This is a genomic window from Clostridium pabulibutyricum (genome assembly GCF_058242705.1).
In genome coordinates this window covers 1-57,671 of the sequence record NZ_JBZAYZ010000007.1, presented here as the reverse complement: position 1 = coordinate 57,671, position 57,671 = coordinate 1, and the positions used below count along the sequence as shown (strand labels likewise).

The 57,671-nt window shown below is 30.4% G+C and carries 56 protein-coding genes, 1 pseudogene, 2 CRISPR repeat arrays and 1 riboswitch (1 of these 60 running past the window's edge); of the genes and pseudogenes, 13 read left to right on the top strand and 44 right to left on the bottom strand.

Annotation, left to right across the window (positions count from 1 at the left end; all coding sequences use genetic code 11):
• On the top strand, positions 1-871 hold the 3' portion of the coding sequence (locus tag AC4CVH_RS09070) for a LysR family transcriptional regulator (RefSeq protein ID WP_490787437.1). The gene continues 62 nt to the left of window position 1, outside the view; only the last 871 of its 933 coding nucleotides appear in the window; its start codon lies beyond the left edge, outside the window; the stop codon is at positions 869-871.
• Here AC4CVH_RS09070 and AC4CVH_RS09065 read toward each other — a convergent pair.
• Positions 852-2,375 (bottom strand): NAD-dependent epimerase/dehydratase family protein, encoded by a 1,524-nt coding sequence (locus AC4CVH_RS09065; protein ID WP_490787436.1) that lies wholly within the window; start codon positions 2,373-2,375, stop codon positions 852-854. The two genes, AC4CVH_RS09070 and AC4CVH_RS09065, sit on opposite strands and share 20 nt — an antisense overlap.
• 254 nt (positions 2,376-2,629) lie before the next feature.
• Here AC4CVH_RS09065 and AC4CVH_RS09060 point away from each other — a divergent pair, with 254 nt between their 5' ends.
• Positions 2,630-3,184 (top strand): TetR/AcrR family transcriptional regulator, encoded by a 555-nt coding sequence (locus AC4CVH_RS09060; RefSeq protein ID WP_490787435.1) that lies wholly within the window; start codon positions 2,630-2,632, stop codon positions 3,182-3,184.
• A gap of 69 nt (positions 3,185-3,253) precedes the next feature.
• On the opposite strand, the gene AC4CVH_RS09055 is transcribed toward AC4CVH_RS09060, so the two are convergent.
• From AC4CVH_RS09055 to AC4CVH_RS08985, 15 genes are all read right to left on the bottom strand, one after another.
• Complete coding sequence (locus AC4CVH_RS09055) at positions 3,254-3,781, bottom strand: O-acetyl-ADP-ribose deacetylase (protein ID WP_490787434.1); 528 nt, start codon at positions 3,779-3,781, stop codon at positions 3,254-3,256.
• The gene (locus tag AC4CVH_RS09050) at positions 3,778-4,281 is read right to left on the bottom strand and encodes a GNAT family N-acetyltransferase (protein WP_490787433.1); all 504 of its coding nucleotides are present in this window, start codon (positions 4,279-4,281) and stop codon (positions 3,778-3,780) included. The genes AC4CVH_RS09055 and AC4CVH_RS09050 overlap by 4 nt, the downstream gene beginning before the upstream one ends.
• Before the next feature lie 121 nt (positions 4,282-4,402).
• Positions 4,403-4,669 (bottom strand): CD3324 family protein, encoded by a 267-nt coding sequence (locus tag AC4CVH_RS09045; RefSeq protein WP_490787432.1) that lies wholly within the window; start codon positions 4,667-4,669, stop codon positions 4,403-4,405.
• Positions 4,670-4,798: 129 nt separating this feature from the next.
• Complete coding sequence (locus AC4CVH_RS09040; protein WP_490787552.1) at positions 4,799-5,494, bottom strand: DNA alkylation repair protein; 696 nt, start codon at positions 5,492-5,494, stop codon at positions 4,799-4,801.
• Between the two features lie 61 nt (positions 5,495-5,555).
• Positions 5,556-5,957, bottom strand: coding sequence for a GNAT family N-acetyltransferase (locus AC4CVH_RS09035; protein WP_490787431.1), 402 nt, complete (start codon positions 5,955-5,957; stop codon positions 5,556-5,558).
• A 239-nt stretch (positions 5,958-6,196) separates the two neighbouring features.
• Positions 6,197-7,321, bottom strand: a complete 1,125-nt coding sequence (gene cmr6 / locus AC4CVH_RS09030) for a type III-B CRISPR module RAMP protein Cmr6 (protein WP_490787430.1) — start codon at positions 7,319-7,321, stop codon at positions 6,197-6,199.
• Positions 7,308-7,730 carry a type III-B CRISPR module-associated protein Cmr5 gene (cmr5, locus tag AC4CVH_RS09025; protein ID WP_490787429.1) on the bottom strand — a complete coding sequence of 141 codons (423 nt, stop codon included), beginning with the start codon at positions 7,728-7,730 and terminating at the stop codon, positions 7,308-7,310. The genes cmr6 and cmr5 overlap by 14 nt, the downstream gene beginning before the upstream one ends.
• Complete coding sequence (cmr4, locus tag AC4CVH_RS09020) at positions 7,730-8,668, bottom strand: type III-B CRISPR module RAMP protein Cmr4 (protein WP_490787428.1); 939 nt, start codon at positions 8,666-8,668, stop codon at positions 7,730-7,732. Before cmr4 ends, cmr5 begins: the two co-directional genes overlap by 1 nt.
• Before the next feature lie 17 nt (positions 8,669-8,685).
• On the bottom strand, positions 8,686-10,083 hold the full coding sequence (locus AC4CVH_RS09015; protein ID WP_490787427.1) for a DNA-binding protein: 1,398 nt from the start codon (positions 10,081-10,083) through the stop codon (positions 8,686-8,688).
• 14 nt (positions 10,084-10,097) lie between these two features.
• Positions 10,098-11,213, bottom strand: coding sequence for a type III-B CRISPR module-associated Cmr3 family protein (locus AC4CVH_RS09010; RefSeq protein ID WP_490787426.1), 1,116 nt, complete (start codon positions 11,211-11,213; stop codon positions 10,098-10,100).
• Positions 11,182-13,182, bottom strand: a complete 2,001-nt coding sequence (gene cas10, locus AC4CVH_RS09005) for a type III-B CRISPR-associated protein Cas10/Cmr2 (RefSeq protein ID WP_490787425.1) — start codon at positions 13,180-13,182, stop codon at positions 11,182-11,184. Before cas10 ends, AC4CVH_RS09010 begins: the two co-directional genes overlap by 32 nt.
• A complete protein-coding gene (gene cmr1, locus AC4CVH_RS09000) occupies positions 13,179-14,129 on the bottom strand; it encodes a type III-B CRISPR module RAMP protein Cmr1 (protein WP_490787424.1) in 951 nt (316 codons plus the stop codon). Before cmr1 ends, cas10 begins: the two co-directional genes overlap by 4 nt.
• Positions 14,130-15,352: 1,223 nt before the next feature.
• Positions 15,353-17,554: direct repeats of the CRISPR family, unit length 30 nt; unit sequence ATTTAAATACATCTCATGTTAAGGTTCAAC.
• A gap of 384 nt (positions 17,555-17,938) precedes the next feature.
• Positions 17,939-18,208 carry a hypothetical protein gene (locus tag AC4CVH_RS08995; protein ID WP_490787423.1) on the bottom strand — a complete coding sequence of 90 codons (270 nt, stop codon included), beginning with the start codon at positions 18,206-18,208 and terminating at the stop codon, positions 17,939-17,941.
• Positions 18,168-18,395, bottom strand: coding sequence for a hypothetical protein (locus AC4CVH_RS08990; RefSeq protein WP_490787422.1), 228 nt, complete (start codon positions 18,393-18,395; stop codon positions 18,168-18,170). Before AC4CVH_RS08990 ends, AC4CVH_RS08995 begins: the two co-directional genes overlap by 41 nt.
• A gap of 94 nt (positions 18,396-18,489) precedes the next feature.
• The gene (locus tag AC4CVH_RS08985; protein WP_490787421.1) at positions 18,490-18,864 is read right to left on the bottom strand and encodes a DUF956 family protein; all 375 of its coding nucleotides are present in this window, start codon (positions 18,862-18,864) and stop codon (positions 18,490-18,492) included.
• A gap of 268 nt (positions 18,865-19,132) precedes the next feature.
• Here AC4CVH_RS08985 and AC4CVH_RS08980 point away from each other — a divergent pair, with 268 nt between their 5' ends.
• From AC4CVH_RS08980 to nagB, 4 genes are all read left to right on the top strand, one after another.
• Positions 19,133-19,864, top strand: coding sequence for a GntR family transcriptional regulator (locus AC4CVH_RS08980; protein WP_490787420.1), 732 nt, complete (start codon positions 19,133-19,135; stop codon positions 19,862-19,864).
• A 113-nt stretch (positions 19,865-19,977) separates the two neighbouring features.
• Positions 19,978-20,865, top strand: a complete 888-nt coding sequence (gene murQ / locus AC4CVH_RS08975; RefSeq protein ID WP_490787419.1) for an N-acetylmuramic acid 6-phosphate etherase — start codon at positions 19,978-19,980, stop codon at positions 20,863-20,865.
• Complete coding sequence (nagA, locus tag AC4CVH_RS08970; RefSeq protein ID WP_490787418.1) at positions 20,862-22,010, top strand: N-acetylglucosamine-6-phosphate deacetylase; 1,149 nt, start codon at positions 20,862-20,864, stop codon at positions 22,008-22,010. The genes murQ and nagA overlap by 4 nt, the downstream gene beginning before the upstream one ends.
• 29 nt (positions 22,011-22,039) lie before the next feature.
• Positions 22,040-22,759, top strand: coding sequence for a glucosamine-6-phosphate deaminase (gene nagB / locus AC4CVH_RS08965; RefSeq protein WP_490787551.1), 720 nt, complete (start codon positions 22,040-22,042; stop codon positions 22,757-22,759).
• Between the two features lie 118 nt (positions 22,760-22,877).
• On the opposite strand, the gene AC4CVH_RS08960 is transcribed toward nagB, so the two are convergent.
• The 5 genes from AC4CVH_RS08960 to AC4CVH_RS08940 form a co-directional block, all read right to left on the bottom strand.
• Positions 22,878-23,789 carry a PTS system mannose/fructose/sorbose family transporter subunit IID gene (locus tag AC4CVH_RS08960; RefSeq protein WP_490787417.1) on the bottom strand — a complete coding sequence of 304 codons (912 nt, stop codon included), beginning with the start codon at positions 23,787-23,789 and terminating at the stop codon, positions 22,878-22,880.
• 17 nt (positions 23,790-23,806) lie between these two features.
• Positions 23,807-24,613 carry a PTS mannose/fructose/sorbose transporter subunit IIC gene (locus AC4CVH_RS08955; RefSeq protein ID WP_490787416.1) on the bottom strand — a complete coding sequence of 269 codons (807 nt, stop codon included), beginning with the start codon at positions 24,611-24,613 and terminating at the stop codon, positions 23,807-23,809.
• A 35-nt stretch (positions 24,614-24,648) separates the two neighbouring features.
• Positions 24,649-25,626, bottom strand: a complete 978-nt coding sequence (locus AC4CVH_RS08950; protein WP_490787415.1) for a mannose/fructose/sorbose PTS transporter subunit IIA — start codon at positions 25,624-25,626, stop codon at positions 24,649-24,651.
• 118 nt (positions 25,627-25,744) lie between these two features.
• The gene (locus AC4CVH_RS08945; RefSeq protein WP_490787414.1) at positions 25,745-26,230 is read right to left on the bottom strand and encodes a mannose/fructose/sorbose PTS transporter subunit IIB; all 486 of its coding nucleotides are present in this window, start codon (positions 26,228-26,230) and stop codon (positions 25,745-25,747) included.
• Positions 26,231-26,515: 285 nt separating this feature from the next.
• Complete coding sequence (locus AC4CVH_RS08940; RefSeq protein ID WP_490787413.1) at positions 26,516-29,299, bottom strand: sigma-54-dependent transcriptional regulator; 2,784 nt, start codon at positions 29,297-29,299, stop codon at positions 26,516-26,518.
• A gap of 415 nt (positions 29,300-29,714) precedes the next feature.
• On the opposite strand from AC4CVH_RS08940, the gene AC4CVH_RS08935 reads away from it, so the two are divergent.
• On the top strand, positions 29,715-31,475 hold the full coding sequence (locus tag AC4CVH_RS08935; RefSeq protein WP_490787412.1) for a methyl-accepting chemotaxis protein: 1,761 nt from the start codon (positions 29,715-29,717) through the stop codon (positions 31,473-31,475).
• A gap of 52 nt (positions 31,476-31,527) precedes the next feature.
• Complete coding sequence (locus AC4CVH_RS08930) at positions 31,528-31,794, top strand: HXXEE domain-containing protein (RefSeq protein WP_490787550.1); 267 nt, start codon at positions 31,528-31,530, stop codon at positions 31,792-31,794.
• A gap of 45 nt (positions 31,795-31,839) precedes the next feature.
• Here AC4CVH_RS08930 and AC4CVH_RS08925 read toward each other — a convergent pair whose 3' ends face one another.
• From AC4CVH_RS08925 to AC4CVH_RS08850, 16 genes and pseudogenes are all read right to left on the bottom strand, one after another.
• Positions 31,840-32,691 carry a DMT family transporter gene (locus tag AC4CVH_RS08925; protein ID WP_490787411.1) on the bottom strand — a complete coding sequence of 284 codons (852 nt, stop codon included), beginning with the start codon at positions 32,689-32,691 and terminating at the stop codon, positions 31,840-31,842.
• A 47-nt stretch (positions 32,692-32,738) separates the two neighbouring features.
• On the bottom strand, positions 32,739-33,137 hold the full coding sequence (locus AC4CVH_RS08920) for a polyketide cyclase (protein WP_490787410.1): 399 nt from the start codon (positions 33,135-33,137) through the stop codon (positions 32,739-32,741).
• A 130-nt stretch (positions 33,138-33,267) separates the two neighbouring features.
• Entirely contained in the window at positions 33,268-33,552 is a 285-nt protein-coding gene (cas2, locus tag AC4CVH_RS08915) for a CRISPR-associated endonuclease Cas2 (RefSeq protein ID WP_490787409.1), read from the bottom strand.
• A gap of 14 nt (positions 33,553-33,566) precedes the next feature.
• Positions 33,567-34,571 carry a type I-B CRISPR-associated endonuclease Cas1b gene (gene cas1b, locus AC4CVH_RS08910; protein WP_490787408.1) on the bottom strand — a complete coding sequence of 335 codons (1,005 nt, stop codon included), beginning with the start codon at positions 34,569-34,571 and terminating at the stop codon, positions 33,567-33,569.
• 24 nt (positions 34,572-34,595) lie between these two features.
• Positions 34,596-35,090: a CRISPR-associated protein Cas4 gene (locus tag AC4CVH_RS08905; protein ID WP_490787407.1), complete on the bottom strand. Its 495-nt coding sequence runs from the start codon at positions 35,088-35,090 to the stop codon at positions 34,596-34,598.
• A 13-nt stretch (positions 35,091-35,103) separates the two neighbouring features.
• Positions 35,104-37,629 (bottom strand): CRISPR-associated helicase Cas3', encoded by a 2,526-nt coding sequence (gene cas3 / locus AC4CVH_RS08900; protein ID WP_490787406.1) that lies wholly within the window; start codon positions 37,627-37,629, stop codon positions 35,104-35,106.
• A gap of 9 nt (positions 37,630-37,638) precedes the next feature.
• Positions 37,639-38,382: a type I-B CRISPR-associated protein Cas5b gene (gene cas5b, locus AC4CVH_RS08895; protein WP_490787405.1), complete on the bottom strand. Its 744-nt coding sequence runs from the start codon at positions 38,380-38,382 to the stop codon at positions 37,639-37,641.
• 3 nt (positions 38,383-38,385) lie between these two features.
• Positions 38,386-39,315, bottom strand: coding sequence for a type I CRISPR-associated protein Cas7 (locus AC4CVH_RS08890; protein WP_490787404.1), 930 nt, complete (start codon positions 39,313-39,315; stop codon positions 38,386-38,388).
• Positions 39,316-41,046, bottom strand: coding sequence for a hypothetical protein (locus tag AC4CVH_RS08885; RefSeq protein ID WP_490787403.1), 1,731 nt, complete (start codon positions 41,044-41,046; stop codon positions 39,316-39,318).
• Between the two features lie 18 nt (positions 41,047-41,064).
• Entirely contained in the window at positions 41,065-41,775 is a 711-nt protein-coding gene (locus tag AC4CVH_RS08880) for a CRISPR-associated endoribonuclease Cas6 (RefSeq protein WP_490787402.1), read from the bottom strand.
• A gap of 389 nt (positions 41,776-42,164) precedes the next feature.
• Positions 42,165-43,575: a CRISPR direct-repeat array (repeat unit 30 nt; unit sequence ATTTAAAAACATCTCATGTTAAGGTTCAAC).
• 195 nt (positions 43,576-43,770) lie between these two features.
• Positions 43,771-44,109 (bottom strand): annotated as a pseudogene (locus AC4CVH_RS08875) (ATPase); the annotation flags it as partial.
• Position 44,110: 1 nt separating this feature from the next.
• Positions 44,111-44,278, bottom strand: coding sequence for a hypothetical protein (locus AC4CVH_RS08870; protein WP_490787401.1), 168 nt, complete (start codon positions 44,276-44,278; stop codon positions 44,111-44,113).
• A gap of 1,035 nt (positions 44,279-45,313) precedes the next feature.
• On the bottom strand, positions 45,314-45,484 hold the full coding sequence (locus AC4CVH_RS08865; RefSeq protein ID WP_490787400.1) for a hypothetical protein: 171 nt from the start codon (positions 45,482-45,484) through the stop codon (positions 45,314-45,316).
• A gap of 12 nt (positions 45,485-45,496) precedes the next feature.
• The gene (locus tag AC4CVH_RS08860) at positions 45,497-45,607 is read right to left on the bottom strand and encodes a methyltransferase domain-containing protein (RefSeq protein WP_490787549.1); all 111 of its coding nucleotides are present in this window, start codon (positions 45,605-45,607) and stop codon (positions 45,497-45,499) included.
• A 166-nt stretch (positions 45,608-45,773) separates the two neighbouring features.
• Complete coding sequence (locus tag AC4CVH_RS08855; protein WP_490787399.1) at positions 45,774-46,055, bottom strand: cupin domain-containing protein; 282 nt, start codon at positions 46,053-46,055, stop codon at positions 45,774-45,776.
• A 95-nt stretch (positions 46,056-46,150) separates the two neighbouring features.
• A complete protein-coding gene (locus AC4CVH_RS08850) occupies positions 46,151-46,294 on the bottom strand; it encodes a helix-turn-helix transcriptional regulator (protein WP_490787548.1) in 144 nt (47 codons plus the stop codon).
• Positions 46,295-46,340: 46 nt separating this feature from the next.
• Here AC4CVH_RS08850 and AC4CVH_RS08845 point away from each other — a divergent pair, with 46 nt between their 5' ends.
• The 3 genes from AC4CVH_RS08845 to thiM all read left to right on the top strand — a co-directional run bounded on the left by AC4CVH_RS08845 (position 46,341) and on the right by thiM (position 48,606).
• The gene (locus AC4CVH_RS08845) at positions 46,341-46,832 is read left to right on the top strand and encodes a hypothetical protein (RefSeq protein ID WP_490787398.1); all 492 of its coding nucleotides are present in this window, start codon (positions 46,341-46,343) and stop codon (positions 46,830-46,832) included.
• Between the two features lie 45 nt (positions 46,833-46,877).
• Positions 46,878-46,983, top strand: a riboswitch (TPP riboswitch).
• Positions 46,984-47,273: 290 nt separating this feature from the next.
• Positions 47,274-47,843, top strand: coding sequence for an energy coupling factor transporter S component ThiW (thiW, locus tag AC4CVH_RS08840; RefSeq protein WP_490787397.1), 570 nt, complete (start codon positions 47,274-47,276; stop codon positions 47,841-47,843).
• Positions 47,821-48,606 carry a hydroxyethylthiazole kinase gene (gene thiM / locus AC4CVH_RS08835; RefSeq protein ID WP_490787547.1) on the top strand — a complete coding sequence of 262 codons (786 nt, stop codon included), beginning with the start codon at positions 47,821-47,823 and terminating at the stop codon, positions 48,604-48,606. The genes thiW and thiM overlap by 23 nt, the downstream gene beginning before the upstream one ends.
• Here the strand turns inward: thiM and AC4CVH_RS08830 are convergent.
• The 6 genes from AC4CVH_RS08830 to AC4CVH_RS08805 all read right to left on the bottom strand — a co-directional run bounded on the left by AC4CVH_RS08830 (position 48,572) and on the right by AC4CVH_RS08805 (position 54,092).
• On the bottom strand, positions 48,572-49,018 hold the full coding sequence (locus AC4CVH_RS08830; protein WP_490787396.1) for a hypothetical protein: 447 nt from the start codon (positions 49,016-49,018) through the stop codon (positions 48,572-48,574). The two genes, thiM and AC4CVH_RS08830, sit on opposite strands and share 35 nt — an antisense overlap.
• Positions 49,011-50,921, bottom strand: a complete 1,911-nt coding sequence (locus AC4CVH_RS08825) for an FtsX-like permease family protein (RefSeq protein WP_490787395.1) — start codon at positions 50,919-50,921, stop codon at positions 49,011-49,013. Before AC4CVH_RS08825 ends, AC4CVH_RS08830 begins: the two co-directional genes overlap by 8 nt.
• Positions 50,908-51,672 carry an ABC transporter ATP-binding protein gene (locus AC4CVH_RS08820; protein WP_490787394.1) on the bottom strand — a complete coding sequence of 255 codons (765 nt, stop codon included), beginning with the start codon at positions 51,670-51,672 and terminating at the stop codon, positions 50,908-50,910. The genes AC4CVH_RS08825 and AC4CVH_RS08820 overlap by 14 nt, the downstream gene beginning before the upstream one ends.
• Before the next feature lie 74 nt (positions 51,673-51,746).
• Positions 51,747-52,754 carry a sensor histidine kinase gene (locus tag AC4CVH_RS08815; protein WP_490787393.1) on the bottom strand — a complete coding sequence of 336 codons (1,008 nt, stop codon included), beginning with the start codon at positions 52,752-52,754 and terminating at the stop codon, positions 51,747-51,749.
• A gap of 61 nt (positions 52,755-52,815) precedes the next feature.
• Positions 52,816-53,499: a response regulator transcription factor gene (locus tag AC4CVH_RS08810; RefSeq protein WP_490787392.1), complete on the bottom strand. Its 684-nt coding sequence runs from the start codon at positions 53,497-53,499 to the stop codon at positions 52,816-52,818.
• Between the two features lie 14 nt (positions 53,500-53,513).
• Positions 53,514-54,092, bottom strand: a complete 579-nt coding sequence (locus tag AC4CVH_RS08805; RefSeq protein WP_490787391.1) for a TetR/AcrR family transcriptional regulator — start codon at positions 54,090-54,092, stop codon at positions 53,514-53,516.
• Between the two features lie 171 nt (positions 54,093-54,263).
• Here AC4CVH_RS08805 and AC4CVH_RS08800 point away from each other — a divergent pair, with 171 nt between their 5' ends.
• Positions 54,264-54,875: a flavodoxin family protein gene (locus AC4CVH_RS08800; RefSeq protein ID WP_490787390.1), complete on the top strand. Its 612-nt coding sequence runs from the start codon at positions 54,264-54,266 to the stop codon at positions 54,873-54,875.
• Positions 54,876-54,890: 15 nt separating this feature from the next.
• Complete coding sequence (locus tag AC4CVH_RS08795; RefSeq protein ID WP_490787389.1) at positions 54,891-56,075, top strand: MFS transporter; 1,185 nt, start codon at positions 54,891-54,893, stop codon at positions 56,073-56,075.
• A 536-nt stretch (positions 56,076-56,611) separates the two neighbouring features.
• On the opposite strand, the gene AC4CVH_RS08790 is transcribed toward AC4CVH_RS08795, so the two are convergent.
• Positions 56,612-57,553: an IS982 family transposase gene (locus AC4CVH_RS08790; protein ID WP_490787388.1), complete on the bottom strand. Its 942-nt coding sequence runs from the start codon at positions 57,551-57,553 to the stop codon at positions 56,612-56,614.
• Positions 57,554-57,671: the final 118 nt, after the last annotated feature.

The window sequence follows — 57,671 nt, the reverse complement described above, 5'->3', positions numbered from 1 at the left end:
TGCAAAAAAGTTATATATATCTCAGCCTACAGTTAGCCATGCTATATCACAAATAGAGGAAAAATACCACGTAAAACTATTTGAACGGCTTTCAAGAAAACTTTACATTACAGATGTGGGACGGGAATTTCTAAATTATGCCAGACATATTCTCGCAAACTTTCGTGAAATGGAACATTATTTAAACCATGCCTCAGAACAAATATGCATATACATAGGTGCTTCACTCACTGTTGGAAGCTTCTTCCTCGGCAAAATAATATCGAAATTTGAAAATAGGAATCCAATGATAAGCACCAGAGTCTACATAGATAATTCTAAAAATATAATCAAAAAAATATTTGAAGGTACAATAGACATAGCTATAATAGAAGGATATATAAATTCCGAAGATATTATATCAGAAGAAGTGTATCAAGATGAAATGGTTATTATATGTGGTAGAAGCCATCCTTTTGCTAATAAAAAATGTGTCTGCCTGTCTGATTTAAAAAACATGGATTTTGTACTCAGAGAAGAGGGTTCCGGAACCCGCGATTTCTCAATAAATCTCACAGAAAGGCGCGGAATTCCTATAGTAGAAAAGTGGGTATGCCACAGTTCAGATTCAATAATAAATATAGTAGCTGCAGGACAAGGAATATCAATTATATCAAAAAGTTTAGTAATTAATCAAAATAAAGTTGTACAGATACCCATTAAAGATTTTCCTTTATATAGAAGTTTTAAGATAATTTATCACAAAGATAAATACATATCTTCTCCAATAAAAAAATTAATAACAGAAATAAAACATGACTTTAATTCTGAGTTTGTGGATATAAGAAATAAGGACGTAAAAAATTTATCACTTAAACATCCAATTCAGTAACGATTTTTTTGTATTTGCTCTCCGGTTCACTCGCATCATGAAGTGGATTCCAAACCTGAGCGAAAAACGGATCAACTTTTGCTCTGGCAGAATAATTCCAGCTTTCCCTTTCACAGTGAGGGCACCAGTGACCACCTTCCAAAACCAGACGTGGGCTTGCCTCAAACTCATGCCCAAAGGCACACTTGAATTTCAGTTTGCCATTCCATTCGCCTTTGTTCATACTATTTGACAAGCATTTTCCTCCCCTAAAAACAGCGGCACCTTTCATATCTGAAAGCTCCAGTTCACTTTCCATCTTGCTTTCATCATATCCATGATCAAGTCTGATGACTTTACCCCAATCTGTAAAATGCTCAAAGTCATTGATATTATCGGGAAGTTTCTCCCAATTTTTCCGGCTTCCCCAGTAAGCGTCAATTTTGTCCTCCATATTATCCTCAATGAAACGTACCGTTCCATGTTCGGTTTTGGCATACTTCAAAAACATTTTCTTCATGATATTACCCATGATCCTCTGTCCACCTGGCAGCTTGCAGATAAACCGTGACAGAACCGCCGTAGAGCCGAGATTTTTAATATATTCGTCGTAAAAATACTGTATGGAATCATGTCGAAAATGTAGATAGTTTTCCAATTTATCCGAATCAAGGTAATACTGTCCGTGAAAATTACAGGTAGCATACCATTTCAGATTGATTACATATTTTAAGTCCTTAAAGCCAATTGCCCCATACATATCCTTGTACATGGTGTAAGTATCCACCCGACAGCTTTCACCGCCACCGATATTGTAAATATGTCCCCAAAACTCCTTCGCCAGTTTTCCTGTGCAATTGTAGAGGGCAAGGTTACGCAATAGAATCCCTGAATCTCGGTCGGATACGTATTCCAGAACATTGTCGAGACAGTTATGGAACATAATGGGATCCCGAATTTTGCTCATGGCAGGCCCCATAATACCAGTCTGGCGAAGACTTACCCAATATTTGAGTCCCGATTCAATTAGAAGGCGTTCTGCTGCTATTTTAGATACGGCATAGTAATCGAACATGCTTGGCTTGATGGGATCACCGACGCGTCCCCAATGGATTGGTGGCATCCGGTCACCGGTTTCAGCAACCGTTCCGATGGATACGAGCTTCACAGAATTCTGCCTGCCCTGTTCTTTAATTGCCTGTATAAGATTTTTCATTCCACCGTAATTGACCTTCATTGCAAGTTCAGGGTGGTAATCTGCAGCAGGAGACACCAATGCTGCAACATGCAGAATGATATCCGCATCTTTTACACAATTATAAACATCATCGTAATTTGTAAGGTCACCCCAACGAATAGAGAGTCCTTTTCTGTTTTCGTAGCCCTCCAGTTTCTTTCTATCACGTTCCGTATTCTGAACTAAAATCACAACATCCTGTTTATCGGTATCTTTCAGAATCTCGTTCAGACCGATAAATCCCATGCTGCCTGTAGCTCCAGTTAAAAACACTCTTTGCCTTTTCATGGTTATTCCCCTTTCATTCGATGTCTGAACTTTATTGTATAAAACATCAATACAGCCACCCCAACTGCAAATACGAAGTCCTCGCAATCCGTTGACTGCTGCATGCATTAATATTATAATAATGACACTGTGTCGCTTTTACAACCATCAGTTTATATTAAAATGCTGTGCAATCAACACTTTAAGTAAATCTGTCGGAATAACAACACAAATAATAAAATTGGTGTAAGCTAAGATAAGGAAGTGTATCCATTATGGTTCAAAAAACAAACCAAAGAGTTAAACTAACCAACCAACTACTCAAAAACAGTTTGGTGGAACTTATGCATGAAAAGCCAATTGGTAAGATCACAATAAAGGAAATTTGCAAAAACGCCGAAATCAATCGTTCCACCTTCTATTCGTATTTTACCGACCAGTACGCATTGTTGAGCGAAATTGAAAATGAGGTTATTGATCATGCACAAAATCATTTAAAAAAGATTGATTCCAATGCTGACAGTATAAAATATTTAGAGGAGTTGTTATCTTATATCAAAGGGCATGCAGACATTTTCCGAACGCTGTTGTGTCAGCAGCAAAGCCTGTCGTTTCAATCGGCATTTGTTGAAGTTTCTTTTCTCAACTTAAAATTGAATCTTTCTCTCAACTGTTCTGAATTCGTTGCAGGTTACGTCTACAATTATTTGATTATGGGTTGCCTTAGTATGATTAAGCAGTGGATTGAAGCAGATTTCGATATGTCAAGTAAGAATTTGGCAGACTTGATTTTTCGCTTATCAGACAAAGCTGCATCCGTGGTTTATTAGAATTGATGTTGCCAAATCTTTACTCGGTATATATTTATAAATATATATGCTAACTTCTCACATAAAAAGCTATAATAATTTTAAATATATTTTGTAATTTTCATCATCAAAACAAGCAAATATAACCTTTTTAATACTTGTATTTGTTGATAAATAGCTTTTTACTGATTTTATGGCCATGCCTGCCGCTGCTTCTTTTGGAAATCCATATATTCCCGTACTTATATTAGGAAATGCAATAGTTTTAATATCATTTTCTTCTGATAATCTTAGACTATTCATATAACAATTTGATAATAATTTCTCCTCGTCATTATTTCCACCCCTCCACACAGGACCAACTGTATGAATAACATATCTTGCCTTTAGAAAGCCTGCTGTAGTTATAACTGCTTCACCTGTGCTGCAGCCACCCTGACTATTTCTTATATTTATACATTCTTCAAGTATCTGCTTTCCACCAGCTCTATGAATGGCTCCATCCACTCCACCGCCGCCAAGCAAACTGCTATTTGCCGCATTCACAATAGCATCTACATTTAGTGTTGTTATATCCTGTTTTACAAGATATATTCTGTCTTGGTTTTCAATACTCATCCTCTCATCTCCCAAAAATAATTTTCACTATCCTCATTATATTTTATAAAACCGCTCTTTTGCAAAACTTTTTGGGATGCAGTATTTTTCTTTTCCGTTTCTGCAGTAACTCTTAAAGTGTTTTTCTTATCCATTGCCCATATGCAAATCGATTTAACTGCTTCTGTCATATATCCACTGCATCTGTATTTTTCATTAATACCATAGCCAAGTTCAACACTTCCACTGTCGTCGGGACTTCCCATAAAACAGGCACTTCCAATGGACAAATTATATTCTTTCAATATAATCTGCCAGTTCGTATACCAAAAATAATCTTTTGAATGTTCTTTAGCTTGCTCATAAAGTCCTTCCATTGCCTCCTGAGTATGTTTATCAAGCCTTTCACCTGAACTATTTAATTTGAGTGCATTTTCCATATTCTCTGTTCCAATTAAGAGAAGTTTGAACTGTTCCAAATTCAATGGACATATAATCAGTCTTTCAGTTTCCAGTTTCATTTCAATACCTCATTTCTTTAAATATATTGTAATTATACTATGTGCAACTTTTAAAGAATAACCTCCAAAATTTTTCAGAATTAAAAAATCGCCTTCAGCTTTGTGCTAAAGACGACTTTAACTATTTCACTTTCGATAAAATTTTTTGTATGGTTTTAGGAGATAGATAGTAGATTTTTGATAAGTGTTTTATAGATTCTCCTTTTCTGTATCTGATGTAGATTTCAAGGTTTCTGTAAAACAACATATTTTTGCTTCCATTTTTCTCTCCCCAGGTTTTTCTGTTGCATTGTTTTCTCGGTATATAAATATATTCTCCATCAATATAATCTTGAATTTGAAGTACAAGTTCTGATGACAATACGTCCGCTGCTTTTTTATAGCCCAATTTAGTGCTCCTCCTAATGTGTATTTTTAGGATTGAGCAGAGGCTATTTTACACTGTGCAATAGCCTCTGCTATGCACAAGCAATCAATGTTAACACAAAAATTCTCCTTCTTTCTCAATAATTCATAATCAGGCTATGGTACTTTTCCTCTTCATGCTCCTGATAACAGCTTTTGTACTCTTATCAATTCTAAAAGATTCTGTTATTTTCTGAAGGGATTTATTGTATGTAAAGTCATCTAAGGAATTATTGTTTAAATACACCATAGTTTTATCTGGAAACTTTATATAACAAATTGAAACTGCCCAGGCAACAGCCATTTTAACATAGTAACCCTCATGCTTTATTTTATCTAATTCTTGAAGCACACGGTCTATATAGCTTTCGTCTACATAAAAATCAAGCAACACTACAACCCCAAATCTAATGTAGAATTCATGACTTGATTTTAAATACGGCTGCACAAACTCCCACACCAATTCTTTATTTTTCTTTATAAATTTAAGTCCACTGCAAAAGCTGTCACAAATTCCCCAGCCATTAATTTTTGGAATAAACTTTTGTATAAGTTCAAGTCTTTCTTTGGCATCAATTTTTACGCACCCTATAACCATTCCTTGAAGCATTATTTCTTCATAGTATTCATCTTCCGCTGTTTTTAAATACTCCCTCCAGTCTCCACTCGCTATTTCTTTTGCAAGCTTTCTTAGATTTGGAATTCTAACTCCCACTATTTCGGAATTGCTAGCTAAAAGTTTGGTGTGAAATTCTTTATATTTTTCATCTTTTAATTCAAATATTCTTTTTCTTACTTTGTCTGTTATATTCTTAGGCATTTGATTCTCCTTGTGTGGATATTGTTAAATCTTACAATTAAATTACAGCTTATCTTCCCAAAATATTTCCCTGTATATTATCAGAGATTAACTGCTTGGAAAATTTAAAATGAAAGTTATGCATACCTTCTCTAATGTAAAAACGATGTGTATCTTCACGAAGTTGATTACAGTCAACTTCAATTTGTAAACATTTAGTATCTTTTGCAATCTTGCAACTTTGAAAAAGCATTTCTTTTCCAATTCCCATATTTCGGCATTCAGAATCAACTACAAATTCGAGTATCTCAGCTATCTTCCCTGCATGATGGAGTTGCTCTTTAAATCGCATATTTAACTCACCAATTACCCTATTGTCTTCTTCACAGACAAGGCAATAATAATGGCTATCATTAAGTTGGTTTTTATAGATTTTATGGAATTTGTCATATGGAAGTTTCTTATTCTCCATATCACATACCAGCGCATAAATCTATCTGCAATCCTCTAAAATACTTTTTCTATATATCATATAAAATTCCCCCTATAAATAAGTTCAAATACAATTCAACTTATATTATTTAAGATATAAATAGTACTCTTTTATATTCTAAAAATTTTATATACATCTATACTTAATAAGAATTTCATTAAATCATATCTACAAAATATAATTTAAAAATATTTTGTTATTGATAAATCTATCATCTATCACTTCATAATGCTACTTATCAATTTTGATACTTCTTTTTTCTGTTTACTGTTAAATTTATTAAAATTTTCAAAGTAAAAATCTTTTATTTTTTCTTTTAACAAATCTCTATCAGTGATCTTTTTAAGTTCCAATAGTTTATCTTCAATTGTGATATCTTTTTCTGATATCTTTTTATCTATCTCAAATCTTCCATATCCAACTGAAGTTTTTGCTCCTAATCCATGCTCTATTAGAGTATCTTTCAACAATTTTGTCACTTCTTCTTTAAGTTTATCATAATAACCTTTAAACTCTTTTCCAAAACTATTTAAGTAATCCACACATCTTTTTTTATCTAAAGCTAAACAGAATTTAAATTTTTGATCGTCTAAAATATGATAAATATTAGGGATTATTTTACCATCATCGGTAGGTAAATTTCTGCTTTTATTGTTTTTAGTATAATAGTTATTATAGTGTGGTGTTATTACATCTTGTTCTAATTTAAAATTTTCCTCTAATTCAGGAAAAACATCAAAAAATACTGTTCCACCCTTACAATTATCATTATTTTCAATGTCTTCTCCAAATATCAATTTATAGAACACCTTTAAATACTCTTCTCCAAATTTCCTAGTTTTTATATCATAATATTGACTTAAAAAATAGTTTCTCATACATCCTTTAATTGCTTGACCAGGTATGTAAGGTATACCATATACATGATGAATAGTTATGGATTTTTCTAAGACACTGGAGTTTCCAAAACCAATTATAAGTTTATGTGCCGTAAATTCAAACACATCTTCTGTAGAACCATCTAGTATTAAATCCAATTTATACGATTTACAATAGTTCTTTATATATTTAAGATATTTGTCTATAATTTCTTTATTAATTTTATTGTTATTTGATCTATTGGGTTTCCCAACTACTTTAACTCCGTTCCCACATCCTAAAAATTTACTTTTTTCTTGATCATAACGCAAGAATTTATTTATAAGATAATTTAAATTAATATTATTTATATTATTATTTCTTATATTTTTATTATTAGAATTTAAAATATCACAAAATATAGGTTCTTCAGAATGGTTATATTTTTTATATGGTTTATTTTTAGAATTACTATACTGCTTCATTTGTTTCACCCTTCTTATCTTCAATAATACCATCTGCAAATTTAATTAGCCAATCTAATAATGAAATAATATCTAATGTAATCTTCCTGTATTGTTTTGAATCTTTTTCAAGTAAAAACTCTACAAATTTCTTTAAATCTTTCTCATGAAAATTCAGGATATTTATATCACTATTTTCTATATAATTTTCAATAATGCCTTGTATTTTTCCATAACTATTTTTCTCTTTACCGTTTTTACTTTTCTTAAGTATAAATAATAAAGTTGCTATAAGTCCATTTGTGTAAATATACGTTGGCAATTGCCTTAAATCACTTTTAAAATTTTCACATTCTAAAACATCATCTTGTCTAATACTTTTAAAAGCAAAAATTGCCTTTTCCCTATTAATGCTTTTTACCTCTTCCATTAATTATTTTCACCGTCCTTTTTATCCTCCTTCTTAAATTCATTTACTTCAACTATACCTTTACCAATAGTAGCATTGCCTCCTATTTGAACAATATATGGAAATAAATTTAAATACTTTTCATACATGCCTTTACATTTATCCTGTTTAATTCCATTTTTTAAAGTTAAAAAATAGAGAATACTCTCAGATGGTAAATACTCTTCTGTAAATGGGCCACTATTAGCAACAGTACCAGTTTCATACTCTATCTTATTTCTTGTTATAATGTCTCTAGTCAAATTTATCATTTCAATAAAATCCGTATCGGATATTACTACTACATCCATTTCACTTTTTAAATTTATTCCATGATTAGTAATTAAGTCCTCGATCACACTATATTCATCATTTTTATCAATTTCAAATTCATATTCAGCTAATATTATAGATTTATTATTTTCACTACTTCTACTTAGTAAAACACATTTTCCCTCAGATATTTTAGGTGCCATGCTGATATTTATTTTTTTACTATTATTATATTGAACAATATCGTTATTACATTTTTTGCCAGAGTCTTGTTTTTTAATTTCTAACTTACATAACTCAATATCTTCCAAAAATCTGTTTATTAAGTACGGACATGTTACATAAGAAAATAGTGTATTTATTGATATAATTGGATAAAACAATAATTTAGCATCTGTAAAACCCACTAGGCCTGCACTTTCATTTCCATTTTCCGGTCCAAATATTATATTTACATCTAATTCTTTATCATCTTGAATTCGACATAACTCTCTAAGACTTCCTTTTAAAGAAGATCCTTCAATTTTAGGAATCCCTGTATGTTTTTCCTTCTGTATTGGCATATCTATAAGCCCTAATGCTCGTCCATTTCCCGCATGAACGGGTGTGATTGATCTAATAATCATTGCATTTGCTTCTACAAACATTTAATCTACTCCTTTTCTCACTCTCTATAATTTTTTAATATTTTACTTAACTCATTGATACATTTATGATCAATTGATGCCCTTTCTGCTGAACTTATTGCTGCTTTAATATACTTATATACATCTTTATTCTCTGTTAATTCTAGTTCATCACTGTTATTTTTTTCAACCTTACTTTGATAATGAATTTTTTCACTTTTACTATCTCCATCAATTATAGGCACAACTAATATAGGATTTCCATAGACTCCTGCTATTGCATAGGTAGAATAATTGTTGCTTTTAGCATTATCTCCACTCATTCCTCCAGATTTACACTCAAGCATTATAATCTTTCCAGTTTTTGTTGCCATCATAACATCGAATTGATCTAAATTTTTTAATTTATTGCAAGGATTATTATCCTTACTTTTAGCAGAATCAACTGATATATCCGCATCAATGTCGGAAATTATATCTGTATAGCCATAACTTTTAATGATATCCATAAGATTATACAATGTCATTTTTTCCAGCATATATCCAAAAACTTTCCCTTTACAATGCTCACCAAGACTGGCCTTTAACGTATTTAAATCATCTCCTTTAAACATATCTTTTATATTTTCATTCAACCCGGAAGCTTCAATCTCTGATAAAATTTTATCGAGCACAGATTTAGTAATTTTGCTCTCATGTTTAGAATTTTTATCAGTACTTTCTTCCTTGTCATCTTTAAACCTATTAGAGTTAACTAGAAGCCTTCTCAATTCTTCATTTTTACAATAAAATTTCTGGAAATTTGTATACCATTTGTGTTCTTCAGTTTTCTCTTTCTTTATTTCTTTATAATAATCTGAAGGCTCTCTTAAATTTTCTCTATCCTTAACTTTAAATCCCATAAGTCTTAGTGCTTTAGGTATTGTAATTTCATAATTTAACTCTTGTTTTAATAAATCAAAAAGCTTTATATGACTTTTATTTTGACCATAATAGTATATCTTTTCTCTATCACCATCATAGTACAATATCACATCGTTTTCTCGTTCTTTACAATTAAGAACATACTCAGTTATAGCCATGACAAAATGTCTTTGACCTCCGGTAATATTCCATAAAACTTTTTTACCCTTTATCTTTTCTCCTATATTACTCTTTATACAATCAATTATATTTGTATGGTTACTTATCTCCTTTTCATTAAACTTTATATTCTGTATATCACAGTCAGATTTAAGTTCTAAAACTTCTTTAAGATTTTTATCCCAATTGTCATAAGCAAACTTATCTTTTAAAATTTTATTTGCTGGAGTCCTTCTTCTTATGTTATAAATATTTTTAGTATCAATTTTATGCAGCATTATAGGTATGTAATTTACCATCTGATTTAATGTTGAACATATAACAATTGCATCATATTTTTTTAACTCTTCCATATTCTCTTTCCCCCTTAGCTTATCAAGTCATCTTTTAAAGGTACAATTCTAAATTTGCCAAATCCACTGCTTTGACTTACAAAAATTTCTTGTCTTGATATATATTCCTCAATTTCTTTAATTGTCATATTCTTAAGTTTCCTTATATCCAATACAAATACTGATCCTTCTGGAAAAGCCTTAAACATTGGCTTGGGTGTATTTAGCTGTAAATCAAAGCCCCCAATATTGTATGATTTTCCAGTTGATGCCGCAATAACATCAATATCCTTTAATCTTACATTCTCATCCTTTATTATTAAAGGGCTCATTAAAACTAATTTTACATATTTATAATCACAGTCATCTTGTGGAAACAAATAATCGAAAGTATCTCTAGAAAGATACTTACAAACCTTTGATTCACCTCCTAGCTTTAAACATCCTTTATTTAAATGATCTCTTCCATCTTCCCACCAAGTTTGACCTTCTTGCGTATTTAATTCGTACTCAACAACATAACTCCAAGAATTATTGTAATCATCTTTAAATTCAGTCAAATCTACTCTATATAAATGTTCATCCCTAGCTGTATAATTTTCATTTCTTTGAATTCCAACTTTATATGCATTAGTTGTAATATCATTTAAATTTAAAATATCTATGTCATTTTCTCCATAATAATAAGATGAATAAAATGTATTTAAACTTATAAACATTCCATCACACCGCGTGCTATTTTGTGGTGAGCTAAACAAATATCTCATTTTAGCAGAAGTTTTTACACTGCCTTCTACTTTTACAATCTTGCTTATATAATTTCTATCTATATTATTATTTTTGTAAAATACGTCCAAGGGGGCAGGAATATAATAGTGTTTATCCTTATCGTTATATAAATATACATTCCCAATGGTTAAATATTTTCTAGGATCATAGATATTATTAAATGAATTTTCTTGTTTACAATTAGTGATATAATCGTTCCTTCTTTTATCATTCAACGAAAGCATTAATGAACAGATAGCTCCATAAAATACAGATGGATATGGCACAAATCTTGTAGATAACCATGTACTTTCACCTTTGTTAAAGTTTTTGCCTCCACCTAAAAACAAGTTATCCTTTGGCTTTATCTGAAGTATTGTCAATTTTTTCACCACCATTTATAATCAATTTTAGTTTTCTAACTATATGAAATACATTAAAATAGTTTTCTAAATCTATAGTATATTTACCTTTACAATTTACCTTAAGGAAACTAATCAAATTGCAATTTAATTCATCTATAGAAGCTTTAATCCTTTCATCTTGCTTTTCATCTACTTTTTTCTTTATCTTTTTCTTAATAGTACTTCTTTTAATCCATCTTTTTTGCTCTGCTTCAAGCATTTCAACAATGAAATCACATGTTACACTATCATCCAAATTTTTTTCAAAATCCATGAATTCCATTTCTAGTTCATTATGAAAAAAAGTAAATTCTCTGCAAAATTTATTTATTAAGTATTCAAATATAAAATAGTTAGAATCTTCATCTTCAAGACAATACTCAATATTCTTCTTATAATATACACTTCTTACCTCATAACCTTCATTCATTATTGAAACTACAGCTCCATTTTTAGGAATATCATAAAAATTTTTCTTTTCTTTAAATCTGTCTTTTAATTTCTCAATTTCTTCCTTTGAAGATCTAATCACTTCACCTAATGGTGTTTTATAATGGGTTATAAAAATTCCTTCTGAATAAGTTATATTCTCATATTTGCTCTCAACTATAGCCACACTATCTAAGAACTCATCTCTTATTATTTTTATAAATTCATATATTTCATCCACTGGAAGTAATACAAGCATATCATCACCGCCAGCATAAACTAACAAAATATTATTTAACTCTTCTTGATTTATCTTTTTGCGTATCTTTATAAAAAATTTATTTATGTTACCTGATAATTCTTTTTGATATTCATATAGACTAACAGTATCGTCTTCCTTATATTCTCCACTCATCCATTTTCCTAAATTATCTATGTCCATTCTATAGATACAAAAATATTTAGTTATATTTTTATTTCGTAACTTCTTAAAAGAATTTTTAAGTTCTCTAAGTAAATTATCAAAATTTTCATCATCAGTATTTATACTATCCCATAATTCAGTATACCTAAAAGAAGCTTCATCTGTAGTATTTAAACTTTTATCATTTTGGGCAACTTCATAAAAGTTCTTAAACGCATTTTCATAACCTGCATAGTCATTGTCGTCTTTAATTTTTCTTAACCAGCTTGAAACTGAGATTTCAGCAGTAGAAGGTATTTTCATTTCTTTATTATATAGACTATATAGCCTTTTAGAATAGCAGACACTGCAAAGCATTTCTTTATTTTCATCAATCTTATCATTCACACATAAATAGTTTATCTTTCTTTTTTTTACTATATCCTTCACTTCATTTAATGGAAGATTATTTTCTAATTTTCTCAAAAGCAAAAACAAACTATTTTCCTCAAAATCTTTATATTTATATATGTATTGAGAACCCTTAGATGAATTTTTTCCCATAAATATAGCATTTCTTTTCCCGCATATAGTACATTTTTTACCCTCTTCACAGCTTACTTTTACTTGTTTATAATTTTTTACTCCGTCAAAATGCCTGTACAACTTTTTATAAATCTCTTCATAATTTTTAATAATATCTTCTGTATTCTGTAATTCATAGTCTACCCAATATATATCCAAAGCATCTCTTATTTGTTTTTTTATTTGTTCTTTTAAATTATCAGTTAAATTGTCAATAACTTTTATGTTGCTTATCATTTTATCAAAATAGTAATCCCTTACTTGTTTTTCTATATTTTCTCCCATAGGTTCGTCACTCTTATATTTAATAATAAAATAATTTGGTACATTATTTTCTTTTAAATCAGATACAGCTACATCAAAGTAGGGTAAAATAAGATCTTCATTATTATCTTTTATTAAAATTGATACTCCTTTTTTAATCAAAGCTGATAATATTGAGCTGCTATTATACAAATCTTCTACCTTTCTAGAATTAATAATAAAATCTTGTACTGAACCAATAGAAAATAAAATCACCCTATTTTTCAAAGTATCATCTCCTTAAACTTGTTGTAATAATCAGTATCATCATAATTTTCACCTGATTTTCTTGAAGTATTATGTAACCTGACAATTATGGGAATAATTCTATCTTTATTACTGCCATAACATGTCACATAAACAGGACAGGCAAACCTCCCGTCTGATGCCTTATAAGTAATATTATTTTTTTCACATTCATCTATAGCCCTTTTTATTTTATTTTCATAAAAATTATTTTCTGATATAACGGCATTTGATATATTTATCTCTTCTAAATAAGGATATTCTAAATTAGGATTAAATTTTTTTCTTGAAATAAGTAATGAATTATTATTTGAAAAATCATAATAACTATCAATTCCTATATTTTCCATTAATCTTTTTATATCACTGTAAATATTTCCTGACGTTGCCCCATGACTTGAGCTATGTTTATCACTTATATAAAAAGCTCCGCAACCCCTTCTGCTTCTCTTTCCAATTCCGCCAAGTATAAAAGACAGTTTTAAAAGACTATCATAGAAGTTTATATTTTTATCAGTAAAATTCTCTTTTGAAAACCTGCGTTCATAAAGTGACATCTTGAATGCTATTTCTTTACCTGATGAAGTACACGGAATAGTTCTCTGTTTTTTTATCTTTTCACCATTTTTATCCATCTTGTTGTCATAATATTTACTAACGACATGGGAATCTTGACCCTCCTTAAATTTCCAGTTACCTTGTAATAATCGAAATTCGATTGGCGATTTAATATTATCTCCATCCCCAAATATTTTCCTTTCATCGTTCCATAACTTTTGAGGATTATCATAATAATTAAACGCTCTCCACCAAAACCTCATGGATGCTTTTACTTCTGTCAATCTAAACTCTATATATTTTTTATTACTTCCACTTGAACAAAGATCAGTAATACTTCTCAAAAAATATTCTTTACTATCAAGATACATGAAACTACCTCTCATTCCGTAAATGTATTTCTTTCCTCTGTATTAATATACAATTCTACAAATATATTGAAAACCCTCTTAAAATTGTTAAAATATTTAAATAATATTACATTATATCTATTAAGTACTAAAAAAACAAACAAATTATGCATATTCATAAGAATAATCATAACTTGTTTGTTTTTTACTATTAAGTTACATTTTATAAGTTTTTATGTAAACAATCACAATAAGGAGGGTTCTTAGTATGCTTGCAAACGCATATATGGGCTGTCCCACTTTTTTCAGCAATAAACTTCAGCTGTTCAAAATCCGTCACAATGTGAGAAGCATTTCAAAATGGTTGATTTGAACTCTTACTGCATGAACATCAATAATAAGTTTCACCTTTTCTTAAGTTCTACTGAAATAGGATGCTTTTGAAATATTATAAACTTATTAATTTTCATATCTTCTCTGTGTTTATTTATCAGCTCATTATATTGATTTTGTATTTGTATAGGCTACAATAAATAGAACAACTTTTTTAAGAATATGATATAATAAATAATTATAGAAAAGGGGAAATTAGTCATGTCTGAAAAAAAGGAAACAAAAAAGAGACATAATTATACAACGGAATTTAAGAATTATAGAACTTTATCATAATGGTAAGATGAAAAGTGTGGTACTATTTCAATAAAAAGTACAAATTAAAATGAGAAATTCCTAAACTATTTCCACGAGTCTGTGATAAAAAGTCTGTAAATTAAATAAAAACACAAGGCTTTCTATGATAAAATAAAAATTATAGGAGGCTTTTTTTATAGCAAGAAAAAAAGATGTTTACAGGGTAAAACCAATGACAGATGGTAAGAGAAATATTATAACTTCTCTTTTAAGCAAGTATAATATCAAATCTGCAGAGTATATTCAGAATTGCATGAAAAAAGTGATCTAACTCACTGAAATATATGACTTTAAGTTAACTTAAAATTCTACAGAGGTTGGAAAAATTCTTATAAGTCAAAAACTTAATAGACATGCCATAAAACCTAATGAATAACCTTCTTAAAATCTTTTCAATGATTTTCATCTTCACAAATAATATAGGAAATTACTATAAAAGATTGGAATTACAAAACCTATGACTATTTTATACAAAGAGATGGCTTGAGACTTTAAATTATGGAGAATTGTTTTGCCAGGTTAAGAACATCATGGGCAGAGCCCAAACCCAGTATTAAGGTATACATCTCATGTTAAGGTTCAACTAGTAGGGTTAGGAGAAATTAAGGTTCTTGATATATTTAAATACATCTCATGTTAAGGTTCAACATAAGTGAGGTAATGGACAATATTGCAGATGAAAATACATTTAAATACATCTCATGTTAAGGTTCAACCCCAACAATTCCATCAGCAGAAATTTTACTTTTCTTCATTTAAATACATCTCATGTTAAGGTTCAACGAAGACGCTAGAGTTAGAAGTGCACATGCACACATATTTAAATACATCTCATGTTAAGGTTCAACCTTTTCCGAAGAATACTCTACCACGTGTTAAACAAGGATTTAAATACATCTCATGTTAAGGTTCAACTCCGCATAACTCATCTATAGCACTTCCTTCCTAAATATTTAAATACATCTCATGTTAAGGTTCAACAATTGAAAAATATAAGAGCTAGAAGGTTGATAGCATATTTAAATACATCTCATGTTAAGGTTCAACTCGAAAGGATGGTTGGCAAACGTTTCTGGAGTTGGCATTTAAATACATCTCATGTTAAGGTTCAACAAATTAGATTTTGACAAAATAAAAAATAATATAACATTTAAATACATCTCATGTTAAGGTTCAACGAATATAAATCGGCAGGTAAAGATCCAATTACAGGATTTAAATACATCTCATGTTAAGGTTCAACTAAATAAAGCTGCTGCCAATCCTATAGTAGAAATAAAATTTAAATACATCTCATGTTAAGGTTCAACAGATGCCATGGCAAGGGGCTTACAATACCTTGGATAATTTAAATACATCTCATGTTAAGGTTCAACATGTTCAGCAAGCCATGTTTTGGCATGCTGTATAGCTATTTAAATACATCTCATGTTAAGGTTCAACATTTCGAGCAGACACAAATTGCATTCACAACAATGCATTTAAATACATCTCATGTTAAGGTTCAACGGAAGCTTGATTGGCGGTGGAATTGTTTCATTCCTATTTAAATACATCTCATGTTAAGGTTCAACCTTCAATGCCTCCATTCTCAAATAATCTTCTTAACAATTTAAATACATCTCATGTTAAGGTTCAACATTTAACCCCCTCAAGCTCTGCTATATATCTTGGATATTTAAATACATCTCATGTTAAGGTTCAACGCTTATATATTGAAGGATGTACAGACTTATATTGAATTTAAATACATCTCATGTTAAGGTTCAACGTAAATGTCAGTAACTAAAGAAAATTATTTTACACCATTTAAATACATCTCATGTTAAGGTTCAACTCCAATTTCTCTTCTAACAGCGTTTATCTTGCTTTATTTAAATACATCTCATGTTAAGGTTCAACGTTTCTTATGCTGAAAATGTTCCTTATTTTATATGATTTAAATACATCTCATGTTAAGGTTCAACTTTAACAACACCATTTGCTATGGAGAAAGCTTTAAGATTTAAATACATCTCATGTTAAGGTTCAACTATGCTGAATATAAATCCCTTTGTACCTTAATATCTATTTAAATACATCTCATGTTAAGGTTCAACGTGCGCAAGAACATTCCGCCATGTGGTGCTACGCAAATTTAAATACATCTCATGTTAAGGTTCAACATGTGGAAAATCCAGATGGTACTACACATACAGAATAATTTAAATACATCTCATGTTAAGGTTCAACCAGTACCTAAGCCTGTAACAGTTCCAGTACCAAAATAATTTAAATACATCTCATGTTAAGGTTCAACATAATTATATTATTTTACGCTTTTAGTGTAAAGATATTTAAATACATCTCATGTTAAGGTTCAACGAACCTGCAGATACATTTAAATTTCCGTTATTGTCATTTAAATACATCTCATGTTAAGGTTCAACCAGTTATGCACCAAACTATTGCATCACCTATGCTATTTAAATACATCTCATGTTAAGGTTCAACTGAATTAGATATTATAATTCAATATACTGTTAAATAATTTAAATACATCTCATGTTAAGGTTCAACAGATTCTCTGCTAAAGCAGAATGAGAAGATTAAGTAATTTAAATACATCTCATGTTAAGGTTCAACTTTAGAACATTATATCCTGGAATGGATATGGAAAAATTTAAATACATCTCATGTTAAGGTTCAACTGGGATATGGCGGCTTTAAGATTGTCAAACATAGATATTTAAATACATCTCATGTTAAGGTTCAACCTGTGTAAAATAGCCATTCCTTATTTTTATTATATACCTTCAATCCGCACAAATAAAGGATTTCTCTGAAATTTTTCCAACCGTTTTTGATTTTTCGTAAATCAGCTAAAAAATCCTTATAAACCACTGAAATGTATAGATTTAAGGCACTTTTAAATTTCTCAGAGGTTGGAAAAATTCTTAGAAGTCAAAAACCTAATAAATAACCTTCTTGAAATCTTTTCAATGATTTTTCATCTTCACAAATAATATAGGCAATCACTATAAAAGGTTGGAATTACAAAGCTTATGACTATTTTATACAAAGAGATGGTTGGAAATTTCAAATTATGGAGAATTATTTTGCCAGGTTAAGAACTCGATGAGTAGATCCCAAACCCAGAATTATGGTGTACATCTCATGTTGGAGTTCAACTGTTTTACAAGATATATTCTGCCTTGGTTTTCAATACTCATCTTCCAAAAATAATTTTCACTATCTTCATTTGATTTTAAATACGGCTCTAAAAAATCCCATACCAATTCTTTATTTTTCTTTATAAATTTGAACCCTGCACAAAAGCTGTCACAGATTCCCCATCCATTGATTTTTGGAATAAACTCTTCCACAAGTTCAAGTCTTTCTTTGGCAATTTTTACGCACCCTATAGCCATAGTATTCAGCTTTCGCTGTTTTTAAATACTCTCTCCAGTCTCCTTTTGCTATTTCTTTTGCAAGTTTTCTGAGATCTGGAATTCTAACTCCCACCATTTTGGAATTGCTGGCTAAAAGTTTGGTGTGAAATTCTTTATATTTTTCATCTTTTAATTCAAATATTCTTTTTCTTACTTTATCTTTCAACAATTTTGTCACATTAGCATAAAAAAGAGCACTTCCTTTGCTAAGAAAAGTACCCCTCTTTTCATATTCTTGAACCAATCTATATAAGCTATTATCAACATTTCTTAAATTTCGATTTCACTCCTTGCTTGACCACATCAAAAAAACTTAATGATTGAACCATATGATTTGGCTCAACATACCTTCGAACAGCACGAAGTACTTTTTTTGCCTCTTTAGAAGCAAAAGTATAAGTACCATTTTTCTTCGTTTTGATAGCATATCGTGGAATCCACTTTCCTTTTAGTATTACAGAGGCAATAACATAGTCAACCTCTTCCCAAGGAATTTGGATATATTTTCGAGAGTCACGAGAACTATAAAATTCAAACCCTTTGTCACCGATCATGATTTTTCCATAGTATGTAAATCCCGCAAAGGCTGTTGCGTCCATTACTAGATCTACCTTTGTATTGAGCGATTGAACCATACGATCTACCTCTTTTCTTTCATATGACTTATACACACATTTGTACGATGACTACCATCCTAGATAACGATTTCTAAGCTTATTTCTATTATATATTTTTCATTGGTTTCTATCAAGTAGATGATGCTTTCAGTTTTAAGATGTACTGAAACTTTTATTTAAATTGCTGATAAGCTGCATATTGGTATATACAACATATCAACTATATGTTATACTAAATGTACACTAAGGATTTGAATATCCAATTATTATACAGGGAGGTCATGGTTTGAAAAAAATTTCAAAAGATAGTCCAGTGCCTATTTACTACCAAATTAAAGAAATCCTTTTAGAAATGATTGAAAATGAAGAATTAAAACAAGGAGATACAATACCTACAGAAAGGGAACTATGTGAAATTCAAGGAGTTAGTAGAATGACTGTAAATAAAGCCATTCTTGAATTAGTAAATCTAGGAGTATTATACAGGGAACAAGGGAAAGGTACTTTTGTAGCAAAATCAAAAGAAAATCATCAATTAAAATACCTGAAGAGCTTTACAGAGGAAATGAGTGAACGAGGAGTAAATAGTACTGTAAAAATTTTGTCCTTTGAAATTAAAGAAGCCACAAAGCAAGTAAAAAACTTGCTTAGCTTAACTGATAAAGACAACAAAGTCATTGAAATAAAAAGGCTTCGAATAAGTGAAAATGAACCCGTAGCAATTGAAACTGCGTTTATTCCTCATAGTCTCTGTCCCGATATGACTAGAAAAATGATAGATGGAAAATCATTATATAATGTATTTAGGGATATATATAAATATTATCCTAGTAAGGCTAAACAAAGCATAGAGCCTATACTGCTTAATGACTATGAGAAAAAGCTTTTAAATGAGCCAAGCACTTCCTTGGCCTTATTATTTAAAAGAAATACGTACACAAAAGAAGGCATTCATATTGAATACACTAATGCAATCTATAGAAGTGATAAATATAAATATGAAGTTATATTAGAGTAAATAAATATGGCTGTAATAGTATAGTTTCTCTTTCTATAACAGATATTGTATATACAACTATATATATATACTTTTAGGATAAATATATTTGTAGTAAAGGTGATGTATTGTATATGTGTAAAGAAAACAACATAGCAAACTTAGATAACTTAAGCACATTAGAAATTATAAATAAAATAAACGAGGAAGATAAAAAAATTGCTTATTTTGTAGAACGAGAGTTAGATCAAATATCAAAAGCAGTAGATTTAATTGTAGAAGGTTTCAAAGGCGGTGGAAGACTTATATATGTAGGGAGTGGAACTAGTGGCAAACTTGCAGTTATAGATGCTTCTGAATGTCCGCCAACATTTGGGGTTGATGATTCTATGGTGCAGGGCATTATTTCTGGTGGTAAAGATGCATTAAGCGGATGGCTTGAAGATACTGAAGATGATGAAGAACTGGCACTTAAGGATTTGAAGGCCATAGACATAAACAAAAATGATGTTTTAGTAGGAATAACTGCTAGTGGAAATACTCCATATGTGATAAGTGCCCTGGAATATGGTAGAGAAATTCAGTGTAAAACTATCGGAATAATGTGCTCTACCAGTGGAAAAATTAAAGATATTTGTGATTTAACCATTTCAGTAGATGTTGGGCCTGAAATTATAATTGGCTCCACAAGAATGAAGGCAGGAACAGCACAAAAAATGATTTTAAATATACTTAGCACGACATCTATGGTAAAACTCGGAAAAACATATTTGAATTTAATGGTCAATGTAAAACCAATAAACAAAAAGCTTCAAGCTAGAGTAAAAGAAATAGTTTATTTAGCTACAGGAGCTAATAAAAATAAAATTAATGAAATACTAAATAACTGCAATTATGACACTAAAGTAGCTATAGTTGCTATAAAAACCGGCTTAAGTATAAACGAAGCAAAATCTATGCTAGAAAAACATCATGGGATAATAGCTAAAGTTTTACAGAATTACAAGGAGGCATTACAATGAGAGCCATAATAAACGGGAAAATAATCTTGCCTAATAGTGTTCTTACAAATAAAATATTAGTTTTTGATAATAAAATCATAGATATACTTGATGAAAAAGATTTTAAATGTAAAAAATATTTAGATGCAGAAATAATCGATGCAAAAAGAAATTATGTATCTCCTGGATTTATAGATATTCACATTCATGGATCTGGCGGCTATGACACAATGGATGCAAGCACTGAAGCTCTAAAAGGTATTAGCGAAGTTATAGCAAAAAATGGAGTTACAGCATTTCTTCCAACTACTATGACTATGGATAAAAAGAAAATATATAAGGCATTAGAAGCTATAAGACATTGCATGACATTAAGATTAAATGGGGCTAAAATTTTAGGTGCTCACTTAGAAGGTCCTTTTATAAATGAAAAATATAAGGGAGCACAAAAAGACGATTATATAGCTCTGCCACAATATAAATTTATTGAAAATTACAAAGATGTTATAAAAATAATAACACTTGCAATAGAAAAAGATGCAAATTTTGAATTTATCAAGCAAGTAAAAGAAAATACAAATATTATTTTGTCTATTGGACATTCTGATGCATCCTATGAAGAAGCCATGAAAGCTATAAATCTTGGAGTAGATAACGCCACTCATATGTTTAATGCCATGACTGGTCTCAATCATAGAAATCCTGGTATTGTTGGAGCTATTTTTAATAGTAATGCTTACGCTGAAATAATCGCCGATACAATTCATATTCATCCAGCAATATTTAAGATAGTTAAAAATATAAAAGGAACAGATAAAATAATTTTAATAACAGACTCAATGAGAGCAGGATGTTTAAATGACGGTATTTCAGAACTAGGAGGACAAAAGGTCATTGTTAAAGATAATTCTGCAAGACTTGAAGATGGAACACTTGCAGGAAGTGTACTCAGATTAAATATTGCAGTTAAAAATTTTATGGGGCATGCTGGTATACCTATATATGAAGCAGTTAAGATGGCTTCCTTAAATCCAGCTAAAAATCTTAAAATTGATAAAAAAACTGGAAGTATTGAAATTGGAAAAAGTGCTGACATTATAATATTTAACAAAGATTTTTGTATAATGGAAACTATTATTAATGGAGAAACAATATATAAAAAATAAATGTGATAGGGATGATTTTTTTGGAGCTAATGGTTGTAAAAAATTATGAAGATATTGGTAAAAAAGCAGCAGAAATTTTAGAAAAGCAAGTAATGTCAAAGCCAAATAGTGTTTTAGGACTAGCTACAGGAGCAACTCCTCTAGGTATGTATAAGGAATTAATAAAAAAATACAAAGAAAATAATATTGATTTTTCAAAAGTAAAAACTTTTAATTTAGATGAATATTACGGAATTCAACAGGGCAATAGTCAAAGTTATTATTTTTATATGATAAATAATTTTTTCAAATTCATAAATATAAATATTGATAATATAAGTATACCAGATGGTACAGCTGCCGATGTTAAACAAGAGTGTATAAATTATGATAAGAAAATAAAAGAAGCAGGTGGAATAGACATACAAATCTTAGGAATAGGCGTGAATGGACATATAGGGTTTAATGAACCTAATGATAGTTTTGAAGCCTATACTCACCTTGTAAATCTCGATAAAAAAACCATAGAATCAAATTCAAGGTATTTTAATTCAGTAGGTGAAGTTCCAGTGAAAGCTATAAGCATGGGAATAAAAACTATATTACAATCGAGAAAAATTATCTTGTTAGCTTCTGGAGAAGAAAAGGCGGAGGCTATATACAATGCTATCAATGGTAAAATTTCTCCAAAACTACCTGCATCGATTTTACAGATGCACAATGATGTAACCATCATCTTAGATAAAAATGCCGCTAAGTTAATATTATAAAAAGTGTAATGTTGATATTTTTATTACTGCCAAACATATATAAGGAGCGTACATAGATTTATGTTTACACCTATGTACGCTCCTTTTTTCTAGCTTTACTTTAACTTTTAAAAAAATATTACATTAAACCAGCTAAGTGGAAAACAATACCAATTACGAACAATCCAAGAATAATTATAATTGGAGATACCTTCTTCTTAAGCAACCACATACAAATAAGTGTTACTGCTAATCCTGCAAGCCCAGGAATTAGTGAATCTAAGTTGTTTTGAAGCGTTGTAATTTTATGATCAGTCAATGATAAACCAGACGCTTGCTGCAATAGAGCTTGTTTAATACCATTTGCTCCATCAGGAAGTTTGCTCCAATCAATGTAAGCACCAGGACTTAATTGAACAGATGATACTGTAGGCGTAAATTTAACAGATACCCATCTATTAACTAATGATCCTAAAATGAACATACCAAGTATGGATGCTCCTTTTGTAATATCTTGTAGTAAATTACCTGATAAATCATCGGTAATACGGGAGCCTGCTTTGTAACCGAACTCTTGCGTATACCACATAAATCCCATACGTATAATGTTCCAAGCAAAGAAATAGATAAACGGTCCAAGTATATTACCACTCATAGCAAGAGAAGCAGCTAATGCTCCTAAAATTGGTTTAACAGTAAACCAGAAAACTGGATCTCCGATACCTGCTAAAGGTCCCATCATACCAATTTTAACACCTTGAATAGTTACGTCATCGATTGGTGCACCGTTTGCACGTTCTTCTTCCAGCGCTAATGTTACACCAATTATTGGCGAAGCTACATATGGATGAGTATTAAAAAACTCCAAGTGACGTTCCAATGCAGCTGCACGTTCTTCCTTAGTCTTATATAATTTTTTGATTGCGGGAATTAATGTAAACGCCCAACCACCATTTTGCATTCTTTCATAGTTCCAAGAACCTTGAAGGAAAAATGAACGCCACCAAACAGAAATACGATCTTTTTTTGTTAATTTTAATTCATTTGACATTTTCGCTCTCTCCCTTCTTAGTATCTATCAATAAGATCACCTAATGGATCACCAGTATTTGAACCACCGCCATTACCTGTACCACCTTGCTTACCAAGTTTTAAGTAGATAAGTGCTAACGCTACACCTATTGTGCCTAGTCCAATAAGTGTTATTTGTGAAACAGTTGCTAATACAAAACCAATTGCGAAGAATGGCCATACTTCTTTCGTAGCCATCATGTTTATTACCATTGCATAACCAACAGCTACAACCATTCCACCACCAATTGCCAAACCATCTGTTAACCAAGTAGGCATAGCACTAAGTAATGAACGAATAGAGCCAGCTCCAACCGCTAAAATCAATGCTGCTGGAATTGCAATACGCACACCTTGCATACAAATAGCAATAATATGCCACATTTCAATTTTTCTAATATCTCCTTTTTTAGCAGCAGCATCCATGAAATGTACAATTGCTGTAGCAATAGTACGACAAATAATTGTTAATAATAACCCTGCAACTGCTAGAGGAACAGCAATAGCAATCGCCGAAGCAACTCCTGCTTCGCCTTGACCTCCAAGAACTAAAATAATTGCAGATGCAACAGATGCTAATGCTGCATCAGGTGCTACGGCAGCACCAATATTTGCCCAACCTAAGGCAATCATTTGAAGGCTACCACCTAATATTAAGCATGGTATTAAATTTCCTGTAACTAAGCCGATTAACGTACACGCAATTACTGGTTGGTGGAAATGGAATTCATCCAAAATACCTTCCATACCAGCTAGAAATGCTACGAAAACGACTAATATCATTTGAATAATATTTAGACTCATGATTATTAATCCCCCATTTCTTTTAAATAGTTAGATTATTTTAATTTATTTAATTCCTCTTGTGCTTTTTTAAGTATTTCCCTCATATTTCCCTTTGAATCATTTGGGACCTTACGAACATCGAAATTAAGTCCAGCTTTATTAAGTTTATTGAAAGTATCAATATCATCTTGATTGAAAGCAAGCACTTTGTTTGGCTGAACCTTACCTATAGAGTGAGCCATAGAACCGACATTGATAGTCTTTAGTGGTACTCCCCCCTCTACTACTCTAAGTACATCCTGTGGATTTTCAAAAAGAAGCATTGCACGTTGTCCACCAAAATGTTGATCATCTTTTGCAAGTTTAATCATATGATCAATTGGTACAACATGAGCTTTAACACCTGGAGGAGCCGCTTGTGTTATCAACTTCTTACGAAGTTCATCTTTAGCTACGCCATCTGACACTACAATAATTCGTGTAGGGTTTACAGTTTTTGTCCAAGCAGTTGCTACTTGCCCATGAAGTAAACGAGAATCAATACGAGCTAAAACATATTCAAATGATCCAGGTGCACCTCCATTAGAGTTTGCAGCAAAAGCTGGAGAAACTTTATCAGTATCTTCTGGTTCTAATTCTTCAGGCTTAACTTTAACTCCTCCCCTAGCTGTTTTTAGAATATTTGCCGCAATCTCATGTGCGGATTCCATTGAAAGACGTGCTCCATAAGCTTCAATCACCATTGGTAGATTCATACCAGCTACAATTGCCCATTTATCTTTGTGTTCTTCAAATAGACTATTTGCTTGATTAAACGGTGTACCGCCCCAAAGATCAACTAAGAATAAGACCTCATCTTGGTTGTCAAGGGATGCAATTGCATCTTTCATTTTTGCTTTAATATCATCAGGGCCTTCACTAGGCATCAACATAACGGATTGCACGTTTTTTTGTTTTCCAAAAATCATTGTACTAGATTGTAAAATGCCTTTAGCAAATTCTCCATGACTAGCAAGAATAATTCCTACCATTTTTATACCTCCTATTGTTTTATTTATTACAGAAAAGTTTATATAAAAGTTCTAAAGAACCTGTAACCAAAAATAATAACTATAATAATATTAATTTTTTTTCCTTAAAATAGACCAATTATTTTAATTCTTTTAGCTTCGACATTAAATCTACTTTTGAATCTGAAGAAACCTTTCTTATTTCTAATTCAACACCTTTTTCATTTAATTTTTTGAAAGCATGAATATCTGTATCATTTACTGATACCACACTAGTTATTTGCCTTTTTCCTTCCTTAAATGACATACCACCAATATTTACACTCTTTATGTCTACTCCGCCGTCAACCATTCTTACGACATCAGTTGGATTTGTAAATAACAGTAATATTTTTTCATCTATATACTTTAGACCATTATAAACTCTTATGGCTTTATCAATTCCTAAAACATTTACTCTAATTCCTGGAGGTGCAACTTGTTCCAAAAGTATCTTTCTAATTGAGTCCTTTTCTACATCATCATTACATATAAGCATTCTTTGACATTTCGTGTATCTTGACCAATTTGTTGTTACTTGACCATGTATTAATCTGTCATCAATTCTTGCCAATACTATATTCATTATGAATCGTCAACCTCCTCACTGCTATTATCTAATATCCCTTTTAATGAATGAACTTATACATATAACTAACTATGTTCATGTTTCCGTTTACAATTCCTAATATCTTCTATTTATTTACAGCAAGTTATATGCCAAATATGTGTATCAAAAAATCTTAAAGCACTGATTCAGTGTAAAATCAGTGCTTTAAAGCAATTTTAATTTATTAAAATCATTTTTATTGATACACTATTTTTGTTTTTTAATACTCTAATATTTCTTTGGCAATGTTTTTGATATACTTTATTGAAACATTTCAGCAATATAGTAAATTTCATCATCATCCAAAACAACATTCAATGAACTTTTGAATATATCAGCAGATTTTTTAATAATTTTGAGTACCTTCTTATCTAACTTTGAGACATCATCCTTATATACTAAACCATCCTTAATTACCATTCTCTCTAATGCGCAGCCTACATGAATCATTAGTCTCATGCGCATTGAATTATCAAAATGTAGATTCATTTCTTTTTCTAATACACTTGAAAATTTTATTAATACATTTATTATCTTAGATGGATTTAGAAATGTTAAAAATTCATTTAAACTATCTTCACATAAATCTTTTACTACTATATTTTGCTCTCTATTTGTTATTAAAATATTATTGTTTTGTATTATATTGATTAAATTATTCTCTCCAGATCCATTAATTAAATCCTCCAATGAAATAAATGGTGATTCTATCTTTGGATCAATAATTCCAACAGAAGCAATAATATAATAACTTTTTTTTATTGATTCTATTCTTTCGTTAAGTTTATTTATACCTACAGATATTATATCTATTTTCTCATCTGTCAAGTTTGCAATAATGTCACTAACTAAATCTTTAAGTTTTTCAGCGGCTCCCTGTCCGCTGCTGCAAATAGTTATTATAGCCTTACGTTCATTAGCCGTAATATAATTTTCTACATATCTACCATACCCTCTAAACTCCTTAAGTGAATCATATATGCTATCTAAATCCATATCAACGATATTCGCCTTTCTAATTGCCTCTAAAACCAAAGGGGTAGATACCATATCTATACTTTTAACACTTATACCAGTTTTTTCTGTAATAATAACATCAAAATTTGCCAGAGATCCCATGTCTACTAAAAGTAATACGCCCTTACCCATATCCATCTCTTTCACTTTTTCTGTTACGTCATCTAATATTTTTTTAGGATTCACTTCAAGCGGCATATCTATAGCTTCTATAGCACCGTCACCTAAAAGCTTTTTAGCAACATTCACCATACTACTTGCTGTACTGCTTCCATGTTCAGCAACTATTAGTGCAACATGTTCATTATTTTGATTATCCTGAATTGAACTAAGTAGTAAAGTCAAATATACTGCCTCCATATCAGGGACCACCATTTTATACTTCTTTTCCACCAATCCTTTAATTTCAACAGAAACATTATATTCATCGGGGTTATCTTTAATAATATCTTCCACATTAGCGTATTTTACATTTCTTTTATTCTCAGCTCTCTTAAAAAATGCACTTAAATGTAGACTAAGAGCATACAAGAATCTTTCATTAAATTTTTTATTCAGCCTTACTTCAACAAGATCTTTTATTTCTTCTGCAAATTCAAGTATATCTTCATTTACTATCTTGAGTATATTTTCTCTATCTTTTACATCATTCTTAAATTTATCATAAAAGCATTTTATATGAACATTTATATCTGTAGTAATGAAGTTTTTAATATACTCATTATCTGCACCTTCATCTTTTAATATTGCAGCCTTATCTTCTATAATCTTATACAAGTTAAATGGAGGCTCATAAGGGTCTTCATCTATAAGTGCTTTATATTCTCCATCAGGCGTAATAACGAGTTGTGAATCAATACATTCTGATATTTTCTCCATTTCCTTTCTTTTGCCACCTAAATGAACTATACCGTCCTTTATATCTGTTGGAAGAGATTTAAAGTCAATTTCAATACACCCCTTCCCATCTATGCTATTTAAAAAACCTTTCGCACATACAAGTTGAATATTGGATTTCATTTGTCCTACATTACCAAATGTAGGACTACCCACCAACGCTTTTACAGCTTCATCTTCAATTTTTATTGGTTTATTTACCCTATGCGCTTCATTAGATAATAAAAATTTGACCATTTCTAACTTATCCTTTATAGGTCTTTCTTCAAAGGTAGGAATTGTTATTATTATAGGTATTCTCCTTACAAATGTTTTCAACAGAGATGATTGTGGATCTTCAGTAGTTGCTCCTATTATGAGAACATTAGACTTTCTCTTTCTTTCAGTTTCTCCTAATTTATTATAAGTTCCTGTATCCATAAAATAAAATATCATTTCTTGACCTTCTGGTGGAAGTCTATGTATCTCATCCAAAAACAGTATTCCTCCATTTGCTTTCTCAACTAAGCCATCTTTTTCATTTTCAGCTCCCGTAAAAGCCCCTTTTACATATCCAAATATTTGTGAAATCAAAAGATGTGAATTGTTATAATAGTCTGCACAATTAAATACTATAAATGGGGCATTACTATTAAACTTTTTTGCATATTTTGCGTAATTATACATCATATTTGCAAATAATGTTTTTCCAACACCCGTCTGTCCAACAATCAATGTATGCAAACCATTCGGAGGATATAATACTGCTGCTTTGGCTTGCTCTATTTGATTTTTAAGACTTGTTTGTGCGCCTATTAAATCACTAAATGGATCATTATCTTTTTCATGTTTACTACTTAATTTGATTAATTCATCTATTTTCTCGAACACTAATGATTCATCTTTTAATTTACATCCAATAATCTTTTCCACAGTATTTTTTTCTAAAAATAATACGGGTCTTCCTTTGATTTTTATTATTTTTTTATCTCTAAGCAGTAAATTTAATTCCATACTGACATTATTTCTGAGTATATTTAATTCTTTTGATATCTCTAATGCACTAAATCCCCTTTTTTCCTTTATAGCATTTAAATCAAGTTTTGCGGTATTATCACGTAAACAATTATATACTTTATCTATACGCTTCAATTTAACCCCCCTTTTCTATATATAATAAGTTATATTATACTATAATACACTTCATGCGACATTATTATCCTGGTACTATGTCAAGAAAAAGTACAACTTAAAAAGAGTAAGTTGAATCTAACTACCAATTCATTACATTTTTAGACATAGATAAAAATCATCCTGCCCTAATAATTTATTTTTTATTTAACCAGCTATTTGATTGGAGTTTTCCAAGTATTTTTTTTGATATATTATTGACATATTATTGACATATTCATATATAAGTACTAAGATTATTATTGATTATTATTGTCAAGTAATAAAGATGTGCTAACAAAAAAGGAAGGCAGGTGAGAACCGTTATAAATTTATTAAAACCTATACATTCTCAAAGATATTAGATTTTTTTAGATTTTAGGTTAACGGTAAACAAATGAAAAACTCCCACAATAATCAACTTAGTAAAAGTTTCTTAAAGTCCTATTTAATATTTTTTATTTTAATAGTATTCTCAATTATTATTATAGCTTCAGTTTCTTTTTTCAGCGCTAAAAATGCCTTAAACAAACTTGGCGAAACTGCTCTTAACAATAGAATACAAATGGGACTTGCTATGATGGATAGTCTGCAAGATCAGGTAGATTCAGGTAAAATAAGCAAGCAAGATGCTCAAGAAATATTCAAGTCAAAAATGTTAGCTCCAAAGAAACAAAATGGAAAAACAAGAGGACTTAATTCTAAATTAGAAATGAATATAAGTGCATATATGTATGCAATCAACAAAGACGGTATAGAAGTTATGCATCCTTTTAAAGAAGGAGAAAATATTTCAAAAGTTACCGATGAAAACGGAAGAAACTTATCAAAATTAATAATTAATGAGGCCCAAAACCATGAAAACGATGGAATAATCAATTTCAAGTGGAAAAATCCAGGAGAAAGCTTTAGTAAAATGAAAATAAATTCTGTTGCTTATTTCAAACCTTGGGGCTGGTATATAAATGTAGGATGCTACAAATCAGATTTTTACAAACCTGTATACGGAATACTGAAATTAATAATAATTATTTCAATAGCATTAATTTTAATTTCATTAGCATTTATAATTATATTAATGAAAAAGAAAATAAAACCTTTAGGGCAGATTGTTGAGTCCATGGAGATGGTATCCAATGGAAACATGCAGGTAAACCTAAATATAAACAGTACTGATGAAATAGGTTATATAGGTGCCACATTCAATAAAATGGCAGTAAATATCAGGAACATACTTATACAAATAAAAGAATTGTCTGAAACATTAAACATCAAAACTACAGCGATAAATTCTTTTACAGATACTACATATGAAAGTTCAAACAATGTAAAAAAAGCTATGGAACAGATTTCTTCCGATATAAATTCATCTACAAAAAATATACAAAACAGTTTTGAAAGCATAAAATTTTTAGCTCAAAATATAAATGAAGTAAGAACAAACAGTATTTCAATGAAAAGTGAATCTACAGCTGCCAGTGATTTAAATTCAAATATCATAAATATACTTACAGATTTAGAAAATAAAAATTCTGAAAGTATCAACTCATCTAAAGACACTAATTTAAAAATAGAAGAGTTATTGGGTAAATCAAATGAAATAGTTCCTATAATAAATGTTATAGAAAATATATCAACCGAAATAAATTTATTGTCTTTAAATGCATCAATAGAAGCTGCAAGAGCTGGAGATGCCGGAAGAGGCTTCGCAATCGTTGCAAACCAGATAAAAAAATTATCAAATGATACTTCTAATTCAGTTAACAAAATACGTGACTTAATTAATGACCTTATATCTGCAATCAATACTTCAGCAGACAGCGTTAAGAACTCCTTAATTGTAGCTCAATCTCAAGTAGAAACAATAACTGAAACAAAAAATACTTTAAACAAAGTTATTTCTTTTATACAAAAAATACCTACAATGATTAATGAAAATGTATCTAAAATAGATAGCATATATAAAAGTTCAGATTTAGTAACCTCCTCTATGAATTCAGTGATATGCACAACTGAGGAAATATCATCATCCTCTGAGGAGATAACCTCATCTAGTTTTGAGGTAAATAATAATATGGAAAATATAAAAGGACTTGTGAATGAGCTAAACCAATTTTCTAACAAACTAAAAAACAGTCTGGATAATTTCACTATATAAACTTGGTAATTAATCACAGCAAAAATGAGGTGACTTTTGAAATAGGAATTGAATCAAGGCAAAAGCACCTGTAAAACTCCATACAGTTATAGACACTCTAAATAAGCACAGTAATACCCAATTTGCTTTAGCTGTACTTGAGGAAATTATTGTGCTTGTAATTATAATAATTTTATGTTTGTATTTCAATATGTACTCACTTTTTGCTGCGGTTATGCTTGCCTACGAGCTACATATAATGCTTCATATAATTCAATCAATAATAATACAGATGTACATTCCTGCCGCTGGCAGTGAAATCATTCTCTCTATTTATTGAACTCTAAATTTATTTAATATACTTATTGAAAAAGTAATTATTTACCTATGTATGTTTAATAGTTGAATAGAATACAGTGCTCAAAATAATAACCCCACCTAATATTTCTCTCGAGTTTGGAATTTCCCCTAATAAAAAAGCAGCAAAAATAATTCCATAAACTGGTTCAAGACTGGATATAATACCTGCCACCTGGGTTCTAATGCTCTTTAATCCATTTATAAATAGTGAATGAGAAATCCCGGTAAACACTGTACCAAGCAGTACAAGTAATACTATATCTTTAGGAGTGAAAGCAGCTTTTTCTATAAATAATGAAGGTATTAATAAAACAGCCGCTACAGCTTGTTCATAAAAGGCAATTAACAAACTTGAATATTCTTTTACATATTTTCTATTCATCATTGAAAGTACAGCATAAGCAAATCCAGATACTATCCCACAAAGAACTCCCTGCGTTAAGTTATTTCCAAGTTCAAACCTTGGAACAATAAAAATGACTCCCGAAAATGTACTAATGGCAATAATTACATCCTTTAATTTAATTTTTTCCTTGAAAAAATATGGCTCAAGAAATGTAGTAAAAACAGGAAATGTCGAGAATGTAAGCACTCCTATTGCTACTGTAGAAATTTGTATGGCCTTAAAAAAGGTAGTCCAGTGGACTGCTAAAATAAGTCCCATTATTAATAGATAAAAATAATGACTTTTATTTTTTAGTCTTATATTTCTTTTCAAACAAAACATGATTACAAATAAAAATATACTTGAAAAAAAAACTCTTCCAAAAACAATTATTGTTGATGGTAATAATAATAATTTTCCAAACAAACCTGACAAACCAAACAAAAGAACAGCGAAATGAATTTGCATTAAATTTTTGTTTTCTGCATTCATATAGTTATCATCCTTACAAATTAAAAAGCTGCCACACTAGATATAATTTATTTATCTAAGGCATTTTTCAAATCTTTAATATATAATGCCTGCTGTTTTTTCAAATACAATTTGACAAATGGTTTCAACAAAATCTTTTTAGCAGTCACATTTTCTGTAAAATCAATAAAGGTTTCACCATCATGAAATAAAAATATTCCAATCCAATTACCATGCATATTGTCATTATCCATATCAAATTCATATCTCTCCATAGGTTTAAACACTGTAATTGTAAAAGTGGTTGCATAACCATCTTTAGTATATTCTATAAACTTTTTTCCTTCTTCTAATACCTTTATCCTGTCTAGGTCACTTCTCCAAGAGTAATTATCAAGTGACGTTACAAGATTCCATACTTTATCTAAACTACATATAAATTTCATTTTTATATTCGCTATTGCCATACCATACCTCCTCTATACACAATTAGTTATTACTGATTGTTTATCAATTTTATCTTATATTATTTTTTCACTGTTGTCTCTATCAAAAATTTCTCTGTGTATTTCCTGAAGTTCTTTTAAAACTCATTTTCTACAATATCAAATTTTCAGTGTTTTTATCATTTGTTCCAAGGGTTTCTTCCTCAAAACAACTGTCATTCATAAGCTTTATTATCGTTACAAAGTCGCCGCTTTCCACTATTTTATTCAATTCACCTTTTAATTTTATCATTTTTGAAGGAGTTATGGCTCCCCTGAAAACAGAATTCTGGTGGTGATGAAAATATTTCTTGCAGACTTTAAATACCTTGTTTACTCTTTTTTCATTTACGTCATAAAATAAAAACGCATAATTAAAGTTAAAATTTCTTCCCACAGCCAAATACCACCTTACATCATATCTTTTAAACTAAACGGTTTAAATTCCTCACCCTCTACCAGGTATTTTATGAGCTTATACCCATCAAGCCTAATAGCTGTCTTATAACTCACCTTTCTCTTGAGCTTTTTATGATCAAAAACACTTTCAAATCTCTGTTCAATAGCCTGTACAAATATTTTTTTACCTTCCTCATTTAAAAGACAGTAATTGTATTTCTTGTCAAAATGTTTGCTCACCTGAATCTGTTTTGTATTAACTAAGTCAAATATGGTCTTAAAAACTATTGCAGGTTTAAATACTTCAGATAAATCAAGACTCAAAGAAAATCTGCCCTCAGACGGCTCATGCAGATAGCTTATAGTTTGATTTAAATGAGTGTTATAGATTTGAGCCACTGTTTTTGAGTACAGTATTGAATTACCAAAAGATATAAGTGCATTTATAGGATTATCCGGCGGTCTTTTGACTCTTTTATTAAGTACAAAGTCTTCTGGAAGTATGTACTTAAAACAATCATAAAACCTCTGCCATATTTCACCCTCGACTCTAAGTATCTGTTTTATCTCTAAACTACTATCCTCCATATATTCCGGCATTTTTTCTCTTATCCAAATAAGTGCAGGCTCTACTTCCTTTTTATCATGCCTGTAATAATGATATAAAAGCTGATATATGTTTTCACCTATTCCTCTTACAAATGCTTTTGCTATGTAATTTCTATTCTTTAAAAAGGTTTCAACCTGTTTTATCGTCGCCTTCCCACTTACAAGATTTTCCTTAGGATAAAAAGTTCCACTGTAATATCCATAGTAATTAAAAAAGTGAATAACTATACCCGCCTTGGCCGCAAAATCAAGAAACTTTGTATTTATGGATATTTCATTCATGCAATACAACTCCCGTATAGATTCTACTGGCAGATAAGCATTCCCCTTGTCAGTTTTAAAAACTATGGAATTGTCTTTCCTCTTAAGTTCTCCCATACTCATAAGATATTTTGTACCGCTTGCCATGTTTTTCACCACCTAAAATATATTTCATATGTAACAATACTCATAGTAAGCACATTTCCTGCAGCCCTTGACTTTTCCGATTTTAGGAGGTGTTTCCTCTTTAAGAAGCTTTTCCATTTCAACTTCTAAATCCTTTAATCTATTTTCATCTTCTTCTGTAAGGGTTACATATATTATCTTTTTATCCTGTTTATTTTTTTCTTGAAATTCTAGCTTTCCTTCTCTTATTATGCCTTTACTTTTTAATATGCTTAAATAAAATAGGACCTGCCACTTTGAAGCCTCTACATCTGCATCAGACTTTTTTACCTCAACTAGATAATCTTTAGTAAGCTTATCTATCTTCACATTATCTATAGCTATTTCTGCATTGTCTTTGCCTTCCGCCTTTAATTCGTGAATTGCCTTTCCTATCTTTACATCTTCACTTATATATTCCATGTTTATTCTACTTGCATGCAGCCAGAACTGCCTTTTGCAGTGAAAATAGTAATTTATAAGTGTACCGTTTATTTTCATAACTCCTCCATAGTCACAACATTATATTTACCGCATCAACCTTTTCTCCTGTAAATATATCCTTGTTAAACCTTCCATTTTTTATATACTTTTCTCCGTCTAAAATGTAATATACATCTCCAAGAAGTTCGTTGTACTGATCTGGCATTTTCTTTACTCTGTATATAAAATAATTCAGAGAAGGGTTAATTTCAGATAATTTCACTTTTTTTTCAGCATAATCAATGGAATTGTCCATTAAAACTTTTTTATAACTTGACCACACATCAACTCCAGATATAAATTTATTTTTTTCAATTTCTATATTCCTGGAGATAAATACTGTATATTCCTTTTGATCATCATCTATAAGCCTCATATGTTTTTCCAACTCTTTAAACTTCAAAGAATATAATAATGAAATAAAATGAGCATATCCTCTATCATTACATTGCTTTTTATTCTCATTTATTTTATCTACTATCTTCTCATAATATTTTTCAAAATCCTTATTTAAAAGAATATCTTTAATATCAGAGTTTATCAACGTAAACTCCTTTTCTCTTCTGACATCGCCTCTGTATATATTTGTACAATTATCAATTTTGAAAAATTTTACTCTTCCTTTTTTTAAGCATGACCTGTTTACTCTTCCCATAAACTGTTCTTCTGCATCCAGTATGGATATATTTTTATAACCAATGTCCATGTCTATGTCAATTCCAGCCTCTATTATCTGAGTTGCTATGAGTATGAGTTTTGTATTCTTCTCCTTTGCCATAGCTACAATCTTCTTCCTGTCAATTTTGTTGTCATCAGAGGTCATAATTACAATCTTATGACCATACTCATTGAAAAATTTTTCACTCATATAATCATAAAATTCATCTGTTCTTTTCCTAGATATGAATTCAACAAGTATTTTATGATTTTCCCTGCTTTCAAGCTCAATATCTTCCATCAGTCCTTCAAACTGATCTTTAATTTCACCTTCTAGATCCAGCATTTCAAATTTTACTCTATCTTTAAAATATGGATTTTCAAAATAATGCCGTCTGTCCTTTATCAAATATACAAAATTTTCGCTCTCATAATCTACAAGCTTATTTAATCTTGGAAGTGTAGCTGACATTACTACAACCTTTATATTCAAAAGTTCAGAATATGCCTCGAGAAAATTTATTATTTCTTTCCATATATCATTTTTATAGCTTTGTATTTCATCTAGTATTATTACTGAATTGCACATATTTACAAGCGGAAAGCTTTCCTCTCTGCTTGTTCCAAACAGAGAATTAAACAGACTTACATGTGTGGTTATAACAAAAGGATAGTTTATAAATATTCTATTTAAAAGAGACTTTTCATAATCTTCATCATTACTCTTTATAGGCGTCAGTGAATTTATAACAGATATACTTTTAATTATCTCACTGTCATCTTTAAATATATTCATAAATTCAGCTTCTGTCTGTTCAACCAAGGTGTTAAAAGGAAATACGTAAAATAGTTTGTTTATTTTATCATCTGAATTGAGTATAAGCCTTGCAAGATTAATTGACGTTAAAGTTTTTCCCGCTCCAGTTGGTGCTTCAAGATAATACATATTCTTATCTCTATTTTTCAAATAAATTTTTTCAGCCTCAAGTGTTATTTCAGATCTAAGCTGATTTATACTCGTATACCCATCATCCTTTATCGGAGACTTTTCATATTCTCTTACGCTTTGCATAATTGAGTATTTATCTATATCTTCACTGAACTTCTTTTTTAAATTATCATCTACAAGTCCCAAATCATCTACTTTTTCACCATGCATAAATTCTGATGTGGCATAATAATCCGCTGCTGTTAAAACTGAAAACACAAGTTTTACGTAAATATATATACAAAAACTTAACTTTTCATCTTCCTTTAGGTAATTTTCCATATATTTTCTAGAATTTTCAAATGAATTACAAATATACACTCTTCCTAAAGCATCCATATTGAGATCAGGATAGTACTTTTTTTTACTATATATTTCAAGAGAATTGCTTAATAACAATCCATAATTTTCTATATCAATTAAAGCACCATGATGTTTCGATATTACATACGAGTTTAAGTACATAAAATACTTTAGATAAAATCTGTCGTATCTCTTCTTAAGTTTGTCTATCCTTTTAGCAAAATAACTTACATATATATATGCACCAATAGCTGAATGTATTTTATCAGACCCTCCATCCTTATACATCTCATTTTTCATATTATTCCATTGAAAACCCGGATTTATTTTTCCCATGTCATGCATATAAACAGTATTTGCAAGCATTTCTTTCCAAAGATTTATGACTTCCTCACTTCTACCTTTTAATAAATCTTTTTGAAGCTTAAAAAACACATCTCCTAGATTTTTCTGCCTGCATATAAATTTAAAATATTTATACGTCAAATTTATATGACAATTAAGTTTTTCTCTTCTGCTCCCATCATTCCTATCTCTATGGGCATACATTTGATCCAGATTATTTATGAAACTTTCTGTTTTAAACAAGTGAATATCATCAAAATACATAAAAGCCTCCTAAAAAAAATAGATATTTTTCCCAAATTCCTCATCTCTATATATAAATTCATTTTCATCCAAAGAATCTACATACATATTGGTTTCCGTAAAGTCAGCAAATTGATACTGATTAAGTTCCTCATCCATACCAACTGGCAGATATTCTGTATATTTCCATGCAGTATCTTCCCCGTTCTCATCTGCATACTTATCCACCTTAAAATATTGAGTTTTAAACATACTGTCTATTATCTCAAAATCATCTGTTTTTGACACCTCAAGCCTGCATACATCCGTTATATCTGCAAAATGATCGTTTGTACCAAGGTATGGTAAAAATTTTGCTTTATTTTTCATAAGCATATCTGCAAACTTGGCTGTAACACTGTCTATTTTTACATATATAAGCCATTTAGGGTTTTCAAGCCACTGCTGTTTTACTATAAGATTTCCCCCAGCTTCTTTGCTTGCATATCCTACAGAATTATTAAAGGCCTGAACTTTCTTTGTTATATATCCATGCCTGTTAAGAGTTACTACTGCTACCTTAGAAGACTTTAGCCTGTCATAAAATTCGGGATATATATTTTTCTCAAAGTCCCTGCTCTGCGCATTATACCCTGTAAGTCCAATAACGCTTCCCATTATCCCAAGGAGAGCAATCTTGTGTATGCTTCCATATGTAAAATAGTAATACGTATTTACATCAGGTTTTTTAAAAAACGCAGTTCTGCCAGAAAGCTTAAACCTTAAAACCTCCATCTTCTAAACCTCTTTTCGTGTGAATATATTAAAATACTTAGCTCCTTCAGGTTTATTTTTAAGTTCCAATTTATAATCATTGTAATAAATTTCTATACCTTTAATATCATCTTTTAACTTGCCTAGTATTTCACTTAAATTCAATTTTAATATATCTTTGTCTTTACCTTTCTCAAATTCCATAAATTGAGTTAAGTTTGGAAGGTATGTGCTTTCATCCGTTTCTATAAATAGTGCAAATTCATTTTCACATCCTGCTTTTGCATTTGTATTTAATGCCGTCGCACCAATTAGTGCCCCATTTTTAAATTTTTTATAATCTTCCTCTGTGTAGCCCTCTGTAACATCCATATCTACATAATCCCTATAAGAAGTTGGGTTTACATAGAAAGGATACAAATAATGTGCCTCATCGCTTACAATCTTCGTTCCAAGTGTACTTTGATTTGCTTCTTCTGCTTCCTTTCCTTCTTTTGCTTTCTTATCACTTCTAAATGGAGACAAGATCTGCTGTTCCTCTGAATTTGAATTCTTATAAACATTGAAGCCCTGACCTATTTGGACAGCTCCTGTAATTGATATATTATTTCCCTCTTCTGCAAAGGTAGCTCCAAAAGACTTTACGTCAACTGTAGAAAACAAATTTTCAAGAATGTTTGTACTTTCATCTTTTTTAGTAAGTTTAGTATCAAAAACTTGATTGTATCTCTCTTCAAGGGATCTTGGCCTTATTTTACCTTTTTCTGTCTTGAATGATTTTATATAAAGTATTTTTTCTCCATTGTCCTGCCAATACTTTTTTATGCTGTATTTAAGTGCCTTGTCACTTCCGAATATGTTTCCATTACTTATTGTCTTTGGATATCCTCCAAAATCCGCATTCCAATTTGCCATAATTGATTTTATTCCAATAACACCATATACTCTATTCATCTAATTTTCCTCCTCTTTTTTATATATTAGACTGGGACTTAAAAATCCTGCAATTATACTGTCTTGATTTACATGATTATCTGGCACATAAGCCAAAATCATACAATATAAATTATTGAATTTAAGATGTGGTCTTATTGTGTAATTGTACTTTATAAACAACTTTCTAAGCCTGTCTTTAATAACTTTGTCATTTTCTGAATTTAAAAATGTATTTATGAAAGAACAACTTTTATTTGCTGACTTGTTCAAGCTGTAAAAATATTTGAGAAGCTGTCCTATACAAAAGTAGTATTCTCCATCATTTTCTATCTTTACTTTATCACCATTATCATCTTTTATATTTATCTTTTCATCTACACTTTTTCTGGCATCCTGAACAATTGAATTCATATTCCTTTTTCCCCCTTCATTAAAGTAGCTGATAAGCGCATGCCTTAAATTAAACTGATTTACTGCTTTATTCATATTTCCCTGAAGTATGGAATTTTTGAGAAGATAAAGACTCATACTGTTCCAAAATGCTCTTACAAGAGAATCTTCTCCCTTAAAAAACCATGTATAAAAACCCTGTCTGTATTTTAAAAGGCATTCCTTAACTTTGGAATCATTTAAATTTATGTCACCAGGTTCCGTAAAAAAATTAGTTTCAAGATATTTATTAAAAAACACTTGACTCACATTCTTTTTTACCTCTCTAAGGTAGATCATATTTTCACCAATTAGCTCAAATTTTTTACCTATGCCCTCATTTAGTATTGGATTTATTTCTATATTCCTTTTAAGTTTGTATCTATATCCAGTTACAGAATCATAATCTATTATCTCAACTTCTTTGCCCTTTTTCACCCTTAGAATATGTCCATTAAAATCGGAATCTCTATTCTCATCTGCTTTTAATGGCTGCATATTTTTATCTACATATATACAGTTTTTAGCCTCTGCTGAGCAATTCATCAGATAATCGAATAGCTTCTTTTCCCGTGAAATAGTTTTAGAATCTACAAGAACAGATAACTTGCTCTTTCTGGTCTTATTTTCAAGATATGGCTTTTTTGAATTCAGTCCCATATTAAAATCAGGAAGCCCATACACATTTTCTCCAATTTTAACATTGTAATCTGCACTATTATATATGTTTGGGATTATATATCTCTGACTTTCTGCTTCATAATTGTGAATGGTTGTCTGGTAAAATAATTTAAGATATGTTTTGTCTAATTTCTTTAAGCGCGCTGCTATTTTCCATATATTATCCTTTATCCAATTTTGTATTTTATCTGTAAGTTCTCCATCTGGCTCGCCATTTTCTTTCGCAAATTTAGTATAAAGTTCAATATTCTTTTTACCCTTATATTTTTTTTCAGGATTTTTTAAAATATCGTAATATCCTTCTATTATTTTTTTATTTAATTTCCCACTTGATACATCCAAATTTTCTTTTTTAACATAAAAGGCAAATAAATTATTACTGTGTATTACCTTAGCTGGATCTATCGGTTTATTCATGGAAATAAGTCCACTCAGACAGTCCTTTTCTGCAAATTTTCTATAAGCATTCTGGGACTTGTCTGACTTTTTATTCACATCAAATATATCGACAATTTCGCCATTATCCTCCAAAGTAAACTCTACATAACTTCCAGGTGACAGAGTATAGTTATCTACAATTAAAGCATCCTTTTTTTCTTCATATTCATTATTAAATGCCCTGCAAATCTCCTTTATCAAATATCCTCAACTCCACTCTTATTTTATGTACTGATAGTTCATGAAGCCGTAACCCCTTGGACACATATCAGCAACACCTGTTCCAAGCAGCATATATGCAATATTTTGAGCAGTACTATCTGTATCTATACTTAATGTGGCTTTATCTCCAAGAAGTTTTTTATCTTTGAAATCAACAGCGATGGGCTTTTTATTGTCTATTTTAGAATAGTTAAAGAGTTTTAAATTTTTGTCTATGCTTTCTCCCGTAAGAACTTCGTATTTCTTTATGCTGGTTGTTCTTATATACTCAAAGAATTGTTCTTCTGTATATCCATTTCTCCAATATACAATTTTATCACTTCCAGGCATTTTTACTATCACAGGTGTTATGCTGTATATTCTTTCTATTGGTCTTTTAGGTATAATTTTGCTTTCGCATACAAGTACCTTGAGCTTCGAAGTATACTCATTACTCAAAAACTTTAAAAAATGTCCTTTTAATTCATCTCCTATACACCTCAGCTGAAAGTTGTAAACTTCACCTTTTTTATACATCTTGGTTTTTACATCAAGTGGATACAGGCTGTTGAAACAATAATTTTTCATAGTATTTTCTTCATGAAAATTTTCCAAATCCTTATTTCTGTAAAAAGATTTATCCATAAGTCTACTTAAATCCTCAAGGGTTTCTCTGGCAGTAATATCCTGAAGAGTGAACACTTTTACATTTATTTCAATAATATTCATGATTATTCTCCATTCCTCTGTATTATTATACATAGTAAGAAACCATTTTCCATATATACTATTATTCGACTTTACGAGAAAGAACTCCTGCCATGCTGGCAAGAGTTTTTTTAGTTTATCTTTTCATTTTTATCTTAATGTCTACAGATTTAGGAATTTGTATAGTACATATTATAGAAATTACAATAGCAACTAATATTAAGTATTTTCTCATTATAATTTCTCCTAAGATTGTTTATATAATATATTATGATAAGAGCCACACGTTTGTTAAAATTCAATACTATTAAGTTGAATTTTAATTAGTACTTAGTCACTTGCATCGTGTCTTATACAACATTTGTTATGGTTCAACAATCATTTAGTGTTAAAATTCATTATTACTAAGTATTTAAAAACATCTCATGTTAAGGTTCAACATTTACTCTGCATTTCTTTAACGGTGTTCTCCAGATTTAAAAACATCTCATGTTAAGGTTCAACAGACAACATTTTTAAAATGCCTCAAATGGCTATATAATTTAAAAACATCTCATGTTAAGGTTCAACTTTGTATCCATATTAACTAATGCTTTTTCTATTTCATTTAAAAACATCTCATGTTAAGGTTCAACTTAAAATATCTACGTATTGTTTTAACATTACCATCAATTTAAAAACATCTCATGTTAAGGTTCAACTCTTATAATGAGGTTCATATGAATTATCCCAACAAATTTAAAAACATCTCATGTTAAGGTTCAACACGGAATTACAGTATTTATCAGTGAAGAATATTGTAAATTTAAAAACATCTCATGTTAAGGTTCAACAGTTAAAAGTGTTTAATGGTTATAAATTTAAAACTCAATTTAAAAACATCTCATGTTAAGGTTCAACAAAGTAATACTAATTAGGCTCATATTATATTTTATAATTTAAAAACATCTCATGTTAAGGTTCAACTGATGATTGGAAACAATTTAAAGAAGATTATAAATTATTTAAAAACATCTCATGTTAAGGTTCAACTTAAGCCATCACGCAAGCAAATACTTATATTTGTTATTTAAAAACATCTCATGTTAAGGTTCAACCTTTAATCATCCTTTCTATATTTTATTTTTTAAATTATTTAAAAACATCTCATGTTAAGGTTCAACTGGATTTTATTATACTAATACAATAGAACAAATTAATTTAAAAACATCTCATGTTAAGGTTCAACGCTAAAAGCAAATCTAAGCACTCAACATCATCTATTATTTAAAAACATCTCATGTTAAGGTTCAACTTTTAAAATTAAAGAGCAGCTAAGTATTTTTAACGAATTTAAAAACATCTCATGTTAAGGTTCAACCTTTCGAACTGTCATTCCATTTACTGCCCAGTAGAATTTAAAAACATCTCATGTTAAGGTTCAACGTCAACCTCTGGTATGACTTTTAATCTTTGGAACTCATTTAAAAACATCTCATGTTAAGGTTCAACAGATTAATTGTACGTGGGGGATGTTAAAATTGAATAATTTAAAAACATCTCATGTTAAGGTTCAACGCCAAGATGCAGGTACTTCTCTCAAAACAATGCTTAATTTAAAAACATCTCATGTTAAGGTTCAACTGGATAGAATTTTAGATATGGAGGCGTGTGAATAAAATTTAAAAACATCTCATGTTAAGGTTCAACTTAAAGGAGGAATAAAGTATTGCTATGATTTAGTAAATTTAAAAACATCTCATGTTAAGGTTCAACAGGGTAACTGTAATCTCTGTTGGAAACTTTTTGTTTATTTAAAAACATCTCATGTTAAGGTTCAACCCGAGTAAAATAGCTATTCCTCATTTTTATTATATACTATGAAACCTTATAAATAAAGGATTTACTTAAAATTTTTCCAACCGTTCTTGAATTTTTACAATGTGCATAAAAAAGGTGCCATAAATCATTGTCTCATATAGCTTTAAGGCACTTTCAGAATTCAAAGAGGTTGGAAAGATGCCACCTATAACATTTCTTTTTCTCAGCTATCTCAACGTTTTCCATACCTATATAATTCATTATAAGATAAAATCCGTTCTACTTTGCTAATTTTATGTTTTTAAGTATGGTTTTACCTGATAATGTAGTTTCTCGATTAAATGATATGCCTGCTGAAATATAGTAATTCATTAACCTTACAGCTTCTCTAGCACATTTTATTTGCAGATTATCATCTTTCCACGATCCAATCTTTGCCATCATCTCATCAGTATTTATTCTTATTTCATTCTTATTCTCATTATAATAAATTAATTTGTATATGGAACTCTTTCCAGCACCATTTACACCTGAAAATATAGTATATATCTTCATGTTATCCCCTACTTATAACTTTCATTTGATTTCTTTGAAGAATCATATTTGATATATTTGCATAGAAGTCTTTTTCTTCTGCTGTTTTTGCCTTTTGAAATAATTTCATCACATCACTATATGAATAACTTAAAAAAATATCGTATAAACTTTTTTCTCTATTTTCCATATAATACACCTCCAAATAAATCTAAATTAATATTTGAATAAAATTTATCTTACTTATTTTCCTTTGATTTATTTTTATTTATACATCTCATGTTAAGGTTCAACAAACCTGTGTAAAATAGCCATTCTTTATTTTCATTATATACCCTGAAACCTTATAAATAAAGAGTTTCTTTGAAATTTTTCCAACCGTTTTTCATTTTTCAAAAATAGAATAAAAAAAGTACTCTAAACCACTAAAATATATAGCTTTAGATCACTTTTTAATTTTACGGAGGTTGGAAAAATTCTCAGAAGTCAAAAACTTAATAGACATGCCACAAGACCTGATAAATAACCTTCTTTAAATTTTTTTAATGATTTTTCATATTAATAAAAAATATAGGAGATCACTATAAATCATTGAAATTAGAGCATTCATAGCAATTTTGTACAAAGATATGCTTGGAAACTTAGAGACACAGAAATTTGTTTTCCAATGTACAACAAACTGCCTGTCCTCAAAACAGCTCTTGTCCCAATTTTCAAGATAGCCGAAAATACATTTCATATGTTCCGGGGAAACAGTTTCATCGCTGATTTCGCCAATCACTTTCGCCAGCGATTGCCGTCTTGTATCTAATTCCTCAATCCTGCCGTTTGCGTTTTAAAAAATCACAAATTTTAGCGAATGGCTACACCCTACCAAACAACAGTTTTTTATTCTTGTTTAGCAGTAGTTTATTGTGATTGTATAATTTAGTAATTGTTTCTTTATAGGCTAAATATGTGCAATGACCCTTAATCTCCTATAATTAGCAGTCCAAAAAGTTCCATTCCATAGTTTGGGCTGTACCTTGTCCAACATTTTTTTAAAATTAAATCTTGTTCAACATCTGAAAATCTTTCTAAATTTGTTTCAAAAAACTGTTTTGCCCAATTGCATAAACCTTTCTCGCAATCTTTCAAGGGCGTTGGATGATCATAATCATATATTTTTTCAATAAAAAATCCGTGTTTTTCTAACAGAAAGCCAAATAAATCAACGATTTGGAAATTAAATCTCGAGATAAAAGGGACTTCCTACGTCCTGTAAAACGCTCCCAAACCATTGTTCTATGGTTTTGATATTTCCGCATTCACCAAATTCACAAACAAGTTTTCCAGAGGACTTTAATGACTGCTGTAAATATGGCATTTCTAATACATTCATTACTTTAAAGTCCAATTTTGGATACTCCTACTTCGCTTTTTCAATCATATCCGAAGAACCATCAATGCCTAAAATGTAGTTACAAAGTTTTGCTAACTCCGCAGTTAATACACCTGTTCCACAACCTAGATCTAAAATTTTTTAGGTTTTATCATTAGGAACAAATTCCAGAGGCCCTTTCCCATATTCGACAACAAAGTCGTGCTTATTGTCATATAATTTTGAGTTTCATTTCATTTTTTCCTCCATTTCCGATGTATAAATTAATCTTTTATCCTTTACACATCAATCGACTACGCAATAACTATATACTTGGATAAATAACCATGTTATAAATAACACATTGTTGCTGATAAGGATTGTTATAGGCATGAAAAACATTAGCACGAAAGCAAAGTGCTTGTTTTTCTTTTAAAATAATTTTTGTACTTACTTCTATTTCTAACATCCCTTGTACTACTAAAACGTATTCTTCCACACCATCAAGATGCTTTTTAAACTTATGGTGATATTCCGCATCTAATTCTATGTAGTATATTTCTATATTGAGAGTAGGATCAAAAGAAAAAATTGGGAAAGCTCTCATTCGTACATTATCTTCGATAATAGGCTCTTTGGATTGCGTATCATCTATTTCCAGTTCCTCGAATAAAAAAGATAGAGGAACCTTTAATCCTACTGCTATTTTCCAGAGTGTTGTAATAGTGGGAGATATCGTCTCATTTCTATTTGCCCTAGCATAGGCTTGCTAACATCTGTAAGTTTAGCAACATCTTCAATGGTAAGATTTCTAGTCGCTCGTATTTCTCTTAATCGTTCTCCTATTTTGTAGTATAATGTTTATTGTAAGACATTAAGGGGCACAGCCGTCATGACAAAAAAATACAAATATGCCATAGCTGACAAAATATTTGCTATATTCATCGTAACATTAATGATAGTACTTGTAATTACAATACCAATAGCTCTATTTTGCATGGGAATATTACTAATGTTTAAGAAAAATATTATAATACTGAAAGGTACCGGAAATATCCAATATATATTACTCGCCGCTAAATTTATGTTATTAACAATTATTGTACTATATATATTCTCACTTATTTTCAACTCACTATTTCAAGAAAGCAGCGGTATGAAAAAACATATAACAGGCTTTACACTAATGTATTCAACAATACTCTTATATAAATCACTGTATTCCTATTTTTCAATTAACTCCCTTAATGCAAAATTACTAATAAGAAAAGAAGGCATCTTCTGGGTTTCAATATATTTATTTAGTTTATATGTTTTTAAAGAAGTAACTTTTCGTCTAATAGAAAAACTCTATAAAAAGCTAATACTTAGCAAAAGAAAATAAATGCTATTCAAAAAAATTTGCATACTTAGAAGATATATGGTATGATTTTCACAAAAAGGGAGCATATTTAAATATGCTGAGAGGAAGTATATACTTCGACCTATAACTTGATTCGGATAATGCCGACGTAAGGAAATATTTAATTTATGCTGTTTTATATGCTTTATGAGTATAGATGGAATGTGCCTTACAAGGTATATTCCATTTTTTATATTTAAAAAGCAGTGGGGGAGCGCCCAAAGCTTTAAATAAAACTACAACTAAATAGCGAGGGAACTTGTATTTCAAGGTGAGAGGAAGCTTTTGAGCTTCGACCGACCAATATGATTTGTCATATAGGGAATTGCTATTTGGTTACTCTAAAATTATACCTGCAATAATGATGTTTATTTCCTATGTGATAAATTTAGAAAATAAATATTATTATGGAGGTATTTTATTATGGAAAAAAACTCGAAACTATTAAAAAAACTTATGCTGGCAATGATGGTGGCAATGGGAGTTGTGATTTCACCAATTCTTCGTATAGAAGGAATGTGTCCTATGTCTTCTGTTATAAATATTACATGCGCAGTTTTTCTGGGACCATGGTATGCACTGCTGTGTGCTGTTTGTATTGGAATCATCAGAATGTTTATTATGGGAATTCCGCCTTTAGCTCTGACAGGCGCTGTTTTTGGAGCTTTTTTAGCAGGGCTTCTATATAAGACATCCAAAAACACTTTAATTTTTGCAGTTTTAGGTGAAGTTATAGGAACAGGCATAATAGGTGCTATTGTCTCATCACCCATTATGACATATTTCTGGGGTAAAACAGGACTTTCACTTATGTTTTATATTCCTTTATTCTTTACGGCTACAATTATCGGTGGAACAATTTCCTTTATTTTTTTAGGGGCATTAAGCAAAACTGGAATGCTTATAAAGATTCAAAAAGACCTGGGGGTAAAAATCTATGACAAATCAACAGATACTGATAAACAATCTATTGCAAATAAAACACAATATTAAAATAAAAAAACCTCTTATTCATTATATTACAAATCCAATTTCAATAAATGATTGTGCAAATGTAATACTCTCTATTGGGGCAAAGCCTATCATGGCCGAACACCCTCTGGAAGTTTCTGAAATTACATCCGCATCTGATGCGCTTGGAATTAACCTTGGAAATATAACCGACGTCAGAATGAAATCCATGTTGATTTCAGGCAAAACGGCCTTTAAAGAAAAGATTCCTCAAGTAATTGATCTTGTTGGCGTTGGCTGCAGTAAATTAAGGCTTAATTATGCAAAAGAGTTTATTTCTCAGTGCCATCCAGATGTAATTAAAGGTAATTTATCTGAAATAAAAACAATTTGTGGTGTTCAAAGCAATGCAAAAGGAATAGATGCAGGCGAATATGATAAGCTGACAGATGCCAATATAGAAATCATGAAGAAATTATCTCTTAAAACAAATTCTATTATTGCAGCCACTGGTGCGGTGGATGTAATAACTAACGGCAGCGAAACATGTTTAATAAAAAACGGCTGTGAAATGCTTTCAATGGTAACAGGTACAGGATGTATGGTTACTGCGCTTATAACAAGTTATATTTCTTCATCAGATATATTTTATGGTACTATTTTAGCTGTATCGCTTATAGGAATATGCGGAGAACTTTCTCAGCATGTTACCGGTATAGGAAGCTTTAGAACTGCTCTTATAGACAATTTATTTACAATTTCTGATAATACTATAATAAATGAAATCTATTTAAAAATTCTCTAGTTTCTCTTCCAATATCCTTTGACTTTGTATAATAAATATATGGATTTTGAACACTCATTTTAACCAAATTTTTTTTATCACTTTGTGAAAAACAATTTTCATCTTCCCTTGGATAAGCGGCTGTATAATACTCAGCATATACTCCAGATATGGAATGCGGCATAAGTACATATGGCCCATCAATCTTTGCTTTTTTCAAAGCCGTTCTAGTCTCATCTACAATAGTTTTCTTTCCTCTCCCCACCGAATATACATGAATTTTTTTATTATCAACCTCAATCATCCTGCCTAATGGCTTTACATCATTTCTTTCTCTATACTTTCGCACCTGAGCCACTGTACAGACAACTACAGACAATACCAATAATAAAATAAAGCCCTTTGCTAATATTCTTGATATCTTTTTAAGCATTATTTCCACCTTCCTCATATACCATATTTACATAGTTACTACTTATAAAAATATAAAATAATGTCATTATTCCTAAATATACCCCCAAAGAAATGGTAAATTGAATTTTAAAAGAAAAATTCATTATTTGCTCCAGCATCCTCATCGCAACCATACTATGTAATACAGCTATACTTCCCGGCAAAATAAAAAACATCATAACCTGCATATAGACAGATTTTTTTATTTGATTTCTACTCATACCAAGTTTCTTCAAGATAACATATTGCTCCCTATCCATAAATGCATCCTTTAATATCTTAAAATATATTGTGCTGAACATTGAAAGCATAAATATCACAGACATTACCATACCCAGAAAATAAAATATTTCAGCCGCATAATAATCCCAGGTGTGTTGATTTATATATGTGTATATTTTCACTTTAGCTGCTGACTTTTCAATTTCAGATATTAATTGATTATAATTTTGATTTTCTTCAATTTTGACAAAACTTAAAGTTCTCTCCTTGAAACCTTTTTTTGCCTTTTCATATTCTCTATCTTCTAATACATATACATTTTTGATTCCAAACTTATCTATAATTCCGGTAAAAGGAATGTCATCCTTTTGAGCCTTTATAAAATAATCCTTATTATTTATCTCTATTTCCTTTTCATCAAGATTAAAAGGAGATGATAAAGTTGATGCGCTGGATATAAAAACAACTCCTTTTCCTTTAGGCTCAATATAGTTTGGATATTTATAATGTATAAATTTAAAATTCTTTCTTAAAGTTGAATTGCTTATTATAACCGCTTCACGATTATAGTCTACCTTTTTAGTGTAATTTTTATATGAGACATTTCCCAATATAAATTTATTTTCATTGATTTGATTCTTTAGAATCATCTTTGACATTTTCTGTTTTGAGGCTTTGTCATAGGTTTCATAGCAAAAACTATACGGTGTCTCCTTTACCTCCTGTCTTTTTGCAATTTCCTTAAAAGACAGACTAAGTCCAAGAGCCGTTATTGCTGCTGCACACAATATAGCTGTCATTGCAAGATTTCTATAATTGTCTCTGAGTCTGAAATAAACATTTGAAATACTTAATAATCTGGCTTTTCTGTATATAAATTTTTTATTTTTAATTATTCTATGAAAAACTACAGCCATAAAGCTTTGAAAAAAGAAATACGTACCAATTGAAACGCATAATAGCGCCAAAACAGATGAAAGCATCAAATCTATCTCCCATTTTTTAATCATTACTGCAGCTGCATATCCAAATAAAATAAGTGTTATTCCTAAAACGCCTTTAAAATATTTTAGTCGCTGAGGCCCCTCTTTTAACTTTACAGCATTCATCATATCTATAAGCTTGCTTCTTTTCACTATTCTATATTTTCTGTAAGCTACTGCCGCAAAAATACATGAGAATACCAAAATTACTGTATATATTGAATTTAACGATATCTGGAAAGGTATATCTACATTTAAATGAATTGACTTTGCTAAAAGCATAAAGAATAATTTGGATAATATTATTCCAAATACAAGTCCGCTTAATATTGAAAGTACTCCAATAAACAAGCTTTCTATAATAAATACTTGAGTTATTTTTGATTTTTTAACACCGATCAGCATGTACAATGCAGTCTCTTTCTGCCTATTTAACATAAAAAATTTATCTGCACTAAATATAAAGTACACTACCGTACATATTAAAACAAATCCACACGAAATACTAACTGTAGTTGCAGCTTGAAGTCTTTGACTTATTGATATAAAAGCATAATTATTTTTTATTGATAAAAAGTTATAAAGTGCTGCGGCAGATACAGTTGTAATTAAAAGATATAGTTTATATACCTTTATATTATTTTTAAAAAGCTTATAGGAAAGTCTAAAACAATTCATTTCTTTCTCCCCCCATTATCGCCGTCATATTGATAACCTTTTTAAACATGTCACTTCTTACTCCACTGCTATTTATCTCACCGCTTATAATTCCATCTTTAAGGAATATAACTCTGTTTGCATAGCTTGCAGCTCTTGAATCATGAGTCACCATTACAATTGTAGTATTAGAAGTTTTATTTATATTTGTAAAACAATCTAAAACTTCCGCAGAAGATTTAGAATCCAAAGCTCCTGTTGGTTCATCTGCAAAAATCACCTTTGGAGCAGCAATTACTGCCCTCGATATCGCTGCTCTCTGCTTTTGCCCTCCAGAAAGCTCATACGGATACTTATCAAGGTATTTCTCTATGCCAAGAAGCCTTGTAATATCATGAATTCTTTTAACTATTACCTCAATATTCTCATCATTTAATGTCATAGGCAATGCTATGTTATCTCTTATTGTCATAGTGTCTAATAGATTAAAGTCTTGAAAAATAAAGCCAATTGTCTTTGCCCTAAATCTTGCTAAATCATCTTCTTTTAAAGTGCTTATATCCTTCCCGTCAATTATGACTTTTCCCGAGGTTCCCTTATCTATCGTAGACATGATATTTAGAAAAGTAGTTTTTCCTGACCCTGAAGGACCCATTATACTAATAAACTCCCCTTCATTAATCCCTAGGTCTATTTTTTTTAATACTTCATTTTTATTAGCCAATCTTCCATAATTCTTAGTAAGACCTGATACCTCTATAATTTTTTTCATATATCATCACCTCATGTCTACAGTATAATTTACATTCAACTCATCTTCCATCCATTCAGGTTACAAATCATGCCCTATTGTGACATTGGTGTAACATTAAAGTAATCTGACAATTTATAAAAAGCCAGGATAAATTCAGTGTATTTTCCCTCTTCACTTTTCACCTTTAAATCTATATTTAATTTACTGCACATATTTTTAGCATAATATAACCCTATACCTGTCGATTTGGTTCCCGTTCTTCCATTTCTTCCCGTGAAACCTTTATTAAATATTCTGCTTATATCCTCTTTCGGAATGCCAATGCCATTATCCTTAATGTGTACATAATAAGCCTTTTTGTCTTCTTCACTAAATATATGAACCTTACCATTTTCAGCTGTATATTTACTGCTGTTATTTATAATTTGAGAGAATATATATTGAATCCACTTTTTATCACTTATTATATTAAATTCTTTTATATCCATCGTTATTTCAATATTTTTGCTCATAAAAAATTCTGCATTTTCTCTTATGGCATTTCTAAGTTCATCTTTTATAAATGTCTCCTCGCTTTTTATATCCAGATTATAATTATTTGCCCTAGTAACATATAAAACCTGATTTACACTAAATTCCATTTGTTTTACTTTACGCAATACTTTTTCCATATCATCTTGATTTTCTAATAGAAGATATATAGTAGCAATGTTTATTTTAATATCATGTACCCATTTTGTGATATAATCCTCAAAGTTATTTATACTATTCTTTAAATTTTTCTCAACCTTTAAATATTCTGATTTTTGTGTTTCAAGCATATTTGAAAGTACACTCAAATGAAAGTCTTCTGTCCTTTCGTAAAGTTCATTATTGCCATTTATAACATGATTATATTTACTTCTCTCTTTTATAAATCCACAAATAAAAGTTACTCCCATAGTCAACATAATAAGCACATCCATATACATAATATCTTCAAAACTTTTACCTATACTAGCACTGCTGTACAATACACAATTAATCATCACAAAAGTTATAATGTAACCCGACATCCATATCTTACTGATTTTAATATAATCTATTATCGTGATTTTCATATTATCTCTCCCAATAAAAAGCCAGCTATCTAGCACTTTTATCTAAATAGTCGGCTCAAAATCATAATATTATATATCCAATTCCTTTTTGTGTCACTATCAAATCCTTTACTTCAAACTGCTTAAGCTTATTTCTTAACCTATTGATATTAACAGTTAAAGTATTCTCATTAACATATATATCGTCATCCCAGAGTTTTTTCATAAGTCTGCTTCTAGAAACTCCTTTTCCTTTGTTCTCCATAAGAGTTTTTAAAATCAGCATCTCATTTTTTGTGAGCTCCAATGAATTCCCATTGTATATAAGTGCTGCATTATCTAAATTCAATAATAAATCATCACACCTTAATACTTTTGCTTCCTCACTTTTATACTCATAAGTTCTTCTTATAACAGCTTGGAGCTTTGCAATCAAAACTTCTGGGTCAAAGGGCTTCTGTATAAAATCGTCCCCTCCATTATTGATCGCCATTACTATATCCATATTGCTGTCTCTTGAAGATAGAAATATAATTGGTATTTTGGATATTTGCCTTATCTTCCTGCACCAATAAAATCCATCGCATACTGGAAGATTTATATCAACAAGAACGATATCTGGTTTAAAATCTAAAAAACATTCAACTACTTTTTCAAAATCTTTACATACACCTATTTTGAATTCCCATTTACTTAAAAGATTATTTAATGCTTCGCACATATCTTTATCATCTTCAATTATAAATAGTTTATATTTATTATTCATCCATATTTCCTCATTTATCCTTCCACTATACCTTTGAATACACAATTGATCAGTTTACTCACAAAAGCTTTGTCTGCCACATCCCCTGTTATTAATAATCTGTAAAATAGTGGGCCGAAAATCAAATCTATAACTAATTCTATATCCAAATCTTTTTTTAGCTCTCCTCTTGAAATTCCACGCTCTAAAATAAATCGTGAGTCACATCTTCGTGGTTTAAAATATGTCTTTCGATAAGTTTCCGCTAATTTTTGATCAGATTGACCTTCTGCTATTATCTCATTAATTGCCTTTCCTTCTCTGCTAGTCAAAAATTCCGCCAGATTATTCACCTGAATTATCATATCATCAACAGTTGAACCAGTATCAGGTATTGGAAGTCTCACAACAGTGGCATCAAAAAAAGCGTCTATAACAACTGCTGCTTTATTAGGCCACCATTTATAAATAGTGGCTTTGCTCACCCCTGCTCTTTCAGCAATCTTTTCAATTGTAACAGCTGCGAACCCATTTTCAAGCAGTAAATCATATGCAGAAGAAAGAATAGCCTGCTTAGTTTTTTCGCTGCGTGGACGTCCCAATTTTTTTTCCATTGTAGTTACCTCCATTATATTTAATAAACTATACGTATATTATACTATATGTTTTTTTATTTAAAAGTCAAAAAACTATTTACAAAACTGAACGTTTAGTATATTATATATATTAATAAACTAAACGTTCAGTTTTGTAAACATTATTAAATATTTTGGGAGGAAAAATTAATGAAAGTTGCTGCTTTTAACGGAAGTCCTAATAAAAAAGGTAATACTTATTACGGTATAAATGTAATTATGGAAGAACTAAAAAAACAAGGTATAGAAACAGAAATAATTCATGTTGGAAATAAAGCTATAAGAGGTTGTCTTGCCTGCGGATACTGTGCAAAACATAAAAATGGAAAATGTGTTATTGCTAATGATTCAGTTAATACTTGGATTGAAAAAATGAAAGACGCAGATGGAATAATCTTAGGCTCACCAGTCCACTATTCAGCAATCTCTGGAACAATGAAATCATTTCTAGACAGAGCCTTTCATGTAGCAGACGCAAATAGCAATATGTTAAGACATAAGGTTGGAGCTTCAGTAGTAGCTGTAAGGCGTGCCGGTGGAATTCCAGCCTTCAACCAGTTAAATAATTACATCAGTCACTCTGAAATGCTCATTCCCACTTCAAACTATTGGAACGTTATTAATGGAAGACTGCCAGGTGAGGCAATTCATGATACTGAGGGTATTCAAACAATAAGGACGCTTGGTAAAAATATGGCCTGGCTCATGGGCCTTGTTGAAAATGGCAAAGGTGTTATTAAAAAAACAGATAATAAACTATGAGGAAGTGATTCACAAATGCATAAGACAAATTCATCAACAAACAACCTTGAAACTAAACCTGAATTGACTGATTTTTTAATTTTAATTATGTCCATAGCTTGTGGACTTACTGTAGCAAATTTATATTATATCCAACCTCTCTTGGCTGATATAGCCAAGAGTTTTCACGTAAATCAACTGAGTATAGGCTTTGCTGCAACACTTACACAAATAGGCTACGCAGTTGGAATGATATTCATACTGCCTTTGGGGGACATAAAAGAAAAAAGAAGATTGATAGTAATACTGCTTTTATGCTCAATAATATCTCTTATGAGCATGTTCTTTTCTCCAAATATACATGCTGTTGTAATTTCTTCTTTTGCTGTTGGATTTACTTCCGTTGTTCCCCAGCTTATTCTTCCTTTTGCAGCTGAACTATCAAATCCACAGCAGAGAGGACAAACTATAGGCAAAATAATGAGCGGCCTGCTGATTGGAATACTGCTTTCTCGTACGGTAAGCGGCATTTTAGGAAGTTACTTTGGTTGGAGAATAGTATATCTTATTGCAGCTATAATGATGTTTGCTCTTATGATTGTGCTTAAGAAACTACTGCCTTTATGCAGCCCTGTTTCTAATATCAAATATATAAATTTATTAAAGTCAATGATACATCTAATAAGAACCCAACCAATTTTAAGGGAAGCTTCTGTAAATGGTGCTTTGATGTTTTCAGCCTTTAGTGCCTTTTGGACCGCTCTCATATTTTTACTTGAAAGTTCCCATTACAATATGGGTTCTCAGGCGGCAGGCTTACTTGGACTAGTTGGTATCAGCGGTGCTCTTGCGGCTCCAATAGTTGGAAAGATATCCGATAAAAGAGGTTCAAGATTTACCATAAGTATTTGTATAATCATAGTTATATTTGCCTACTCAATATTCTTTCTATTTGGTTTTAAAATCTGGGGACTTATTTTAGGAATCATACTTTTAGACCTTGGAGTTCAATCATGTAATGTTTGCAATCAGACAATAGTGCATTCCTTAAATGAGAAAACACGCAACAGGCTCAATACCATCTATATGGTCAGTTTCTTTTTAGGCGGCGCACTTGGTTCCTTCTTAGGTTCCTACAGCTATTTACATTTTGGATGGTATGGAGTTTGCACTTTGGGAATTGTTACTCAAATCTCAGCAATTATTCTGCACAAAATTTGATGATCAGCCTTGAATGCTTGGTCACAGAAAACTGGTATGGGTTATTAAACATCCATACCAGTGAATTAAAGTCAAAAATAGCTTTTTTTAAATTTTTAAGGCAATTTCGTTTTCAAATGGAATATAGGAAACTACTATAAAACATTGAAATTAGAGCGTTGATAATAATTTTGTACAAAGATATGGTTGGAACTTTCAAATTTCAGACACTCACTCTGCCAAATCAAGAACATCATGTGCTAAGTCCAAAACCAGCATTATGGTGCGTCTCATATTGAAGTTTATATATGTATAGTATATACTTTATTTGTCTAAGGCAGCTTGAGTGAAATACTCTGCTTAGACTTATCATGAATTTTTTGATATGTCTATATTTTGGTAATGCAGCTTTATGTATAACTTGAGTTTGGAATTATAAAACCTATTGTTAACTTAACCCGTTGTGCTAGAAGATAAATTTTGATAAATAGGATATATAATCCATAGAAATAAGCTAAAACAGCCCTAAGAACTTTATCCTATGCTTTTAAGAAAAATTAGCCAAATACTAGATGCTTAATTTTTGATATATTGGGATTAATATTAAATACTTTATTGATAAAATAACAAAGATTATGAGCTAAAATTTTGTTCGTTATTCTTGTTACTAATCCCCACATGGATTTGGCAAGTACCCTTTGTATATTCAGCTGACCGGATAATTGAGAAAAAGTTGTCTCAATTCTTCGTCTGGCTTTAAATATTGTCTGTCTGAATTCTTTTGAAAATTGATTTGCAGTTTTCTTTCTTTTCATGGCGATAAGATTGATTTTTGTTTCAGATTTTAGTTCTGAAATAAATCTATCTCCAATATATCCTTTATCCCCTATTATAGTTACCGGGGATAAGGATGATGTTAGATCCAATGCTGCTGCCCTATCATCAATATTAGCAGGAGTTAAGATAAAATCAGTTAAATATCCATCGAGTGCTGTAAGGGAATGCAATTTAAATCCATAGTAAGTTTCTTTCTTGGAAACACACCTGCCGTAGGCAGCCTCCGGCTTAAATGCTCTATGGAAATGTGCTCTCCCAAATTCACAAACTGGAATCGGCATACTGTCAATTATCCTGTACTGCTCATAAGTATACCTGAGGAACCATGTTATTTCTTGACGGATTTGCTCCATAACCTTATAAAGTGATTTTCTAGTTCTGTGGAATCTTGTTCTTGTACAAAATTCAGGGAATAAATCTTTTAAATTTCTGGTACAAAAACTGAGCCATGATTTCTCAGAATCAATAGAAAGAAGCTCACCAACCAGTGAAAGAGTAATTATTTCACTGTCGCTCATAATTGCTTTATCAATATTTCTGCGATTTTTAATATGTGCTGGAGTAACTTTGTGGTAAAAGTCATCAATTATTACAAATGTAACAGTAATAAAATCTTTAAGATTATCAATTTCTATAGTATAATCTTTCTTGAACTCTGGCATATATGTTTTCCCCCTATTGTTAAGATTTTTGGTGATTTTTTAATGATAAGGTAACATAATTGCCGGAGTTTTTCTATTTATAAATTATGTTAGTGAATTTAACTAGCACAACAGGTTA

Bases quoted from the DNA above. Each gene is read 5' to 3' on its own strand.
- AC4CVH_RS09015 (WP_490787427.1), bottom strand. From the start codon at position 10,083: ATGGAAGAGTTAAAAAAATATGATGCAATTGTTATATGTTCAACATTA.
- AC4CVH_RS09050 (WP_490787433.1), bottom strand. From the start codon at position 4,281: ATGAAACTGGAAACTGAAAGACTGATTATATGTCCATTGAATTTGGAA.
- cmr6 (WP_490787430.1), bottom strand. From the start codon at position 7,321: ATGAAGCAGTATAGTAATTCTAAAAATAAACCATATAAAAAATATAAC.
- AC4CVH_RS08795 (WP_490787389.1), top strand. From the start codon at position 54,891: ATGCATAAGACAAATTCATCAACAAACAACCTTGAAACTAAACCTGAA.
- AC4CVH_RS08950 (WP_490787415.1), bottom strand. From the start codon at position 25,626: ATGGTAGGAATTATTCTTGCTAGTCATGGAGAATTTGCTAAAGGCATT.
- murQ (WP_490787419.1), top strand. From the start codon at position 19,978: ATGTGTAAAGAAAACAACATAGCAAACTTAGATAACTTAAGCACATTA.
- nagB (WP_490787551.1), top strand. From the start codon at position 22,040: ATGGTTGTAAAAAATTATGAAGATATTGGTAAAAAAGCAGCAGAAATT.
- AC4CVH_RS08855 (WP_490787399.1), bottom strand. From the start codon at position 46,055: ATGAGAGCTTTCCCAATTTTTTCTTTTGATCCTACTCTCAATATAGAA.
- AC4CVH_RS08880 (WP_490787402.1), bottom strand. From the start codon at position 41,775: ATGAATATTATTGAAATAAATGTAAAAGTGTTCACTCTTCAGGATATT.
- AC4CVH_RS08815 (WP_490787393.1), bottom strand. From the start codon at position 52,754: ATGAAAATCACGATAATAGATTATATTAAAATCAGTAAGATATGGATG.
- AC4CVH_RS08995 (WP_490787423.1), bottom strand. From the start codon at position 18,208: ATGGCTATAGGGTGCGTAAAAATTGCCAAAGAAAGACTTGAACTTGTG.
- AC4CVH_RS09035 (WP_490787431.1), bottom strand. From the start codon at position 5,957: ATGGAGAATAAGAAACTTCCATATGACAAATTCCATAAAATCTATAAA.
- thiW (WP_490787397.1), top strand. From the start codon at position 47,274: ATGGAAAAAAACTCGAAACTATTAAAAAAACTTATGCTGGCAATGATG.
- AC4CVH_RS08805 (WP_490787391.1), bottom strand. From the start codon at position 54,092: ATGGAAAAAAAATTGGGACGTCCACGCAGCGAAAAAACTAAGCAGGCT.
- cmr5 (WP_490787429.1), bottom strand. From the start codon at position 7,730: ATGGAAGAGGTAAAAAGCATTAATAGGGAAAAGGCAATTTTTGCTTTT.
- AC4CVH_RS08845 (WP_490787398.1), top strand. From the start codon at position 46,341: ATGACAAAAAAATACAAATATGCCATAGCTGACAAAATATTTGCTATA.
- AC4CVH_RS08955 (WP_490787416.1), bottom strand. From the start codon at position 24,613: ATGAGTCTAAATATTATTCAAATGATATTAGTCGTTTTCGTAGCATTT.
- AC4CVH_RS08925 (WP_490787411.1), bottom strand. From the start codon at position 32,691: ATGAATGCAGAAAACAAAAATTTAATGCAAATTCATTTCGCTGTTCTT.
- AC4CVH_RS08790 (WP_490787388.1), bottom strand. From the start codon at position 57,553: ATGCCAGAGTTCAAGAAAGATTATACTATAGAAATTGATAATCTTAAA.
- nagA (WP_490787418.1), top strand. From the start codon at position 20,862: ATGAGAGCCATAATAAACGGGAAAATAATCTTGCCTAATAGTGTTCTT.
- AC4CVH_RS08820 (WP_490787394.1), bottom strand. From the start codon at position 51,672: ATGAAAAAAATTATAGAGGTATCAGGTCTTACTAAGAATTATGGAAGA.
- AC4CVH_RS08920 (WP_490787410.1), bottom strand. From the start codon at position 33,137: ATGGCAATAGCGAATATAAAAATGAAATTTATATGTAGTTTAGATAAA.
- AC4CVH_RS08960 (WP_490787417.1), bottom strand. From the start codon at position 23,789: ATGTCAAATGAATTAAAATTAACAAAAAAAGATCGTATTTCTGTTTGG.
- AC4CVH_RS08810 (WP_490787392.1), bottom strand. From the start codon at position 53,499: ATGAATAATAAATATAAACTATTTATAATTGAAGATGATAAAGATATG.
- AC4CVH_RS09055 (WP_490787434.1), bottom strand. From the start codon at position 3,781: ATGAGTATTGAAAACCAAGACAGAATATATCTTGTAAAACAGGATATA.
- AC4CVH_RS08935 (WP_490787412.1), top strand. From the start codon at position 29,715: ATGAAAAACTCCCACAATAATCAACTTAGTAAAAGTTTCTTAAAGTCC.
- AC4CVH_RS08800 (WP_490787390.1), top strand. From the start codon at position 54,264: ATGAAAGTTGCTGCTTTTAACGGAAGTCCTAATAAAAAAGGTAATACT.
- AC4CVH_RS08870 (WP_490787401.1), bottom strand. From the start codon at position 44,278: ATGGAAAATAGAGAAAAAAGTTTATACGATATTTTTTTAAGTTATTCA.
- AC4CVH_RS08905 (WP_490787407.1), bottom strand. From the start codon at position 35,090: ATGAAAATAAACGGTACACTTATAAATTACTATTTTCACTGCAAAAGG.
- cas5b (WP_490787405.1), bottom strand. From the start codon at position 38,382: ATGGAGGTTTTAAGGTTTAAGCTTTCTGGCAGAACTGCGTTTTTTAAA.
- AC4CVH_RS08945 (WP_490787414.1), bottom strand. From the start codon at position 26,230: ATGAATATAGTATTGGCAAGAATTGATGACAGATTAATACATGGTCAA.
- cmr4 (WP_490787428.1), bottom strand. From the start codon at position 8,668: ATGTTTGTAGAAGCAAATGCAATGATTATTAGATCAATCACACCCGTT.
- AC4CVH_RS09065 (WP_490787436.1), bottom strand. From the start codon at position 2,375: ATGAAAAGGCAAAGAGTGTTTTTAACTGGAGCTACAGGCAGCATGGGA.
- AC4CVH_RS09060 (WP_490787435.1), top strand. From the start codon at position 2,630: ATGGTTCAAAAAACAAACCAAAGAGTTAAACTAACCAACCAACTACTC.
- cas1b (WP_490787408.1), bottom strand. From the start codon at position 34,571: ATGGCAAGCGGTACAAAATATCTTATGAGTATGGGAGAACTTAAGAGG.
- AC4CVH_RS08890 (WP_490787404.1), bottom strand. From the start codon at position 39,315: ATGAATAGAGTATATGGTGTTATTGGAATAAAATCAATTATGGCAAAT.
- AC4CVH_RS08985 (WP_490787421.1), bottom strand. From the start codon at position 18,864: ATGGTTCAATCGCTCAATACAAAGGTAGATCTAGTAATGGACGCAACA.
- cas3 (WP_490787406.1), bottom strand. From the start codon at position 37,629: ATGTATTTTGATGATATTCACTTGTTTAAAACAGAAAGTTTCATAAAT.
- cmr1 (WP_490787424.1), bottom strand. From the start codon at position 14,129: ATGTATCTTGATAGTAAAGAATATTTTTTGAGAAGTATTACTGATCTT.
- AC4CVH_RS08825 (WP_490787395.1), bottom strand. From the start codon at position 50,921: ATGAATTGTTTTAGACTTTCCTATAAGCTTTTTAAAAATAATATAAAG.
- AC4CVH_RS08830 (WP_490787396.1), bottom strand. From the start codon at position 49,018: ATGCTTAAAAAGATATCAAGAATATTAGCAAAGGGCTTTATTTTATTA.